A 56,286-nucleotide genomic window follows, 5' to 3' on the forward strand; every position below is an offset into this window, starting at 1 on the left:
GGCGGGAGTGACGGTGGTGCCGAGCAGTAGTGCGCAGAGCGTGGCGAGCACGGCGAGAAGCGCCGGCGCGCGTGTTCGTGCGTGGTTCATCGTCCCTCGGTTCCTGTGCGTCGGACGCCGAGGCGAGCCGCGCCCTGACCCGGGCTCCCTCGCGGTGGCTGTGGTTTTCCGCGAACTTGTCGCTGATTTCCAGAGCTTCGCCAGGAAGTTACAGACGTGAGCGCATGCAGTCAATGGATGTGGCAGCACGCCAAGGGGCGCGGGGCGCTACCTGCGCGGCTCCGCCGCGCAGGTAGCGCCCCGCGCCCCTGGATGGTGCGACTAACCCCTGGCGGGCCCCGTCGAGCCGCGGACCACGAGCTCCGGCTCGAACAGCAGTTCCTCGGCCGCCACGGTCGCGCCCTCGATCTGGTTGACCAGGAGGGCGACCGCCGCCCGGCCGAGGGCCTCGATGGGTTGACGGACCGTCGTGAGCGGCGGCTCCGTGCAGTTCATGAAGGCCGAGTCGTCGAAGCCGACGACCGAGACGTCGCCCGGGACGGACAGGCCGGCCCGGCGCGCCGCGCGGATCGCGCCGAGGGCGAGGGGGTCGCTGCCGCAGATGATGCCGGTGACGCCGGCGCGCAGCATGCGGCTGGCCGCGGCGTGGCCGCCCTCGAGGGCGAAGAGCGCGTGGGCGATCTGGTCCGGCCGGACCTCGCGGCCCGCGCGCTCGCACTGCGCGGCGAAGGACGCGAGCTTGCGCTGGGACGGGATGTGGTCCTCGGGGCCGACGATCATGCCGATCCGCTCGTGGCCGAGCGCCGCGAGGTGTGCGAAGGCCTGCTCGACGGCGACGGTGTCGTCCGTGGAGACCTGCGGGAAGCCGAGGTGGTCCACGGCGGCGTTGAAGAGCACCACCGGGATGCCTCGGTCACGCAGCCGCGCGTAGTGCTCGTGCGGGGCGTCGGCCTCGGCGAAGTGGCCACCGGCGAAGACGACACCCGAAACCTGCTGGTCCAGCAGCATGTTGACGTAGTCGGCCTCGGACAGGCCGCCCGCGGTGCGGGTGCACAGGACGGGAGTGAAGCCGCGCTGCGCGAGCGCGCCGCCGACGACCTCGGCGACCGCCGGGAAGATCGGGTTCTGCAGTTCCGGCAGCACCAGGCCGATCAACCGGGCGCGCTCGCCGCGCAGTTGGCTGGGGCGCTCGTAGCCGAGCACGTCGAGCGCGGCCAGGACCGCGTTGCGGGTGCCCTCCGAGACGCCGGGCCGGCCGTTGAGCACGCGGCTCACCGTGGCTTCGCTGACTCCGACCTTCTGCGCCACCTCGGCGAGTCTGCTCTTCATGGCGAAAGAGTAGAGCAGGATCCGGCAAGTCATTGCAAGAAGTCGCGACCAGTTTGCAAATCCGCAGGCCAGACCGCCTGCGAGGGCCAAGTGACTCCTGTGCCCGTCGTGAATGACCGAAACAAAGTCGTGACTTTGCAATGTTGCGTCTCAGTCTTGCGTAACGTGGCGGGGCAGCCTACGTTCCTCACACACCGACTTTCCCCCATCCACCACGTCTCTTCGACCATGGGGCACGCATGATGCTGAACAGATCGCGCAAGTTCGCCGCCATCGCACTCGCGGCAGGGTTGTGTCTGGGCACCGCCGCCTGCGGGAGCAGCGGCTCGTCCGGGAACGGGGGCGGCAACAACGCCGCCGACGGCGCGGCCGACGGGAAGCCGCTCGACCCGAACGCGACCGTCACCATCTCCATCGACTGCGCTCCGGGCGCCGACCAGGCCGCGGGCAAGGCGAACTACGCCGACGACCTGGCCCTGTTCAAGGTCAAGTACCCCAACGTCACCGTCAACGCCAAGCCCTACGTGGGCCAGTGCGAGGTGCCGGCGCAGCAGACCGCCGAGTACAAGGCGCACGACGAGACCGGCGCGTTCCACGCGTACTTCACCGACCAGGGGCAGACCCTCAACTCCGGTGACGCCGCGGACATCAGCGCCTACCTCAACGACCAGACCGTGCCCGGCTACTCGACCATGCTGCCGAGCGTGAAGCAGAACCTGGGCGTCGACGGCAAGGCCTACGCGCTGCCGATCAACTACTACTCCACCGGGCTGGTCTACAACCGCGACCTGTTCAAGAAGGCCGGGCTCAACCCGGACCAACCGCCCACCACCTGGGACCAGCTGCAGGCCGACGCCAAGAAGATCGCCGCGCTCGGCAACGGGATCTCCGGCTACGAGGACTACAGCGGCGGCAACACCGGCGGCTGGCACTTCACCTCCGAGCTCTACAGCCTCGGCGGCAAGATGGTGAGCCCCGACGGCACCAAGGCCGCGTTCAACTCACCGCAGGGCAAGCAGGTCCTGCAGCGGCTGCACGACATGCGGTTCACCGACCACAGCATCGGCGCCACCCCGGTCACCCAGTGGGCCGACGCCTTCCCGCCGCTGGCCACCGGCAAGGTCGGCATGTTCATCGGCGCGCCGGACGTGGTCAAGCACCTGATCGAGGTGCTCGGCGCGGACAAGAACGCCTTCGGCATCGGCCCGATGCCCGGCGCGACCGGGCCCGGCAACAGCCTCGGCGGCGGCGACCTCTACTACTTCAAGAAGGGCCAGACCCCGAACCAGATCAAGGCCGAGATCGCCTGGATCGACTTCGAGTACCTGACCCCGGACGCGGGGCAGTTCAACTTCTCCCGCGCCGCGACGCTCGCCGCCTCCAGCAAGGACCCCGTCGCGATCTCCATCCCGGAGCCGTACTTCTGGGCCACCAGCTCGCCGCAGATCAACCAGATCACGACGTCGCTGAAGACCAACGGCAACCTGCCGCTCTCCAACTACGACCCCTACGTCAACAACCCGACCAGCAGCGTCGACGAGCCCCCGGCGGCCCAGCAGCTCTACAAGGTCCTCGACTCGGCGATGTCGGCCGCGATGACCGACCCGAACGCCAACCTCGACCAGGTGCTGTCCACCGCGGAGACCCAGGCCAACCAGATTCTCGCGAATCAGTGACGCCTGGCCAACCAGTGACGTGTCGCCCGGCCGGACCGCCCCAACCCCGCTGCGGTCCGGCCGGGTGGCCGACACCTTGACGAGCCGATCCCTCGACTTGGAGCACCCATGGCTGTCACGCTGACCCGCGGCCCCGGCCGCGTCGACGCGACTCGCGCTGGTTCGCGCGGCCAACTCGCGGCCCTGCGCCGCACGTTGCTGCGCAACCTGCGCGCCCACGCCTTTCTGGTCGGCGCGCTGCTCTGCTTCGTCCTGTTCACCTGGTACCCGATGATCCGCGAGATCGTCATGTCGTTCCAGCGGCTCCACTACGGCGAGACGCAGTGGGTCGGTCTAGCCAACTACCGGCAGATCACCGCCGATCCGGAGTTCTGGTCGGCCTGGCGCAACACGCTGGAGTTCACCGGCGTCGCCCTGTTCTTCGGGTTCGCGGCGCCGTTCGCGGCGGCGATCGTCATCAACGAGTGCCGGCACGCGCAGGGCTATTTGCGGGTCCTGGTCTACCTGCCGGTGATGCTGCCGCCGGTGGCCGGGATCCTGCTCTTCAAGTACTTCATGGACCCGGGCTACGGCCTGTTCAACCAGATCCTGCACGCGCTGCACCTGCCCACCTCGTCCTGGCTGGCGTCGAAGAACACCGCGATGCCCTCGCTGGTGCTCGTCTCCACCTGGGGGAACATGGGCAGCGCCACCCTGGTCTACCTGGCCGCCCTGCAGGGCATCCCCGGCGAGCTCTACGAGGCCGCCGAGCTGGACGGCGCCAACCTGTGGCAGCGGATCTGGCACGTCACCGTGCCGCAGACCCGGCTGATCCTCTCGCTGATGCTGATGCTGCAGGTGGTCGCCACCATGCAGATGTTCACCGAGTCCTTCGTGCTCACCGGCGGCGGACCGGAGGGATCGACCACCACCGTGGTCTACCTGCTCTACAACTACGCGTTCAACTACGACAAGTTCAACACCGCGGCCGCGCTCGGCGTGATCATGCTGCTGGTGCTGGGCTGCTTCTCGGCGGTCTACCTGTGGGTGGAACGCCGCGGACGGGAGGCCTGACATGACGACGGCACAGTCCGGCCCCACCCGTACCCTCGTCGCCCCGAGGCGACCGAAGCCCGCCCGCGACGCGGTCGCCGCCCGCTCCGGCGCGACCCGCACGCTCATCTCCCCGGTCCGGCTGAGCCAGCCGCGCGGGCGGCTCGTCTACCGGATCGTGCTGGCGCTGGTCCTGCTGGTCACGACCGTCGCCTTCGTCGGGCCCCTGTACTGGATGGCCACCGGCGGCTTCAAGTCCTCCCAGGAGCTGGTGCGCACCCCGCCCACGCTCTTCCCGACCCACCCCGCCACCCACGCCTTCACCGAGGCCTGGTCCCGGCTCGGCATGGGCGGGCTGCTGCTCAACACCGTCGTGTACGCCGGCGGCGCGCTGCTCCTCCAGCTCCTGTTCGACGTGGCCGCGGCCTACTCGCTGTCCAAGCTGCGCCCGGCGCTCGGCAACGTGATCCTCGGCATGATGCTGGCGTCGATGATGATCCCGGCCGCCGCGCTCGTCATCCCGCAGTACCTGACCGTGCTCGACCTCCCGCTGGTGCACTGGAACCTGCAGGACACCCCGTGGGTGATCTGGCTGCCGACGGTGGCCAATGCCTTCAACATCTTCCTGCTGAAGCGGTTCTTCGACTCGATCCCCAACGAACTGCTCGACGCGGCGGCCATCGACGGAGCCGGCCCGCTGCGCGTGCTCTGGTCCGTGGTGCTGCCGCTGTCACGGCCGATCCTCGGCGTCGTCTCCATCTTCGGCGTCGTCGCGGTCTGGAAGGACTTCCTGTGGCCGCTGATCACCGTGCCCTCGCACGAGACGCTCAACGTCGGTGTCAATACGGCGGCGACCTCCATGCCGGAGAACTCCCTGATCGCCGGGCTCTTCCTGGCGTCCATCCCGACCATCGCGCTGTTCCTGGTCTTCCAGCGCAACATCATGGCCGGACTCACCGCGGGTGGCCTCAAGGGCTGACGCCCGCCCGACAGCTGACCTCCCCAGTCGGACAAGAAAGCAGGTTCGTCGTGCCCGAAACCGGAGAGCGCGAGCTCCCGTGGTGGCGGAACGCCGCCATCTACCAGATCTACCCCCGCAGCTTCGCCGACGGCGACGGCGACGGGGTGGGCGACCTGGCCGGTCTGCTCACGCGCCTGCCCTACCTCGCCGAGCTCGGCGTCGACGCGATCTGGATCAACCCCTGGTACGCCTCCCCGCAGGCCGACGCCGGCTACGACGTCGCCGACTACCGCGCCATCGACCCGCTCTTCGGCTCGCTCGCCGACGCCGAGGAGCTGATCCGCCGGGCCCACGCGCTCGGCATCCGCGTCGTCATCGACATCGTGCCCAACCACACCAGCGACCAGAACCCCTGGTTCCAGGCCGCGTTGGCGGCGGGACCGGGCTCGCCCGAGCGAGCCCGCTTCTGGTTCCGGCCGGGCCGGGGCGAGGACGGCGAGCTGGCGCCGACCGAGTGGCACGGCTTCTTCGGCGGCCCGACCTGGACCCGAATCACCGAGCCGGACGGCACGCCGGGGGAGTGGTACCTGCACCTGTTCGCGCCCGAGCAACCCGACTTCAACTGGGACCACGAGGACGTGCGGGCCGAGTTCGAGAGCGTGCTGCGCTTCTGGTTCGACCGCGGCGCGGACGGCTTCCGCATCGACTCCGCCGCGCTGCTGGTCAAGGACGCGGCTCTGCCGGTCCAGGACCCCGACGAGCGCGCCTTCACCGACCTGGAGGCGGTGCACGACGTCTACCGGTCCTGGCGGCGCGTCGCCGAGTCCTACGACGGCGCGCGGGTGCTGATCGGCGAGGTGTGGCTGCCGGACGCCGAAAGGCTGGCCCGCTACCTGCGTCCCGACGAGATGCACACGGTCTTCAACTTCCTCTATCTGGAGTGTGCGTGGGACGCGGAGCGACTGCGCGCCGTCATCGACGACACGTTGCGCTTCCATCAGGAGGCCGGCGCGCCGCCCACCTGGGTGCTGTCCAACCACGACGTGGACCGCGTCGTCACCCGCTACGGCCGCGAGGACACCTCGTTCGCGATCTACGCCCGGCAGCACGGCCGTCCCGTCGACCTCGCCCGCGGCTCCCGCCGCGCCCGCGCGGCGGCCCTGCTGACGCAGGCGCTGCCCGGCTCCGTCTACGTCTACCAGGGCGAGGAGCTGGGCCTGTGGGAGGTCGAGGACATTCCCGACGCACTGCGGCAGGACCCGATGTGGGAACGGAAGGGCCGGAACCCGGCGGACCCCGGGCGGGACGGCTGCCGCGTGCCGCTGCCCTGGGCCGGCAGCGAGCAGCCGTTCGGGTTCTCGGCACCCGACGCGCACCGTGAACCGTGGCTGCCGCAGCCGGAGGCCTGGAAGGAGTACACGGTCGAGGCGCAGGCGGCTGACGCCGGCTCCATGCTCTCCCTCTACCGGTCGGCGCTGCGGCTGCGGCGAGTGCTGGGCGATGGGGACATCGCCTGGCTTGCGGGGACACCGGAGGGGGTGCTGGCCTTCCGGAGGGGAGAGGGCTTCGCCTGCGTGGTGAACCTCTCCACCGAGTCGGTGCCGCTGCCGCTCGCCGGCACCGTGCTGCTGGCCAGCGACGAGCTGCGCGGTGAGACGGACCTGCCGCCGGACACGGCGGTGTGGCTGAGCGTTTGAGCAACCCCTGGAGGGGCGCGGAGAACTGACCGGCAAGCCACCGAGGAGGTGAGCCTCCGAGCGAGCAGATCCATCCGCACTGGGTGGTTTGTCGCGCAGTTCCTCGCGCCCCTAGGTAGTGCAACCGCATCTTTGCCGAAAGGACCCCGATGTCGCACAGAAAGAGACAACTCTCCCTCGCCGTCGCCGTAGGCCTGCTCGCGGCCGGCGGGGGAATCGGCACCGCTCACGCTGCCGCGCAGGGACCGCAGCCCGTCGTCACCAAGGCCGGGATCGATCCGTCCCTGCTGCGGGGTCGAGGTGCGAACCTTGGATTCGCCGAGCAGAACGCTTTCAACGCGCGGACCGACGGGACGGTGATCGGGCCGGACACGACGCCGTACACCCTCGCCTCCGAGGCCACCGGCCGCAAGGCCGTGTCGCTCGCGCCGGGACAGTACGTCGAGTTCACCCTGCCCGCCGACACCGATGCGATCACCGTCCGCTACAGCCTCCCGGACGCGCCGGACGGCGGTGGCATCACCGCGCCGCTGGACGTCACCGTCAACGGGCACCACCGGCAGACGATGACGCTGACCTCCCAGTACGCCTGGCTCTACAACGAGTACCCCTTCACCAACGACCCCAACGCCGGTCCGCTGCACCCGGACTGGTGGACCACCGAGTGCGGCTGCGTGCCCGACCAGACCACGCCCGCGCCGGTGTTCCCCACCCCGTTCCGGCCCAGCCACTTCTACGACGAGCAGCGGCTGCTGCTCGGGCACCGCTATCGGGCCGGTGACGTGATCCGGCTCGCCGTGCCGGCCGGGAGCCCGGCCGCGGCGACGGCCATCGACGTGCTCGACACGCAGGACGTCCCGGCGCCGCTGCCCGCGCCGGACCACGCGTTCGACGTCCGGGACTTCGGCGCGGACCCGACCGGGGTCAAGGACTCCGCGGACGCCTTCGACGCGGCCGTCGCCGCCGCGCAGCGCACCGGGCGGACGGTGTGGGTGCCGCCGGGGACGTACCAGGTGAACCGGCACATCATCGTGGACCACGTGACGATCCAGGGCGCCGGCAGCTGGTACACCGTCATCAAGGGCCACCAGGTGACCCTGCCCACCCCCGCTCCGGACGGATCCGTCCACACCGGGGTCGGCTTCTACGGCAAGGACGCCTCGGCGGGCGGCAGCCACGACGTGCACCTGCGGGACTTCGCCATCGAGGGCGACGTGCGCGAGCGGATCGACACCGACCAGGTCAACGGGGTCGGCGGCGCGCTGAGCGACTCCTCGATCGAGGGCCTCTACATCCACCACACCAAAGTGGGCATCTGGCTCGACGGGCCGATGGACAACCTGCGCATCAAGAACAACCAGATCGCGGACCAGATCGCCGACGGCATCAACTTCCACGGCGGCGTCACGAACTCCCTGATCGCGAACAACTTCGTCCGCAACACCGGCGACGACGGGATCGCGCTCTGGTCCCAGCCGGCCGCCGACGCGCACGACGTCATCGACCACAACACGGTCCAGACGCCGGTGCTGGCCAACGGCATCGCCCTCTACGGCGGTTCGGACCTCACCGTCTCCGGCAACCTGGTCGCCGACCCGATCCGGGAGGGCAGCGCGATCCAGCTCGGCACCCGCTTCGGCGCGGTGCCGTTCGCCGGGCAGATCTCCGTCGCGGACAACACCACCGTGCGGGCCGGGACCTTCGAGCTGAACTGGAAGATCGGGCTGGGCGCGATCTGGTTCTACGCTCTTGAGCACAGCCTCGACGCGAACGTGCAGGTGACCGGGGACGACTTCCTCGACAACACTTACGACGCGATCATGCTGGTCTCGGACTGGGGGGTGAAGGACCAGTACTCGATCAGCAACGTCCACTTCAGCCACATCCGGGTGGATGGCACCGGCACGGACGTGGTCAGTGCCCGCGCGGCCGGGAGCGCCACCTTCCAGGACGTGGTGGCCCGGAACGTCGGCGCGGTCGGGGTGAACAACTGCGGGTCGTTCCACTTCACCTCGGCCGGCTCGGAGTTCAGCCTCACCGATCTCGGTGGCAACACCGGCGGCGGCACCACCGGCGCCTGGCTGGCGCCCTGGGAGCTGCCGAACACCATCACCTGCGCCGACCGCCCCACCGTCGTCCCGCCGCCCGCGCCCAGTCCTTGGAAGTAGGGCGGCTCCGCTCCTGGGGCCTCACCGCGTCGGCACGGTGAGGTCCTGGAGCAACGGCGACACGACGCGGTGGTCCGGATGCATCCGCAGCAGCGCGGTGACGACCCCGGCCAGGCCGGGCATCAGGCCCGGGGCGAAGGCCTCCTTGGCGATGCCGCCGACCGGGCCGCGTTCCTCGATCCCGCTGAGCAACTCGGCGTCCGCCCATACGAGATCGGGTCCCGCGTAGTCGGGGAGCAACTCCGCCAGGGTGGCCAGCAGTTCGCGCAGGCCCAGGTCGCCGTGGCAGAGCGTGTGGCTCCAGCCGAAACCCTCACGCATCGTCGCGGGCAGGGAACGGCGGGCCGTCTCCAACTGGTGCGCGTCGCCGCCGCGCCGGTACAGATCGGCGGCGGCCAGGCCGATCCCCGTGCTTCCGTGGCACCAGGCGGTCGGGAAGTCGGTCTGACTGCCGACGCGCGCGTCCTGCCACGCGCCGGCGGTGTCGTCGAACAGCGAGCTCTCGAAGGCGAAGGCCTGCCCGGCGAGCGCGCACCAACGCGCCCGGTCGGCGGCGGAACCGGCAGGCGAGGCGGCGAGCCGGGACAGCGCCCAGCCGATCCCCGTGGAGCCGTGCGCGAAGCCGCCGATGCCCTCCGGGGTGAGCGGGGTGGACCAGCGCGCGCCCCGCTCGTCGTGACGGACGGTTCGTTCCAGCTGGGCTCCCGCCGCTGCGGCTGCGGCCAGCCATTGGTCCTCGCCGGTCAGCTCGGTGAGGCCGAGGAGCGGGACGATCACGCCGGCCGTGCCAGTGAGCACGTCGAGCTCCTGGTCGGCGGCGAGGGCCTCGGCGGTGATCAGCGCGGCTCGGGCGCGGGCCCGTTCCAGCGGGTCGGCCGCCCGCACCACCGGATCGTCGGCCAGACCGTGCAGGGCCGCCCAGGTCCACGCCTGTCCGGCCAGGCCGAGGAAGCCGCCGAGCTCGGCGGTGGGGACGCGCTCCTCCGTCGCGGCCAGGACCCGGAGCGCGCCGCGCAGCGCGGGTTCCAGGCCGGGCACCTCGTCGGCGCGTCCGGCCCGGGCCTCGGCCCGGTACTGGGCCAGCGCCAGCACCACGCCGCCCTGCCCGCTGTAGAGGTCCGCGGTCAGCGGGCGGATGGCCCAGCCCGCGCGCATCAGGACCGGGCTGATCCAGGTGGTGGTGCCGTCCACGCCGGTGACCGCGTGCCGGAGCAGACGCTCGACGGCATCCGCCGCGATCCGGCGGCGCCGGGCGTCCAGGCGGGCACCGTGCGGCTTGCGGGTCGGCACCTGGACCCGGGCCGGGAGCTGGCGTTCGTTCAGGTACGCGCCGACGAGGGCGCTGCGGATGACGTCCTCCTCCCGCCACAGGTCGGCTGAGTGCCAGTCGGCGAGCGTCGCGTCGAGCCGCGTGCGGTCCACCGTGAAGGTGAAGACGGGGATGTCGCCCAGCAGCAGGTCGGCGATCTCGGCGTCCACGGTGGCCGGGTCGTCCGGCGCGCCGGGCAGCGCCGCGGCGTTGCGGCGCATGATGTCGCGACCGCGTTCGAGGGCGGCCGCCGGGTCGTGCAGCGACGCGGGGTGCCAGAGCATGCGGGCGATCTCGACGTAGGCCTGGGTGGGGCGGCGCAGCAGACGCACCACCGTGCCGTGGAAGTGGTCCAGCGCCGGGGCGAGCGCGCCGGCGGCGTCGAGGGCGGCCAGGTGCGCGGTCTGGTCGCGGAAACCGGCGACGACCTGGTCCCAGTGGTGGATCAACACCGGGTCCGGGCTCGGATGGTTGCCGGTACGCGGCAGGTCGACGACGTCCACCGCGAGGCGCGCGGCGTCCGTGCCGGCGTCGGCGATGACCGGGACGCGGATGCGCGGGTTCTGACCCGGCAGGGAGCCGGCGGCGGAGATGTCGACCCCGGCCAGCGTGTAGCCGTCGGCGCGCAGCGGCAGGATGCCGGTGCGCAGCACCGTCCCGCGGATCAGGCGGTAGGCCAGGTCGACGGCCTCGCCGCGCCCGCTCGGCGGCGTCGGCGGGTCCGGGGTGAAGAGCGTCTCGGCGTCCACGACCACCGGCTCCGGACCGCACGCGATCAGGTTCTCGGCGTGCAGGTCCGTTCCGCCGAGCAGCCGCATGACGGCCAACCAACGGCCCAACGCGCGGTAGAAGAGCGCGAGTTCGGCACTGTCCCGGCAGTAGCGGTGGGTGACGAAGCCGGCCCAGCCGTAACCCGCCCGCACCAGGGTCCGCGGCACTCGGAGCGCCGGTCCCGCACCGTCCGCCGTGCCGACCTCCTCCAGGAAGGCGGCGAGCGCCGCGTCGACCTCGGTCGGACGGGGCTTGTAGACGACGCGCCCGTGGGCGAAATCCAGCAACGCGACGGCGTGGCCGCCCCGGTGGGGGTCGCCCGCCCCAAGGCTCAGCCCCTGCAGGGGTCCTGGCTCCCGGCCGTCCAGGAGGGCGGCCAACGCGGGCCGGTCGGACGCCAGGCGGGCGGCCAGCTCCAGGACGGCGTCCAGGTGGCGGGCGGCGACGGCGTCCGTGCGCTCGTGCAGCACCGGATAGCGGCCCGCCAGCTCGGCGAGGTAGTCGGGGGTACGTGCCAGCGTCAGGAACTGCTGCCAGCGCTCGGGTGGCTCACCGTCGCCGAGGCGTCCCTCCAGCGAGGCGGCCTGCAGTTCCAGGAGGAACACCCGGTTGAGCTTCACCTGCAACAGCGCGAGGACCGAGCGGGTGGCCGCCTCCCGGACGACCGCGCGCTCCGGCGCGGCGAGCCCGTCGACGGCGTGAAGCTCCTTCGCGAAGCGGTCGAGCAGCGGCGCGGCCAGGGTCGCCACCGGTGCGGCGAACCAGTCCTCCTCCATGGGGTCCTCTCCCGGGGCTGTCGGGTGGGTTCCGGTCGGTGCCTGACACAGTCGCCGGGGGCCGCGCGCCCGAGGGGCGCGCGGCCGGAGCGGCTCAGCAGCAGTAGCTGTGGTACGAGCCGGTGGGGCTGGAACAGAACGCCATCAGGGCGTCCGTGCTGTCGGTCAACGCGGCCTCGGCCGCGCCCCCGCCGACGAACAGCGGGCCGGCCGGGTTGTCCTTGCCGAACGCGGTCTCCGCGCCCGCGAGCCACGCGTCGACGATCCGGCCCGGGTGGGCGGCGGCGGCACTGGGCATGAGCAACCTCCTTGTGAAGGAAAGGTGATGGACGCGCTCAGCATCGCCGCAAGCAGCCCCGCGCCCGCAGGCGCGAACCGGCCATCTTCATGACGGTGTACGCGCCGCCGCCGCGCGCCAGGCGCGTGGCCCAGGCGCGCGGCCCAAGGGCCCGCCCGTGTTCGCGGCTAGTGGACGGACTGCTGCAGCGCCGCGCCGAGGACGGCGGAGCCGGTCATGTCCAGGGCCGGCTCGTCGGTCTGCCAGGAGCGGACGTCGTCCGAGAAGCGGCTGTCGTGTCCGGTGAAGGCGTTGAACGGGTCGGCGCCGCCGGGCGGGCAGGCGACCATGCCGGTCTGGTAACCGCCGAGCCCACCCGTGAAGTTGCTCGGGTTGTTGGGCCCGTTCACGACCCCGCCGACGTCGAGCGCGCCCTTGCCGTCGGTGCTGCCGGACAGGTTGGCCACCTGGTGCTGCATGCAGTCGGGGAAGGTGCTGCCCTCGCCGACCATGAAGCTCGTGCCCCAGGCGTTCGCGCCGAGCAGCCAGTCGCGCTGCTCGGTGGCGAAGGCCTCGTAGGAGCGGTCGCCCGTGGCCTGCCGGTAGAGCGCCTCGATGGTGAGGAAGCCGAAGGTGTGCGCGTCGACGTCGAAGTTCGTGTAGTCGCCGCCCGCGTGGAAGATGTCGCCGCCGGCCTTGGTCGCGCCGGCCCGGACCTGGCGCTTCAGGTCGGCGGTCAGCGCGGCCGGGGTGACGGCCAGTCCGGCCGGATCGCCCGCGGCGGCCAGCGCCTTGAGCAGGTCGGCGTGGGCGAGGGCGGAGGTGTCGTAGAGGTTGAAGGTGTCGCCGGTGTCGCCCGCGAGGTAGTCCTTGGCCCAGGTGGCGGCCTGCGCCAGGTACGGTGACGCGCTCCGGCCGAGGGCCTGTGCGGCGAGCGCGATCTCGGCGCCGCCCAGCTCCATGTCGTCGTGCCAGGTGGACTCCGGGTAGTAGGCGTTGGGCAGGGCGGTCGTCAGCGTCGCGGGCGGGTTGCTGGTGTCGGCCATCGCGTAGAGCGAGGTGGCCGCCTGGTACTCGGCGGCTGCCTGCGCCGGGTCGCGCTGCGCGTCCACCTGCGCGGCCAGCGCGAACGCGGCGCTGACCCGGCCGACCACGTTGGGGCTGATCGGCTTGCCGGGCGCGGCTGCTTCGAAAGCCGGCCGGTGCGTGGCGGCGTAGCGGTCCGCGGTCGTGGTGTCGCCGTCGTCCTGCTGCGGCAGCCGCCACAGGTCGTGGTCGCCGTGGAAGGTGCCGGCCGCGTTGCCGGAGCCGATGCCGACCTGCAGGTAGAGCGTCCTGGTCTGCTGGTTCCACATCTTGTTCAGCCACTGCTCGCCGTAGTGTGCCTCGGCGGCGAGCGCGTCGGGCGCCGCGGGGCCGAGCGCGCGCTGGGAGGCGAGGAGCAGCGTGTCGCTGAAGGCGGCGGTATGGGTGAACTTGAGGAAGTCGCCCGCGTCGAACCAGCCGCCCGAGACGTCGACCGGACCGCCGATCTTCTTCAGGTCGCTGTCGGTGATGGTGTCGGAGCCGCCGGCGGCGAAGTCCGGCCAGGCGTAGACGTTCGCGTGCGCGTCGTTCGGGTGCGAGGGCTGGCGCTTCAGCGGGCCGGGCAGCACCGAGGCGCCGTCGCGCTGGTTCTGGAAGAAGCTGACCCCGTCGGCGACCAGCTTGCCGTAGAGCGAGGAGGCGGCCTCGACCCGGAAGACCGGGGAGGTGGCGGTGGCGCCGCCGCTGACGACGAGGCGGTAGCTGCCGGGGGCGGTCAGGCCGGAGAAGGTGATCGGGTAGACGTCCGGGTAGGCCTTGTTCCACCCGCCGCGGCTCGCGCCGCCGACGGTGCCGCTCAGCACGGTCGCCCCGGCGGTGTCCACGATGTGGAAGGCGACGGAGGAGACGGCCGAACCCGTCATCAGGTAGGCCTGTTTGACCTCGCCGGGCAGGAAGCCGGCCTGGTCCACACGCAGGCGTGCCGTGCTCGCGGCCTGCGCGGCGGGCGCGCCGAGCCCGAGCGGCACGGTGGCGACGGCGGCGCTGACCACCAGCGCGGCCAGCCCGGTGGTGGTGCGACGCCTGTGGGGGAGGGGCATCGACCGCTCCTTCGAGTCCTGGTGGTTCAGATGGTTAGGAAACTTTCCTTACCGCGCCGAAGGTAGGGCGCTGCTGACGAGGGGTCAAGGCTTCGCGTAAACGCGAAGTTTCATCTTCCGCATCACTCTTGTCAGCTCCCTGACACCGCAGATACGGTTCTCGCCACTGACACCCCTTGAGAGGGTGTTCAGAAGTTCTGCCCGACTCCCCACTGGAGGCAGTACGTTGCGCACCTCGTCGATATCCACCGCAGCCGTTGCCGTCGCCCTCGGTGCCTCGGCCCTGGTGGCCGCCGCACCCGCCCAGGCCGCGTCCACCCACAGCGCGTCCTGGACCCGCTCGTGCGCCGTCGACCTGACGCCCGGTCACGTCTTCTGCAACGCCCTGCACGTCACCAACACCACCGAGCACGTCCACGCGATGGGCATCACCCCGAACGCCACCCCCTCCGGCTTCGGCCCCTCCGACCTGCACTCCGCCTACAACCTCCCGGCGAACGGGGGCGCCGGTCAGACCGTCGCCATCGTGGACGCCTACAACGACCCGAACGCCGCGGCCGACCTCGCGGTCTACCGCTCCCAGTACGGCCTCCCGGCCTGCACCACGGCCAGTGGCTGCCTGAAGATCGTCGGCCAGAACGGCGGCTCCACCCTGCCGAGCAGCAACTCCGGCTGGGCCGGGGAGATCTCGCTCGACCTCGACATGGTCTCCGCCATCGCGCCCAACGCGCACATCATCCTCGTCGAGGCGAAGACGGCGAGCATGACCAACCTCGGCACCGCGGTGAACACCGCCGTCAAGCTCGGCGCGACCGAGGTCTCGAACAGCTACGGCGGCTCCGAGTCCTCCGCCGACACCGGCTACGACTCCACCTACTTCAACCACCCCGGCGTCCCCATCACCGTCTCCTCCGGCGACTCGGGCTACGGCGTGGAGTACCCGGCCGCCTCCCCGAACGTGACGGCCGTCGGCGGCACCTCGCTCAGCAAGGCCTCCAACACCCGTGGTTGGAGCGAGAGCGTGTGGTCGACCAGCTCCACCGAGGGTGCCGGCTCCGGCTGCTCCGCCTACGAGCCCAAGCCCACCTGGCAGACCGACAGCGGCTGCGCCCAGCGCACCGTCGCCGACGTCTCCGCGGTGGCCGACCCGGCCACCGGTGTCGCGGTGTACCAGACCTACGGCGGCTCCGGCTGGGCCGTCTACGGCGGCACCTCGGTCGCCGCCCCGCTCGTCGCCGGCGTCTACGCCGATGCGGGCTCGCACAGCGCGGCCGTCCCGGCGGCCGACGCGTACGCGCACAGCAGCGCGCTGAACGACGTCACCACCGGCGCGACGGCGAGCTGCTCGCCCTCGTACCTGTGCACGGCCGGCACCGGCTACGACGGCCCGACGGGCCTCGGCACGCCGAACGGCCTGACCGCCTTCACCGGCTGACCGCGCAGCACTGATCGTCCGGCCGCCCGTCTTCGGGGTGGTCGGACGTTCGGCTTTCCGCTTCCGCTTCAGGCCGGCAGGTGCATGGCGAGCGCGTCGAAGTCCAGCCGCTGCACCTCCTCACCTTTTGGGACCAGGCGGAGGGTCCGCAGTACGAAGGCCCCGACCTCGTCGGACGGCAGCTCGATCAGCGCGTGGTCGTCCTCGCCGACCAGGAGCACGGAGAGCAGGTGCCGGCCGCCGTCCAGGGTCGGCCGGATCCGTACGTCCCCGGTCCCGGAGGGTCGGCTCAGCCCGTCCACGAGCAGGTCGCGGGCGAAGATCCAGGTGACCGGGGAGCGCCGGTCGGCATGGAACACCAGCCGCACCTCGTACGGCTCCGCGGTGCGGTACTCCAGCCGGGTCGCCAGCGCTCGGCTGCGCTCGGCCGAGACCACCTGGTGCGCGATCAGGTCCTGCGCGATGCGCGTCGTCATCCGTCCCACTCCTCCTCGCAGGGCCGCCGCCGGCAGCAGCCACGCGAGGAGAGAGTCGGCGGGATCCGGACTCTTACAGCAGTCCGGGAACTTTTTTCCGCCCCGCTCTCGCAGGGGACGATCCCCGGACCGACGGGCCCGGTAGCAACGCGCTCCGTTGACAGGTCGTCACTGTGCGCGTATGACCGTGACAGGGCGTCACTGAGCCGAGTGGCGCCCGCCACGGGCACCGTGACCGGTTCAGGGGGTGTGGGGCATGGCGACTGCCGAGGCGACCGTCCGGACCGATCCGGACACCGCGACCGTCAAGCGGCTGCGGCTGGGCGTCGGCGTGATCGGGCTGGCGTTGCCGATCGTGCTGCCGCTCGGGAACAGCATCCTCTCCGCGCACCTCGGCCTGCTGGCCTCGCTGAGCGGGTCCTACTACACGCACATGCGCAACGTCTTCGTCGGCGGGCTCTGTGCCATCGGGGTGATCCTGCTCTGCTACCGCCACAACCGCCGTGAGGATGTGTGGAGTTCCGTCGCCGGCTGCTTCTCCGTCGTGGTGGCGCTGTGCCCGATGGAGCCCCCGGCGTCCGTGGTCGCGCATCCGACGGCGCAGCAGCAGGCGCTCGGGGTGCTCCACACGGTCTCCGCCGCCGTGGTCTTCACCGCGCTCGCGTTCTTCTGCCTCCGCCTCTTCCGCGACGACTCCGAGCCGGACGGTCCGCTGCGGCGCCGGATCTACCTGGTCTGTGGGATCGTCATCGCCGCCTGCATCGTGGGCATCGTGGTGGCCGGCGTGCTCCACTTCTCCGGGGTGGGCCCGCTGACGCCCGTCTTCGCGGGCGAGTCCCTCTCCGTCTTCGCCTTCGGTGCGGCCTGGTTCGTCAAGAGCGACGCGATCGTCGACCTGGCCCGAGCCACCGGACGGTCGGGCGTCGCGGCGCTCTGGCGCTGAAGCGCTGAACGACCGCTCCGTGGACGGCCGTTGTCGGGAACGGGCGTCTCTGCCCAGCCTGACCGGACCGCGGATCAGGCCAGGTCGGACGGGTCGGTGTTGGCGCCGCAGAGGACGACAGCAACGTGTTCGCCGGCGGCGGGGGTGTAGGCGCCGCCGCGGAGCGCGGCGAGGGCGGCGGCCGCGCCCGACTCGACGGCGAGGCGGCGGCCGTGCCACAGGGCCCGGCGGGTCGCCACGATCTCCGCGTCCGGGACGAGGACGCTGGAGACCAGCGGGTCGCGGGCGAGTTCGAAGGCGGTCCGTGAGATCCTGCGCGCGCCCAGCGCGTCCGCCGCGACGGAGTCGACCTCGACGTCGACCGGCTCGCCGGCCTCCAGCGCGGCGTTGAGCGCGCGGCAGTGCTCCGGCTCGACGGCGACCACGCGCACCCCGCGCGCCAGCAGCGCCGCCGCCGTCCCGGCGAACAGGCCCCCGCCGCCGACGGAGACCACGACGGTGTCCACGTCCGGTGCCTGGCGCAGCAGTTCGAGCGCGAGCGTGCCCGCGCCCGCCGCGATGTACGGGTTGTCGTAGGCGTGTGAGAGCAGCGCGCCGCTCTTCTCCGCGAACTCCTGCGACGCCTCCAGCGCGTGGGCGTACTCGGTGCCGACGAGCCGGACGTCGGCCCGGTACTCGTGCAGCTTGGCGACCTTGACGGCCGGGGCCGTGGCCGGGACGAACACGGTCGCCCGCGTGCCGGTGGCCAGCGCGGCCCAGGCGCAGGCGAGCCCGGCGTTGCCGCCGGAGGCGATGGTGATCCCCGCCTCGGGCATGCTGTGCTCGGCCAGGTGGACCGCGGCGAGGTTCGCCGCGCCCCGTGCCTTGAACGTGCCGGTGTGCTGCAGGAACTCCAGCGCGAAGCTCAGCCGCGCCGCGCCGGCGCCGAACGGCGCCGCCGGCTCGGCCGGCGTGACCACCAAGGGCCGCACTCGCCCCTCGATCCGCCGCGCGGCGGCCTCGACGTCCTCGGGTCCGATCAGCTGCCTGGTCACCCCGTCATTCAACCAGCCGCGGGCGCGGCCCGAAGGGGATCACGCGCAGGAGACCGAGACGATCTTCATCGACTTAAGGTCCAGGGTGACCTTCGGGTGGCCCAGCGCGGTCTCGCCCGGCGTGAGTTCGTGGGCGGTCGGGTTCGCGGTGAGCGTGACCACGGCGGTGGTGCCGGTCACGGAGACGGCGTCAGCGGTCATGCTGCTCGCGGCCTTCGAGGCGCACTCCAGCGGCTGCGCGCCCGTCCCCGCGAGGGCGTCGCGGTAGGCCGCGGGGGAGGTGAAGTAGCCGGCGATCGCGGAGGTGTCGGCGCCGTAGGGCTTGAGGGCCTGCAGGTAGGCGTAGGAGTCGAGCACACCGCCGACGTAGGACTGGACCTGGTCGTCGGAGTAGGCGGCGGGAGCGAGCTGCGGCTGCAGCTGGCCGACGCAGTAGACCCAGCTCACCCGGGGCGCGGAACGGTCCACGGCCACGGACATGATGACCTGTCCGCTGCCGCCCGGCCAGAAGTACCACTGGGCGCCGGTGCCGGTGCGTCCGGGCGCGTAGACCGCGTGCCAGTAGGGGATCGAGCCGTCCTCGGCGCAGGTGCTCTGGTCGCCGTCCAGCCCGGGGCGGGTGAAGGAGGCGAAGCCCGGGTCGAGGTACTGCTGACGCAGCCGCCCGAGGGCGGCGTCGGCGTCGGCGGCGCCGAACGCGGCGGCCGCGCCGCCGTAGTAGCCGACGACGGTCGCGCCGCCCGGCAGGTCGGGGTCGGCCGCGGTGGCGCAGGAGAAGTCGGTGACGCGTCCGGCCGCGTCCGTGTCGAGGGTCAGCCGGGCGGCGGCGCGGGTGCCGACGTAGAGGCTGACCGGGACGGCCATCCCGCCCGCGCTTCCGTGCGCGACCGGGGTGCCGACGAGTGCGCCGTCCACCACGGTCCGGCCGGAGGCGGCGCCGCAGCCGACGGGCGCGCCGACTCCGCCGCCGCCCTGCATCCTGGCCGCGACCTGCGCGTTCGCGACGTAGGCGGTGAGCCCGGCCGGGTCGGCCTTCTTCGGCTGCCCGGTCTTGACCGCCGCGCCGGAGCGCTCGTAGTCGTCGACGACGGCCAGGGCGGACGCCTGCGCGGCGTCGAGGCGCAGCGCGGGCGCGGGCTTCGCGGACGGCTTGGGGTCGCTGGAGCACCCGGCCACGCCGCCCATCGCGAGCAGCCCGGCGGCCAGCACCGCCGCGCTCGCTTTCCGGCCTCGTCGTCCTGTGTGCACGGTGTCCCCAGTCATCGCTCCGGCCCAGCTCCCCGTCCAGGTCGCGCACACTCTATGAGCTGCACCTGCCACAGCACCATGCCCTCTTCTGTGGTCAACCCGACACGAGGGAGTACACGACTCCGACGAATGCGGCCGCCAGGCCGAGAAACCCGCCGGCGGCGCCGACGCGGAGCAGCGGTCTCGCGCGGGCGTTCCAGCGGCGGCTGGCCGGTGTGGCGGACTCGTCAGGGCCGGTGCACAGCAGCCCGAGGAAGCGGAAGACCCCGCCGAGCAGCAGCAGCGTGTAGCCGAGCAGGGCGAAGAGTCCGCCGAGGTCCAGTCCGACCTCGCCCGGCCCGGGCCGGACGTAGGAACCCCGGCTGGTGCGCCGCATGCCGACCGGACGGCCGACGGTGGCCGCGTCGCGGCCGGGTGCGTGCAGGGTCACGGACCTGTCGACCAGGCTGCCGTCGGTGGCCGTGAACGTGCCGGTGCAGACGTCCTCGGCCTTGCGGTTCCGCAGCAGCTCCGTCGCGCAGTGCCGCGACACGTACGTGCCGGGCGTGCCCGCGACGCCGAGGGCGTACGGCAGCGCGCGGAGGGGGAACTGCGCCGCCCACACCCCGCCGCCCAGCACCCCGAGCCCGACCGCCACGGCCATCACGGCCAGCGCGATCCTCGCCCGGCGCTGCGTCCTCTCCTGCGTCATCCCGCCGTCCTCTCCCAGGGGCGGCACATCCTGACACGTCGGCGCGGGGAAGCCTGCGGTGGGGCGTTCACGATGCGCTACACCGCCGTGGTCGTCACCGCGGCGCGCGTCACGGACGGGTGAACCGCGGTCAGGAGAGCGGCGGGGTCCAGTCGAAGGTGACGGTCACCGGCGCGTGGTCGGACCAACGCTCCGGGTGGGAGTTCGCGCGCTCCACGACGCCGGTGGTGGCGCGGGCGGCGAGGCCGGGCGTGGTGACGACGTAGTCGATGCGCCAGCCGCTGTCCTGGTCGAAGGCGCGGCCGCGGTAGGACCACCAGGAGTACGGGCCGACGGCGTCCGGATGCAGGCTGCGGACGGTGTCGACGTAGCCGAGCTCGTCGAGGACGCGGGAGAGCCAGGCGCGCTCCTCGGGCAGGAAGCCCGCCTTCTTCTGGTTGGCCTTCCAGTTCTTCAGGTCCGCCTCGCGGTGGGCGATGTTCCAGTCGCCGCAGACGACGACCTCGCGGCCCTGCTCGGCGGCGCGCTCGCGGAGCCGCTTCAGGTGGTCGAGGAATTCCGCCATGAAGCGTTCCTTCTCGTCCTGACGGGGCGTGCCGACCTCGCCCGAGGGGAGATAGAGGCTGGCGACGGTGACGCCCGGCAGGTCGATCTCCGCGTAACGGCCGGAGCCGTCGAACTCGTCCGAACCAAAGCCGACCTTCATCCGCTGCGGCTCCTGCCGCGACAGCACCGCCACGCCGGCCCGGCCCTTGGCCGTCGTCGAGGGCGCCCACAGCACGTGCCACCCGGCCGGCTCCACGACCTCGGCGGCCAGCTGGCCCGGCTCGGCGCGGACCTCCTGCAGGCAGACGACGTCGGCCTCGGTCTGCGCGAGCCACTCGACGTAGCCCTTGCCCGAGGCGGCGCGCAGGCCGTTGACGTTGACGGTGGTGATGATCACCTGAGAGCTCATTCCTCACGGAGTCGGTTCCGGACCGCCGCACCGGCGACGAGCCCGTCACACCTTACGACGGGACGCCGGCACCACCCGGTCGGTGTCCAAGGCCGACCGCAGTCGGTACGCTCCGGGCATGAGCACGAGCCCGGACGACTACGACAGTACGAACTGTGTCTGGTGCGGAGCCGCGGTCTACCTCGGTCCCGAGGGCGGCTACGTCTGCGGGCAGTGCAACCACACCGTCACGCCGCCCGACTACGAGAAGCGCGCCGGGCGCGCGGGAGCACGGGCGCGCCGGCGGCGGAGGACGGTTCGCTGAGCTGAGCTCTGTGCGCCCGTGTGAGTGTGAAGCCGTCGTCGAGCTTCAACGACGCCGTTGGTCGGCCCGCAACTCGAGATCGCCGTAGCTGTTGTCGGCGGGGTTGACCGTTACACCTGGAGCCACGATCTCGTCGATGCGGTCGAGTACCTCGGCCGCGAGGGTGACCTCTGCGGCGGGGAGGAACGCCTCGAGCTGTTCCATCGTGCGCGGCCCGATGATCGCCGAGGTGACGCCGGGGTGGTTGATCACGAAGGCGACGGCCAGCTCGATCAGGGGGACGCCGGCCTTCTCGGCGAGGACCGCGAGGCGCTCCACGGCGTCGAGCTTGCGCTGGTTGGCCGGGCTGCTCATGTCGAAGCGGGCCTGCGGGCGCGCCGCGGAGGCCGGCCCGGAGGAGGCGTCCTTGCGGTAGCGGCCCGAGAGCCAACCGCCGGCGAGCGGGCTGTAGGTCAGCGTGCCCATGCCGTGGCGGCGCACGGTGGGCAGGACGTCTTCTTCGACGCCGCGGACCAGGATCGAGTACGGCGGCTGCTCGGTCACGAACCGCTCCAGGCGGCGCTCGCGGGAGACCCACTGGGCCTCGACGATCTGGGAGCCGGAAAAGGACGAGGAACCGAGGTAACGGATCTTGCCCTGGTGGACCAGGTCGGAGAGGGCGCCGAGGGTTTCGGCCACATCGGTGTCCGGGCTGGGACGATGGACCTGGTAGAGGTCGATGTAGTCGGTGCCCAGGCGCCGCAGGGAGTTCTCGACCTCGCGGATGATCCAGCGCCGTGAACCTCCCCGGGAGTTGGGGTCGTCCTGACTCATCGGCATGAAGAACTTGGTCGCCAGGACCACGTCGTCGCGACGCCCCTTGAGGGCCTTGCCGACGATCTCCTCCGAGACCCCGCCGGAGTACACGTCCGCGGTGTCGACGAAGTTGATGCCGGCGTCGAGCGCACGGTGGATGATCCGCACCGAGTCGGCTTCGTCCTCGTTGCCCCAGGGGCCGAACATCATCGCGCCGAGGCAGAGCGGGCTGACCTGGACGCCGGTGCGGCCGAGCGGTCGGTACTGCATGAAGGAGTTCTCCTTGTGCGTCAGTGGTGGTGCGAGGACACGGCCGTGCCGGCCGTGGCCCAGGCGGCGAGGAGGTCGAGTGCCTCCCGCTCCCGTGAGTCCGGTTCGGGGGTGTAGAAGTTGAGGCGTAGTCCGGGATCGGCCGGCAGGTCCAGCGCCTCGTAGGGCAGCACGAGATCACCGACCAGTGGGTGATGAAGGCGCTTGACGCCGGAGCGGTGGATCTTCACGTCGTGGCGGGCCCACCGGCGTGCGAAGTCCTCGCTCTTGGTGGTGAGCTCGCCGATCAGATCGGTCAGCGCCTTGTCGTGGGGCGCTCGGCCCGTCTCGGAGCGCAGAAAGGCGACGGAGTCGTCGGCTCCCTTGTCCCAGTCGGTCCAGAAGTCCTGGCCCGCGGGGTCAAGGAAGAGGAAGCGGGCCGTGTTGACCGGTCCTCGCCGGGCGAACAGCGGTGAGTCGAAGACCGGCGCGTACAACGCCCGGCCCAGCGTGTTGGCGGCGAGGACGTCGAACCGTGCGTTGCGTATGTACGCCGGCACGTCGGTCATCGAGTCGAGCAGCCGCAGGATCGTGGGCCGCACCCGGGAAGCGGTCACCGTCGGGCGGCGGCTGGAGGGGTTCGACGCTCGCGCGAGGTCGTACAGGTGGGTGCGCTCGGCCTCGTCGAGCTGCAGGGCGTGGGCGAGCGCGTCGAGTACGGAATCCGAGGCACCGCTGAGATTTCCGCGTTCGAGCCGGATGTAGTAGTCCACGCTCATTCCCGCGAGGAGGGCGACCTCCTCGCGGCGCAGACCGGTGACGCGTCGGTTTGCGCCGTAGAGCGGCAGTCCGGCCTGCCGCGGGGTGATCCGTGCCCGTCGGGTGCTCAGGAACTCGCGGACCTCGGCGACCAGGTCGGTCCGGTGGGTGTCAGCCATGATCAGCTCTCGAAGACTTTCTCGGTGGCGCCGGTGGCGGCGTGTCCCTTGGCTCTCGCGGGCCGCCTCCTTCACGGTAGATGCGTCGGCCGGGGCGTGCGAGGTACTGCCGTTACCTGGAAGAGCAGTGACTCCCACCTGCGTGCGGGCGTGCGGTCCCCTGGAGCAGACCCGGGCACCGCCGGCGTGCTCGTGCGGGTCACGTGCAACGAAAGGCCTCTGTGATGCAGACCCTCACCCTCAACAACGGCGTCACCATGCCCGCTCTCGGTTTCGGAGTCTTCCAGACCCCGCCCGACGAGACCCGGGCCGCCGTGACCGCCGCGCTCGCTTCCGGTTACCGGCACATCGACACCGCCGCGGCCTACGCCAACGAGCGCGAGGTCGGTCAGGCGATCCGCGACAGCGAGGTCCCCCGCGAGGACGTCTTCATCGAAACCAAGATCTGGATCAGCGACTACGGGTACGACGAGACCCTGCACGGCTTCGACAAGAGCGCCGCGAAACTCGGTGTCGACCGGATCGACCTGCTGATCCTCCACCAGGCGCTGCCCTCCGACTTCGACCGCACCGTCGCGGCCTACCGCGCCCTGGAGAAGCTCCTGGCCGAGGGCAAGGTGCGGGCCATCGGTGTCAGCAACTTCATGGTCGACCACCTGACCGCGCTTCTCGACGCGACCTCCGTCGTCCCCGCGGTCAACCAGCTGGAGATCCACCCCTACTTCCAACAGCGCGCCGTCCTCGACTTCGACGACAAGCACGACATCCTGAACCAGGCGTGGTCACCGATCGGCGGCATCACCGGCTACCGCGGGACGGGCACCAGCACCTTCGACGACCCGACCATCGCCGGCATGGCCGCCGCACACGGCAAGACCCCGGCCCAGGTGATGCTGCGCTGGCACCTGCAACAGGGGCGCTCGGCCATCCCCAAGTCGGTCCGGCCCACACGGATCGCGCAGAACTTCGACGTCTTCGACTTCGACCTCACGCCGGACGAGCTGGCGGCGCTGGACGCCCTGGACACCGGGCGACGCGGAGGCCCCGAGCCCGAGGACGTCACCCTGCAGACCTACGGCCGCGCCATCCCCGAAGCCTGACCTGCGCCGATGGGAAACCCCATGACCGCGCTGACCCAACTGAAGAACATCGCCGCCGAAGACGCGAACCCGTAAGGAACCCACCATGGAACGCCTGCCCCGACACTCCACCACGAAGCTCCCGGCCGAACGGTTCACCGGGGACGCCTGGCTGGACATGCTCGCCGTCGGCACCGAGCCGTCCCGGCTGACTGTCGGCCTGGTCCGCTTCGCACCGGGCGCCCGCACCGCCTGGCACCGGCACGCCGTCGGCCAGACCCTGCACTGCGTGTCCGGAACCGGCCTGGTCGCCACCCGCGACGGCAAGGTCGTCGTGCTGCGCCCCGGCAACACCGTGCACACCCCGCCCGGCGAATGGCACTGGCACGGCGCGGCCCCGGACGCGTTCATGGAACACCTCGCCATCTCCGAGGGCTCGGGCGACCCCGACATCCCCGATGTCGACTGGGTCGAGCACGTCACCGACGAGGAGTACGGCCAGGCCGCGGCCACGGCCTGACCCGCGCTGCCCACACGGACGAAGAGAGGCGCCGACGGTGACCGCGGCGCCTCAGCGTGCCGTGATGAACAGGCTCTGGGCGGAGCGGCCGATCACGGCCTTCTCGTCGAGCAGCACCGCGTCCGCGAGCCCGATGCCCGCCTGGTCCACGCTGGTGTGCGCGTCCAGGCCGACCCACTCGCCCACCGGGGGACGGCGCAGGTGGACCGTCAGGTCCGGGTTGACGTAGGTGTGCCGGCGGAAGTCCAACGTGCCGGAGATGCCGTTACCGGAGTCGGCGGCGATCAGTACCCGGCAGAGGCCCGCGGTCTCCTCGCCCGCGACCAGCGGCAGGCGCATCCGGAACCAGGCGGCGGCGGGGCCGGGCTCGGTCGCCGAGCCGTGGGCGAAGCGCATCTCCATCGCGGTGTGGTAACCCTCGTCCCAGGGGAGTGGGAAGGTCTGCACGGCGGACCGCTCGGGGCCGGCGACGGCCAGAGGGGACTCGATGGAGGGCAGCCCCCCGAGCGCCTCGGCGTCGCCGACGCGGATTCTCAGCGCGTGCGCGCGCATCGCGAGTTTGCCCTCGGCGGTGCGCAGTTCGGCTTCCACGCGCTCGACGTTGCGGCCGGTCTCGGCCTCGCGGACGGCGACGCTCACCTCGCCCAGCGGCACCGGCCGCAGGATCTCGAACGTCATCCGCACGACGCGGAAGCCCTCGCGCGCGCCCGCGCGGCGCTCGACGGCGCGGCCCAGCAGCGCGGCCGGCGGGCCGGCGTGCTGGCTGTCGGGGGACCAGGGCCCACGGGTCGCGGCGGTGGCGGCGAACTCGTTCTCGCCGAGCGGGAGGTAGAAGGCGTCAGCGGTCATTACTGAAGAGTAACCAGAATCAGCGGGGATGGGGAGGGAAGGGGACCGCCTCGGGCGACGGCTGCCACTCCCGCCTGAGCAGCCCGTAGACCCACGAGTCGGAGACGTCGCCGTTGACCACGCAGTCCTCCCGCAGCGTCCCCTCCCGCACGAAGCCGAGCTTCTCCAGCACCCGGGCGGAGCCGATGTTGCGTGTGTCGGCCTCGGCCTGCACGCGGTTGAGGTCCAAGGTGTCGAACGCCCACCCCAGCAGGGCGCGCGCGGCCTCGGTCGCGTAGCCGTGGCCCCATGCCGCGGCGTTGTAGCAGTAGCCGAGCGAGGCGCTGCGGTACTCCGGGTTCCACCGGGCCAGGGTGCACCAGCCGAGGAACGCCCCGTCGGAGTCGCGCTCCACGGCCAGCCGCGTGCCGGTGCCCTCCTGGGCCATCTGCCGGCACGTCGTGAGGAACGTCCCGGCGCGCGCCGGGTCGCTCCACGGCGGCGCGTCCCAGTAGCGCAGCACGTGGGCGTCGCTCTGCAGGGCGAAGAGGTCCTCCGCGTCGGCGTCCTCGAAGGGACGCAGGCGAAGGCGGGCGGTCTGCAAGGACGGTGCGGGCAGCGGTGTCCCCATGGTCCCTCCCCTGATCGGTGGCCGCTCCATCACACAGTCGACGTGGTTGACCCGCAACGGGTTTTCACAGCGGCGCCGCTTCGGCCATGCTGGTGCGCGGGAGCACGGGGACCCGTGCTGCGGCAGCGGTGGAAGCGGTAGTAGGGGAGGGCGACGCGATGCTCACGCGGACGCGACTGTTCGGGGGCAAGACCCGGGTGACGTTCCGGCTGCCGGCGCAGCTGCCGGCGGGCACCGTCAGCGTGGTGGGCGACTTCAACGGCTGGCAGCCCGGCCGTGCCGAGCTGGTCCAACGCCGGGACGGCACCCGCACGGTGAGCGTCTCCTTCCCGCCCGGCGAGCACCGGTTCCGCTACCTCGCCACCGGCGGCGTCTGGTTCGACGACGACGCCGCCGACCGGATCGACCCGCAGGGCAGCCTGATCCGCGTCGAGTAGCCCGCGGCGGCGTATCGTCGGGAGCACCCACCGAGCCAAGGATCGGGTGAGCGACTCATGGGCGCACCGCCGACCGGATCGTCCTTCCGGCATCCCGTCTTCGCCCGCTTCTACGCGAAGGTGGCCGGCCCCGCGTTGGAGAAGGCCGGTGCCACGGAGCACCGCCGCCGCCTGCTGGCGGGGCTCGGCGGCGAGGTGGTCGAGGTCGGCGCCGGCAACGGGCTGAACTTCCCGCACTATCCGCCCGAGGTCACCCGGGTGCTCGCGGTCGAGCCCGAGCCGGACCTGCGCGGCTTCGCCGAGCGGGCGGCCGGTGCCGTCCCGACCCGGATCGACGTCGTGAACGGGCGCGCCGAGCGGATCCCCGCCGAGGACGCCGCCTTCGACGCGGCGGTGGTCTGCCTGGTGCTCTGCTCGGTCGTGGACCAGCGCGCGGCCCTCGCCGAGCTGCGCCGGGTGCTCCGCCCCGGCGGTCAACTCCGGTTCTTCGAGCACGTCCAGGCCGAGTCCCCGGCGATGCGCCGGGTCCAGCGCGGCCTCGACGCGACCCTCTGGCCGCTGCTCGTCGGCGGCTGCCACACCGGACGTGACACGCGTTCGGCGATCGAGTCGGCCGGGTTCACCCTCACCCGGATCGACACCTTCGCCTTCCCGCAGACCAGGTTCCCCTCGCCCGCCGCCACCCACATCCTGGGCACGGCCGAGGCGCCACGGCCGTGAGGCGACGCGTCAGCGCCCGTGGGTGGTGAACCGGCGGACCGCCAGTGGGCCGACGACGGCGAGCAGCAGGGCGGACCAGGCAAGCGTGGCGACGACGGGATGCCGCAACGGCCAGGGCGCGTCGGCGCCGAGTGGGTGGGCGTTGCCGAAGAGCTCGCGGGTCGCCGCGGCGACGGCGCTGATCGGGTTCCACTCGGCGACCAGGCGCAGCCAGGCCGGCAGCCCGCCGGTGGGCACGAAGACGTTGGTCACCATGCCGATCGGGAAGACGAGCACGGACAGCTGGCCGGCGATGTCCTCCCGGCCGACCAGCAGCCCGAGCCAGATGCCCACCCAGTTCATCACGAAGCGGAAGAGCAGCAGCAGCGCGAGCGCGGCGAGCGCGCGCGGCACGCCGTCGTGGATTCGCCAGCCGGTGGTCAGGCCGACGCCGACCATCATCGCCAGCACCACAGCGCTGACCAGCAGATCCGCCAGGGTCTGGCCGAGCAGCGCGGCCGGGCGGGAGATCGGCATCGAGCGCAGCCGGTCGGTGACGCCGCGTCCGATGTCGCGGGCCGCGCCCACCATGCTGGGGACCACGCCGTTCACCGCGACCAGCACGAACAGGCCGGGCATCAGGTACGCGCGGTAGCTGCCGCCGCCGGGCACCTGCATGGCGCTGCCGAAGATGTAGCCGAAGACCAGCAGCATGGCCAGCGGCGCGGCCAGCGACGCGGCGATCAGGCCGGGGGAGTGCCGGTAGTACAGGAGGATGCGCAGGGTGAGCGTCATGCTGTCGGAGAGCGCGCGGCGCAGTCGTCCCGGCTCGGCGGCGACGGGACCTTGCCGGCCGGTGGCGGGGGCGGTGAGGGTGGTGGTCATCGGGTCGTCCTCTCGAGTGCCGGGCCGCTGCCCGCAGGATGCTCCGGTGCCGTCCGGCCGGTGAGGGCAAGGAAGACGTCGTCCAGCGAGGGCCGGCGCAGCGCCGCGTCCAGCGTGGCGACCCCGGCGGCATCGAGCTCGCGGATGAGCCCCGGCAGGGTGACGCTGCGGTCGGGGTCGGTCGTCGCGGCGATCCGGCGCTCGGCCTCGTCCAGGGACGACTCACCGCCGGTCAGCGCGCTCAGCACGCACGCGGCGGTGGCGAAGTGGCCGGAGTCCGCCAGGGTCACCTCGACCCGGGTGCCGATCGTCGCCTTGAGCCGCTCGGGCGGCCCGGAGGCGATGACCCGGCCGTGGTCCACGACGGCGATGTCGTCGGCGAGTTGGTCGGCCTCGTCGAGGTACTGGGTGGTGAGCAGCACCGTGGTGCCCTCCGCCGACAGCTCCCTGACGGTGGACCAGATGTCGTTGCGGCTGCGGGGGTCGAGCCCGGTGGTGGGCTCGTCGAGGAAGAGCACGGCGGGCCGGGTGACCAGGCTGGCGATCAGGTCCAGCCGTCGGCGCATGCCGCCGGAGTAGGTGCGCACCAGCCGGTCGGCGGCCTCGGTGAGCCCGAAGCGGTCCAGCAGTTCGTCCGCCCGGCGGCGTGCGCCGCGGGCGCCCAGGTGGTGCAGTCGCCCGACGAGGTGCAGATTGTCGCGGCCGGTGATGCCCTCGTCGAGCGCGGCGTGCTGTCCGGCCAGGCCGATGGTGCGGCGCACCCGATCCGCCTCGCGGACCACGTCGAACCCCGCGACGCGGACCCGGCCCGCGTCCGGCGCGGCGAGCGTCGCCAGCACGCGCACGGCGGTGGTCTTGCCGGCGCCGTTCGGACCGAGCAGTCCGCAGACCGTTCCCGCCGGCACGGTCAGGTCCAGGCCGCGCAGCGCGTGGGTGGAGCCGAAGCGCTTGTGCAGGCCTTCGACCACGATCGGCGGTCCGTCACGGGTGGTGTCGTTTCCGGGCAGGCTCACGCGAAGCCCCTTTCTAAGTACGGTGTACGTAGAAGACTGGCGCGGTCAGCGTACTACTACGTACGGTGTACGTGTCTAGACTGGCGGGCGAGGTGATCACTGAAATGACCAAGCCAGCCGCACCGGCGATGATCTGGCTGCGCCCGGAGCGCACCGGACGCGGGCCCGAACCGGCCCACAGTCGCGCGGCGATCGCCGCGGCCGCGATCACGCTCGCGGATGCCGAGGGGCTGGACGCGGTCTCGATGCGCAAGGTCGCCACCGCGCTCGGCGCGGGCACCATGTCGCTCTACAACTACGTCCCCAAGAAGGAGCACCTCTTCGACCTGATGCTGGACGCGGTCGTCGGCGAGTTCTCCCTCCCCGACGAGCCCTCCGGCGACCCCCGCGCCGATCTCGCGGCCCTCGCCCGTGAGGAGCTCGCGGCCATGCGCCGCCACGCCTGGCTCGCCCCGCTCTCGCTCACCCGGCCGTCGATGGGTCCGAACGCGCTGCGGGTCACGGAGTTCTTTCTCGCCGCGCTGGCCGACTCCGCGTGGGACGGTGGCACCAAGATGGAGCTCTTCGCCCAACTCAATGGTTTCGTCTGCCAGTTCGCGGAGTGGGAACGGAACGCCGCGGGCGGGTCCGGCGCCCAGTGGCAGGCCGACATGGTCGCCTACCTCACCGGCGTGATCACCGAGGGGCGCTATCCGCATCTCGCCCAGGCGCTGGGCGGCGGCGGGGCGCCGCCGCCCGACGTCGATGCGGTCTTCGCCCGCTCACTGGACCGGCTGCTGACCATGATCGTCGGAGAATAGCCCGGTGAACCGCGGCGGGAGCCCCGGTTCACCGACCCTGAGGGCTAAGGGCTAGCTGCCCGCGCCGCCGGTGGCAGGGGAGCGGCCGTGGCGCATCAGCAGGGCGACGAGCAGGCCCAGCGCGCCGCAGACCGCGGCGAGGAGGAGGCCGTCCTGGTAGCCGCCGAAGCCGTAGAGGGACGGGACGGGGTGGAAGCCGCCCGTCGTCGACTCCGGGATGCCGGTGATCTGGACCTTGACCTGCAGGGCGTGCCCCGCCAGGAACGCCGTCAGCGCACCCGTCCCCACCGAGGTGGCCAGGCTGTTGACGACGCCCAGCATGCCCGCGCTGATGCCCTGTTGGCGGGCCGGCACGGCCTCGATCATCAGGTTCGGACAGGCCGCGTAGAACGCGCCGAAACCGATCCCGAAGACCGCCGCGAACAGCCCGTACTGCCACTTGGAGTGCGGGAAGTACGCGTACAGCACCGTGGAGAGCGTGAACATCGCCATCGCGATGACCAGCGGGAGCCGCGGGCCGGTCTTGCGGGCGAGTTCGCCCGAGGCCGCGCCGGAGAGCATGCCGACGCCGCCGGACCAGACCGCCGAGTAGTAGCCGTAGGCCAGCAGCGAGGCGCCGAGGCCGAAGGCGAGCGTGGAGTTGAAGAGGGTGTGGAACAGCGGCGCCATCGCCGGCGGCAGCGTCTGCCCGGCACCGCCGGAGAGGGCCACTTGCAGGATGCTGCCGTGCAGTTGCTGCTCAGTCGGGGTCTGCAGCATGTACGGGATGCTGTAGCCCTGGATGCCGATGACCATGCTGCCGAGGGTGGCCGCGCCGAGAATGACCAGGACGCGCGGGGAGAAGAGCAGCCGCGGATCCATGATGGGCTCCGGAACCACCCGCTCCACCAGCAGGAACGCCCCCAGCATGGCGAGGCCGCCGAGGAGGTAGCCGAGCGAGTCGAGTCGCCCCCAGCCCCAGTTCGTGCCGTTGGAGAGGTAGACCAGGACCAGCCCGACGCCGCCGCCGAGCAGCAACGCGCCGCCGATGTCCAGGCGTTGGCGGGTGCGCAGGGTGGACTCCGGCACCACCAGCCACATCAGCGGCACCATGACGCCGACGAAGATGAGCAGGAACCAGAAGAGCCAGCGCCAGCCGTGCGCGTCCATCAGCCAGCCGCCGATCAGCGGCGCGGCCAGCGCCGACATGCCGAGGCCGGTGGCGATGACGCCGATCGAGGCCGGGATGTAACGGCGCGGCAGGATGTCGCGGAACAGGCCGTAGGCGACGGTGGGTGCCGAGATGGCCACCGCCTCCAGCGCGCGGCCGACCAGGAAGACCCACCAGGTGTGGGTGAGGGCGCAGACCAGCGTGCCGAGGGCGAAGGAGAACCCGGTCAGCAGCATGGTGCGGCGCTTGCCCCACAGGTCGGAGAGCTTGCCCATCAGCGGCGTGGTGGCGCCGCCGACCAGGCCGAAGATGATGACCATCCAGCTGATGTTCGCGCCCACGCCCGGGAAGCTCGGCGCGATCTGACGGGCCGCGGAGGCGACCATCGTGTACTGCAGCGCGGCGATCTCGGCGAAGAGCACCACGACGAGGATGACCGCGAAGACGCGCAGGCGCGACGCGCCGTCGAGGCGGTTGGTGGCTTCGGCGTCGGGTTCGGGTCCCGGCTCGGGTCTCGGGGCCGAGTCGACGTTGTCCGGTGCGGATGTCACAGGGCGGCTCCTGGGTCCGGATGGCGGCTCCTTCCTGGCTGTATCTAACAGTCCGTCAGAAAGAAGGGAAGAGCGGTCGCGCCCGCGATCTGGTTCAATGAGCTCCATGGACATCGTCCTCGAACCGTTCTGGCCCTCGCGCCAGCAGTTCCACTTCGACCAGACCTGTCGCCGCTCGACCGGCGCGCAGGCCTGAGTCGTCCCTTTCCCAGGCCCTTCCGCGCGCAGACGCCGCCCCGTCCCTTTCGCGCGAATCGAGTCCTGCCATGTCTGTTCCCGTGCTGAACCCTGCCCGTCCGGCCGCGCCGCACCTGCGTTCGGTCAAGCCCGACGAGACCGCGCAGCCCGGCGTCTACCGGCTGCCCGAACGCATCGTCGCCGAGCTGCAGCTCGATGCCGCGACCACCCCGTTGGTCGGTTACCTGGTGCTGGTCCCGGAGGGGGTCGCGCCGACCCTCGCGGCCGCGCCGGTCACCGCACCCGCCCCGAGGCCGCTCCCCGACGCCGACGGCCTGGTCGTCGACCCGGAGCTGCGCACCGCCCGCCTCGACGGCGCGCTGCTGGAGCTCACCTACCTGGAGTTCGAGCTGCTCGCCCACCTGGTGGCGTACCCGCACCGGGTGCACACCCGCGACCGCCTCGTCGAGGCGGTCTGGGGCTACGGGCACATCGGCGACGGCCGCACCGTCGACGTCCACGTGGCCCGGCTGCGCCGCAAGCTCGGCGAGGCCTACCGGAGCCGGATCGTGACGGTCCGCCGGGTCGGCTACAAGTACGTACCCGCGGTCAAGTAGCCCGGTGCGGCGGGTGGTTCAGCTCTCGCTGAGCCGCCCGTCCGCCACCCGGACGCGGCGGTTGGTCTCCACGGCGTCCAGCATCCGGCGGTCGTGGGTGACCAGCAGCAGCGTGCCGTCGTAGGAGGCCAGCGCGGACTCCAACTGCTCGATGGCGGCCAGGTCCAGATGGTTGGTCGGCTCGTCCAGCACCAGCAGGTTGACGCCGCGGCCCTGCAGCAGCGCGAGCGCGGCGCGCGTGCGCTCACCGGGGGAGAGCGTCGCCGCCGGGCGCAGCACGTGGACCGCCTTCAGGCCGAACTTGGCCAGCAGCGTGCGCACGTCGCCGGGGGAGAGCTCCGGCACCGCCGCGCCGAAGGCGTCCGCGAGCGGCAGGTCGCCGACGAAGAGGCGACGCGCCTGGTCGACCTCGCCCACCACCACGCCCGGCCCGAGCGCGGCGTGGCCCGCGTCCAGCGGGAGCCGGCCCAGCAGGGCGGCGAGCAGCGTGGACTTGCCCGCCCCGTTCGGGCCGGTGACGGCGATCCGGTCGCCCCAGTCGACCTGCAGGTCCACCGGACCGAAGGCGAAGTCGCCGCGCTTGACCTGCGCGCCGCGCAGCGTCGCCACGACGGCCCCCGCGCGCGGGGCGGCGGCGATCTCCATCCGCAGCTCCCACTCCTTGCGCGGCTCGTCGACCACGTCCAGCCGCTCGATCAGCCGCTGCGTCTGCCGGGCCTTGGCGGCCTGCTTCTCCGTGGACTCGCTGCGGAAGGCCTTGCCCTGCTTGTCGTTGTCGGACGACTTGCGGCGGGCGTTCTTGACGCCCTTCTCCATCCAGGAGCGCTGCATCCGCGCCCGCGCCTCCAGCCCGGAGACGGTGTCGGCGTACTCCTCGTACTCCTCGCGCGCGTGCCGCCGGGCGCGGTCGCGCTCCTCCAGGTAGGAGGCGTAGCCGCCGCCGTAGTGGTTCACCTGCTGCTGGTGCAGGTCCAGCTCCAGCACCGCGGTGACGGTGCGGGTGAGGAACTCGCGGTCGTGGCTGACCAGCACGGTGCCGGCGCGCAGACCCTGGACGAAGGCCTCCAGCCGCTCCAGCCCGTCCAGGTCCAGGTCGTTGGTGGGCTCGTCCAGCAGGAACACGTCGTAGCGGGAGAGCAGCAGCGAGGCGAGGCCGGCCCGGGCGGCCTGGCCGCCGGAGAGCGAGGTCATCTCCTGGTCCAGCCCGACCGCGAGCCCCAGCTCGTCGGCGACGGCCTCGGCGCGCTCCTCCAGATCCGCCCCGCCCAGGTCCAGCCAGCGGTCCAGCGCGACCGCGTACGCGTCGTCCGCGCCCGGCGTGCCGTCGACCAGCCCCTGCGTCGCCTCGTCCAACGCCGCCTGCGCGGCGGCCACGCCGGTGCGGCGCGCGAGGAACGCCCCGACGGTCTCGCCGGGCCGGCGATCCGGCTCCTGCGGCAGGTAGCCGACCGTGGCGGTCGGCGGGCTGAGCTTGATGCTGCCGCCCTCGGGGGTGTCCACCCCGGCGAGCAGCTTCAGCAGCGAGGACTTCCCGGCGCCGTTCACCCCCACCAGCCCGATCACGTCGCCGGGGGCGACGACCAGGTCCAGGCCGGAGAACAGCACGCGCTCGCCGTGTCCGGCGGCAAGGTCTTTGGCGATGAGAGTGGCAGTCATCAGGCCGGTAAGCCTACCGGCCTGATGACTGCCTTCCTGACCTGGTCCTACTCGGCCAGGCTGAGCGCGGCCAGGGCCGCGTTGACGATCGAGCCCGTGTCGAGGCTGTTGATCTCGTAGAGGTCGCTCACGGTGCCCGACTGGCCGAAGGCGTCGACGCCCAGCGGCACCGTCGGGACGCCGAGGGCGCCGCCCAGCCACGCCATGGAGTGCGAGGCCGCGTCGTGGACGGTGACCAGCGGGGAGCGGTCGGTGCCGAAGGCGGCGCGCAGGGCGCCCGGGGCGTCCGGCGTGCGGGCCGTGCGGTAACCGGACCGCAGCGTGCGCTGCCACTCGGCGTAGAGCAGGTCCTGCGAGGTCACGTCGATGACGTGGGCCGCGACGCCCTCCTCCGCCAGCTCGGCCGCCGCCGCGAGGACCTCCGGCAGCACCGCGCCGGAGGCGGCCAGGCGGACCACCGGGGCGTCCGGGCCGACGCCGGAGGCGTCCACCAGTCGGTACGCACCGGCCAGCACCTGCCGCCGCAGCACCGTCTCGCCCAGGCGCGCCTTCGCCGCGTCGAACGCGGACTGCTCCAGCGGACGCGTGGTCAGCCGGAAGTAGTGCGCCCCGCCCTCACCGCGCGCCACCTGGCCGACCGCGTCGCACAGCAGCCAGTCCAGGGCGCCCGCGAAGGCCGGCTCCAACGTGACCGTGTTCGGCAGCTCCAGACCCACCGACGGCGTGATCGTCGACTGGTGCGCGCCGCCCTCGGGGGCCAGCGTCACACCGGACGGCGTGCCCGCGACGATGAAGCGGGAGCCCGAGTAGACGGCGTAGATGAACGCGTCCAGGCCGCGCAGCACGAACGGGTCGTAGACCGTGCCGACGGGCACCAGCGGCTGGCCGGACAGGTCGAAGGACAGGCCCAGCTGGCCCAGCAGCAGGAACAGGTTCATCTCGCTGATGCCCAGCTCGATGTGCTGACCCGTCGGCCCCTCGGCCCAGCGCAGCACCGGGTCGCTGTTCCAGGCGCGGCGCTCGACCGGCGCGAAGACCCCGGTGCGGTTGATGAAGCCGGCCAGGTTCGTCGACGTGGCGACGTCCGGCGCGGTGGTGACCAGCAGCGGCGCCAGCTCCGGCTGCCGCGACAGCTCTGCCAGCACCCGGCCGAAGGCCTCCTGCGTCGACAGTGGCTTGCCGGTGCGCACCCCGCTCGAGGCCGGGACGGCCGGAGCCGTGATCGCCGGAGCGGCCGGGTGGGTGAACAGCCGGGCGCGGTCGGTGGCGAGGCGGCCGGCCGGGGTCGCCGGATCCAGGCGGTCCCACTCCGTCGCGGACGTCAGCCCGTGGGCCGCCCGCAGCTCGTCGACCTGAGCGGTCGTCAGCAGCGCCGAGTGGTTGCGCGGGTTGCCGGCCGTCGGCAGGCCCCAGCCCTTGACCGTGTAGGCGAAGACGACGCTGGGCCGGTCGGCGACGGCGTCGCACTCGGCGTAGGCCTCCAGCATCGACGCCAGGTCGTGCCCGCCCAGGTCGGTCACCAGCGTGGCCAGCTCGGCGTCCGGGATCACCGCGCAGAAGTCCGCGACGGCCTGCGGCGCGCCGTCCAGGAACTGCTTGCGGACGTCCTGCTCGGGCAGCCCGAAGAGCGACTGGTAGTGCTCGTTGGGCATGTTGTCGATCCAGGCGCGCAAGGCCTCCCCGCCCGGACGCGCGAACGCGGCGCGCAGCCGGCGCCCGTACTTGACCTCGACGACATGCCAGCCCGCGGCGGCGAACTGCGCGGTCCACTGGGCGATGCGCACGCCCGGGACGACGCGGTCCAGCGACTGGCGGTTGAAGTCGACGATCCACATGACCTTGCCCAGGCCCTGCGTGGCGTCGTCGGCGATGGCCTCCCAGACGTTGCCCTCGTCGAGCTCCGCGTCGCCCATCAGCGCCACGAAGCGCGAGGCCGGGCGGGCGCCGAAGTGCGCGTCGACGTAGCGGCGGGTGGCGGCGGCGAACAGCGGGGCGGCGGGGCCGAGACCGACGGAGCCGGTGGAGAAGTCGACCCGGTCCGGGTCCTTGGTGCGGCTCGGGTAGGACTGCAGGCCGCCGCGGGCGCGCAGGGTGGTCAGGTAGGAGCGGTCCAGGTTGCCGAGCAGGTACTGGATGGCGTGGAAGACAGGCGAGGCGTGCGGCTTCACGCTGACCTTGTCCGGTGCGTCCAGGTGGCGGAACCAGAGCGCGGTCATCGCGGAGACCAGGCTGGCGCTGGACGCCTGGTGTCCGCCGACCTTCACGCCGTCGCCGGTGGCGCGGTCGTGGTTGGCGGAGTCGACGATGCGCGTGGCGAGCCAGAGCACGCGCTGCTGGATCTCGTCGAGCAGCTCCAGGTCCGCCGCGTCCGGGGTCGCCGTCGCGGGGGCCGTGGAACCACCGTCGAGAGGATGAGGGTGGTGATCCATGGCAGCAGAGTGCCCGAACCGTCCCGACCTGTCACGCGTGGGGATGGTCACGCCCGCCCTCGCCGACGGGTCGCCGACGCACCGGGTAGCGGTGCAGGTCACAGCGGTGATCGTGAATCTCGGGAACAGCGGCTTCCGGTGGACCGTTGCCGCAGTGCGGGGCGGCGTCGCCGTAAGTCGCAACGGACAGAGCAAGGAGAGGGCCGGAGCATGGGACTCAACCGGGCGGGGAGGATCGCCGCGGGGCTGGGCGTGGCGGGCGCCACGGCAGCGGCCTGGGCGGCACGCGAGGTGCCGGTCGCCTTCGGTGGCGATCCGACCTCGGGTGGCCGGGGCGAGCGCCTCCAGGCGTCCCCGCAGTACCGCGACGGCGTCTTCCACAACCCGCCGGGCCCGGAGCGCACGGGCGAGTTCTCCCGCCCCGACAGCGGCGGCGTGGCCCGTGAGCTGCTCTTCGGCAAGCAGCAGCGCAAGCCCTCCCGGCCGATCCCGCTGGTGCGGGACGTGGCCGCCGAGGCGAGCGAGGAGCTGGCCGTGACCTGGTTCGGCCACTCCAGCGCGCTGGTGGAGATCGAGGGTCAGCGGGTGCTGCTCGACCCGGTCTGGTCCGAGCGCTGCTCGCCCTCCCAGTCGGTCGGCCCGCGCCGGCTGCACAACCCGCCGATCGAGCTGGAGCGGGTGCCGGACGTCGACGCGGTGCTGATCTCGCACGACCACTACGACCACCTCGACATGCACAGCATCCGGGCGCTGGCCCGGCTGCAGGACGCGCCCTTCGTGGTCCCGCTGGGCGTCGGCGCGCACCTGGAGCGCTGGGGCGTGCCGCGCTCCCGGATCATCGAGCTCGACTGGGACGAGTCCGTCGAGGTCGGCGGGCTGCGCCTGGTGTGCACCGCGGCCTACCACTTCTCCGGCCGCGGCTTCCGGAACAACGGCACGCTGTGGAGCTCCTGGGCGATCCTCGGCGCGGAGCGCCGGGTCTTCTACAGCGGCGACTCGGGCTACTTCGACGGCTTCCGCAGGACGGGCGAGAAACTCGGCCCGTTCGACCTGACGCTGATCCAGATCGGCGCGTACAGCGAGCACTGGCCCGACATCCACATGACCCCCGAGGAGGGTCTGCGCACCCACCTCGACGTGCGCGGCGGGCTGCTGGTGCCGGTCCACTGGTGCACGTTCGTGCTCGGCATGCACGACTGGTCCGAGCCCGTGGAGCGCCTCTGCGAGGCCGCGGACGCGGCCGGCGTCGCCCTGGCCGTCCCCCGCCCGGGCGAGCGCCTGCTCGCGGCGGCGCCGCCCAAGCTCGACCACTGGTGGCGCTCGGTCGTCTGACGCGCGGTGGTGTGAGTTCCCTGGTCAGCTGCCCATCCGGGGGTGGGGGATGGGCAGTTCGACCCAGACGACCTTGCCGCCGGTGGCGGTGCGTTCCACGTCGCAGGTGCCGCCGGACTCCGCGGTGACCGCCTTGACCAGGAGCAGGCCGCGGCCGCCGAGGCGGTTGAAGTCCTCGGAAAGGGCCTTGGGACGGTAGGGGTGGCTGTCCTCCACGGAGAGGCGGACCCAGCCGCGGGAGAGCACCACCTCGACCACCAGCTCGGGGGAGAGCAGTGCGGCGTGCCGTACCGAGTTGGTGACCAGCTCGGAGACGATCAGCAGGACGCCGTCCAGCAGCTCCTGGTGGCCGGGGCCGCCGATGCCCTGGGCGACCAGCAGGTCCCGCACGGCGTGGCGGGCGTGGGAGACGGTCACGTCCACCGCCGGGGCGGCGAAGCGCCAAACCCCCTCGATGGCGGGGCCCCCCTCGATGCCGGGGGGCGCTGTCACATCCGAGCCGCCCGGCACGGTTCCGGTCGCGAGCGGCGGTTCGCAGGGCTGGTCTCCGCGGACATGCATGTTTCGTTCCGCCATCCTCGGCTAGCAGTAGAGGTCGCTCCTGGGCAGAGAGGTCGTCCTATCACAGCCTTGTCCTGCCCATCGAGCGGCTCCAGCGCACAAAGTGACCGACAATGCACGCTTGGTTTCCGAAAGTGACCTGATCGGACGCCTTTCGATCGGAGGTCGGGGTGGTCGGGAGCACTCTGTTTTCTTGGTATTGTTGTGCACGTCAGCGCGGGGAACCGCGCAGGCCACCGGCGCGGGTGGCGGAATGGCAGACGCGCTAGCTTGAGGTGCTAGTGCCCTTCGGGGCGTGGGGGTTCAAGTCCCCCCTCGCGCACGTTTGATCGAATCAGCCCTCCCGGTCGACAGACCGGGAGGGCTGATTCCTTTCGCTGACGACTTCTCAGTCCGATCAGTGTGATCAGTCCGACCAGACGGTCAGCACCGCGCCGTCGATCTCGATCCGCCGGGTGCGGGTGATGTCCCCGCGTCGGAGCGCGTCGAGGCAGCGGCAGAAAAGGATCATCTCCTTGTCGTCCAGGACCGCTGCCGCGAGATCCAGGACCTGATGCAGCGCGGCGTCCGTCAGTTCCGCCGGCAGCTCCCCCGAGAGCAGCACGACGGACTCCCCGCTACGGCCCCGTACCACCGCGGTGGTGGGGCCTCCTTGCACGACCAGCACGTATCCCCCCTGGCCTTGTTGCCAACGTTCGGCAGAGTCCGCCGGAGGCTCGGAGGTCCCTGTTGGCGACGACGCTAGCCCGGCCAGGGGCCTTCGGCCCCTGGCAATCGCCGAATTCGCTCATTGCGGTCGACATCGGACATTCCTGCAACCGATTCGGCCGGCAGGTCGTCGTTATCCGACCTCAGTCCGAACCTTCACCCTCGGGAAGGCGGCTGCGTTCGAGCAGGGATTCGACCAGGGCGGCCACGTGGCGCCGGTTCTCCGGCGACAGCTGCTGCACGGAGGCGATCAGCACGTCCACCTCGGGATCGGGTGCGGCCTCGTAGAGGTGGATGCCGCAGGCCTCGGCCGCGGCGCGGCGGATCGTGTCGAGGGGCAGTTCGAGCCCGCGCGCCAAGCCCTCCAGCGTGGCGGGCTGGGGCATCCGCACCAGGCGGTCGGTGGTGGCGAGGTGGTGCACCGTCGACCGGGGGATCTCGCCCCGGCGTGCGACGTCGCCGTAGGACCAGCCCTGACGGTCCAGCCGCTCCCTCATGAGCGCCTGCAGTGTGTTGGACACCCTGCTCCCTCCCTCGTGCTGGCTCGATTCTAGGGCGATCACGCCTCCTGGGACTGGTGCATGGCCGCCCACCTGCACATTTCTCTCTGTTGCCAGTCTGTTACAGAGAGTCGTCGAGGAAACCCTTGCGCGGTCGGCCGCCGGGTGACTACTGTCCAATCTCGTTGGACAAGCCGTCCGACAACATTGGACGAAGATCCCGGAGGGGGAGCCATGAGCATGGACATCACCGAGCTGGAGGCCGAGTCGGCGGAGCTGCTGCCGGGCCGTGAGGCGCTGGGCCGGCTGAAGTTCAGCTTCCACAAGACGGTCAACGTGACCAAGCACGTCGCCCACGTCAACGCGCACAACAGCTCCACCGCGACGAACATCGCCTCGAACTGCTCCACGGCCGGGTCCGAGGCGCAGCAGTCGATCGTCATCCACCAGTAGTTCCACCGGCCATCCGACCACCACTGAGCAAGGAGAGCACCATGAGCATGGACATGCACGAGCTGGAGGCCGAGTCGGCGGAGCTGCTGCCGGGCCGTGAGGCGCTGGGCCGGCTGAAGTTCAGCTTCCACAAGACGGTCAACGTGACCAAGCACGTCGCCCACGTCAACGCGCACAACAGCTCCACGGCGACCAACATCGCCTCGAACGGCGCGGACGCCGAGTCGCAGGCCTCCCAGTCGATCGTCATCTCGCAGTAATCCACGGCAGTTCCGCACAAGACACGACCGCGGCACGGGCCGGTCTCGGGGAGGGGCCGGCCCGCGCCCACGGGGGAGGACACACCCAAGATGACAGTCACTGTGGAGACCGAGGTCGCGGTCGTCCCCGGTCCAGGTGGCTTCGCCACGTCCGTGCAGCCGCCGCACCTGCCAGGTCCGGTGTTCCCCGTGCCCCGGCTCTCGGCCGGGCTGCGGCTGCACGGCGAGTACCAGGGCTCGGGCTTCACCGAGCCGCGGTACATCGCCCGTCGCGGAGACGGGCAGGTCGTCCAGCTGTCCCGGCTGCTCCACCTGGTCGCGGGCGCGATCGACGGGGAGCGCGACACCGAAGGCATCTCACACCGCGTCAGCGGGCTCTTCGGTCGCGAGGTCAGCGAGGAGAACGTCGCCTACCTGATCGAGAACAAGCTCGTCCCGCTCGGCGTCGCCGTCCCCTACGGCCAGGAGGACGACGAGGTCGACGCCCCGCGCTCCGACCTGCTGCTGGCCCTCAAGGGCCACCGGGTGCTCTTCGACGAGCACCGCGTCGCCCGGATCGGGCGCGCGCTGGCCTGGCTGCACCGGCCACCCGTGGTCGTGGCGGTGCTACTGGCAGCGGTCGCGATGGACGTGTGGCTGTTCGGCTCCTACGGCGCGATGACGCCGGTGCTGCACGTGCTGGACCAGCCCGTGCTGCTGCTGGTGGTCTTCGCCCTCACCGTCGCCTCGCTGGTCTTCCACGAGTTCGGGCACGCCTCGGCCTGCCGCTACGGAGGGGCCAGGCCCGGCTGCATCGGCTGCGGCCTCTTCCTGATCTGGCCCTCGATGTACACCGACGTCACCGACGTCTACCGGATCGGCCGGGCCGGCCGGATCCGCACCGACCTCGGCGGGGTCTACTTCAACGTCGTCTTCATGCTGGGCCTGACCGGCTGCTACTTCCTCACCGGCCAGCCGTTCTTCCTCAGCGCCGTCTACCTCGGCCACTTCGAGGTGCTGGAACAGCTGATGCCGGCCGTCCGCCTCGACGGCTACTACATCCTCGGCGACCTGGCCGGCATCCCCGACCTCTACGGCAAGATCCGCCCGATCGTGCTCAGCATGGTCCCCGGCCGCCCGACACCGCCCGAGGTCGCCGGGCTGAAGCGCTCTGCGCGCGTCATCGTCACCGGCTGGGTCTGCACCATGGTGCCGCTGCTGCTGGGCGACCTGGGCTACGCGCTGTGGAACCTGCCCCGGATCGTGGCCACCGGCGTCCGCTCGCTGACCGAGCAACTCTCCGGCACCGCCGACGCGTTCGGCCACGGGCAGCTCGCCTTCGGGGCCGTCGGCCTGCTCGGCTGCGTGATGCTGATCTGTCCGCTCGCCGGCATGGCCTACCTGTCGGTCCGGCTGGCCGGCCGCCTGCTGCGCGTCGCCGGGCGCGCGACCGAGGGAAGGCCGCGCCTGCGCGCCTCGGTGAGCGCGCTCGGGCTGGTGGCCGTGGGCGGGCTGTGCTGCGCCTGGCTCGTCGGCCTCACCCCCAAGCCGCTGCCTGCGCAGCCGCCGATCGTCCCCGTGCTGCAGCCCGGCGTGCCGACGGCCACGCCCAGCGTCCATGTCACCCGCCATCCGCGCCACGGCGGTGCCGGCGCCGGGGGCGGCGCGACGCCGGGCTCCGGCTCGGGGCACGCCCGCGTCGGCGTGGTGTCGCCCAGCGCCTCGCCCTCGCCGTCGGTGCTCCCTTCCCCGAGCGCGACGGCCCGGCCCACCGTGCCACCGACCCACCCGGCGTCGCCCACCGCGACCCCCAGCGCCGGCAAGCCCTCGGACCACCCGAGCACCGGGCCGTCGGCCTCGACGAGCGCCAGGCCGAGCGCGTCGCCCTCCACGTCCGCCACGGCGCCTCCCCCGCCCACGACGGCCGCGACGAGCGCCACCAAGGCGCTCCCGTAGATCCCTGCAGCCCGTTCCCAGCGAGGAGCACACCCATGGAGCTCAACCCGCACCGCAAGCCCCGCATCCGACCCCACGCCGGCGCGGCGCGCCGCGCCCTGCGCTTCGGCCTGCTCGCCACCGCCGGGCTCGGCGTGATCGGCGCGACCGCCGGCACGGCCCAGGCCGTCCAGGGCGTCGCTGTGGCGCACGACAGCGCGCGCACCCTGGCCGACCGGGCCCACGAGACCAGGTTCCAGGACTCGTTCACCGTCCACCAGTACGGCACCCTCTACGCGGCGAGCGCCCGCAACCAGGCGCTGGCGGTCTCCGCCTACTGCTCCGCCGACGACCCGTGCCGCTCGGTCGCGCTGTCGTTCCAGATCGTCACCATGGCGGGGGAGAACATCCACCTCAACGCCGTCAACCTGAGCCGCGCCGAGAACGTGCACTGCGACGACTGCCAGACGCTGGCCGGGGCCTACCAGTTCGTCGTCTCCACACCGCGCCCGTTCACCCTGAGCGCCGCCGCGCAGCGCCAACTCGCGGACATCCACCGCAAGCTGGACGCGCTGGGCCGCTCGCACGCCTCGGTGGCGGAGCTGAAGAGCCAGGCCGACGCGCTGGCCGCCCAGGTCACCTCGATCCTGAAAGCCGCGGCGGCCACCGCCCCGAAGGGCCCGGGCGTGGACGCCCTGGCGCAGCTGGAGCCGGAGGTGACGGTGCACCGGGTCTTCGACCAGCGCTGACCCTCCGCCGCGCCACCGGGGAGGGCCGCCCCGGTGGCGCGGACCGATCTGTAAGAGAGGCCCTACTCGTCGTGGTCGTCCTTGCGGACCTCGATGTGGTCCGGGGCCAGATCGACCGCGACACGGTGTTCCATGCCCAGTGCCTGTAGGAACTTGGCGGGCAGCTGGACCCGGCCGGTGCGGTCGAGCATCACGTACTCGCGCTCGCTGACCGACTCCGCGCCGTGCTCGTCGACCACCGTGCGGCGCAGTACCTCGCTGCTGGTGCGGCCGTCGCGGACGGCGACGGTGCGGCGGACCTCGCCGGCCACCATCGGGTCGTGCGTGACGATCACGACGGTCGCGCCGAGCTCGCGGTTGACGGTGCGGAAGGCCTCGAAGATGCCCGCCCCGGTCTCGGAGTCCAGCTCGCCGGTGGGCTCGTCGGCCAGCAGCACCGCCGGCTGGTTGGCCATCGCCACGGCGATCGCGACGCGCTGCTGCTGGCCGCCGGAGAGCTCGGCGGGAACGCGGTCGGCGAGGTCGCCGATCCCGAGCGCGTCCAGCAGCTCGCGTACCCGCGGCAGATGCCGCCTGGCGCGGCGGCCGTGGGCCAGTTGCAGCGGCAGCGCGACGTTCTGGGCCGCCGTCAGGAACGGCAGCAGGTTCCGGGCGGTCTGCTGCCAGACGAAGCCCACCACCTCGCGCCGGTAGCGCAGCCGCTCCTTGGCGGTCATGGCGAGCAGGTCGCAGCCGGCGACGGTCGCGCCGCCGGCGGAGGGCAGGTCGAGCCCGGCGAGGATGTTCAGCAGCGTGGACTTGCCGCTGCCGGACGCGCCCACGAGCGCGACCAGGTCGCCCTGGTCGACCACCAGGTCGAGCCCCTGCAGGGCCTGGACCTCGATCCGGTCCGCGCGGAAGATCCGCACCAGTCGGTCGCAGGCGATCGCGGCGCCTGCTCCGTAGCGTCCGGGCACGGCCGCCGCCAGAGCGCGGTCACGAATCTCGTCGAAGGTCGGGGTACTGGTCAACGGCCGTCTCCTGCTCTCAACTCGACGGTGATCTGTCGTCTGCCCTGGACGGTCGCCTCGGCCAGCCCCGCCACCGCCACCAGGCCGGCGACGATCAGGGTCTGTTCGAGGATCGGTGGCGCCGTCAGCGTCAGACCGGTCGGGACCGGCGTGCCGACCAGGGGCGACAGGTCGACGGTGGGCCCGAGCAGCAGCACCGCGGCGGTGGCCGCCAGCCCGCCGCCCAGGGCCGCGGTCAGGGTCTGCGGCAGCGACTCGGCGAGGATCAGCCGCAGGCCCTGCCGTGGCCGCAGGCCCATGGTGCGCAGCCGGGCCAGCAGCGCGGCGCGCTCCGGGCCCGCCCGGACCAGCGCCAGCAGCACGGCCAGCAGCGCGAAGCACCACGTCGCCACGGTGCACGCCCAGAAGATCCGGGCCGCGGCGGCCTGCAGCGGGTCGTCGGCGAGGGCGGCCACGTGTGCGGCGCTGGTGTCCGTCCCGAAGGCGGCGGGGACGGCGGCGCGCAGCCGCGCGTCGCCGACGGCGCCGAGGCCCAGCCAGCGGTTGGGCCGGCTGACGTCCGGCAACCGCGCGGCGACAGCGCTCGCCGGGAGGACCACGACGGTGGCGGTGGCGTCGGGGACGGCCGGAGTGCCGGTGACCACGCCGACCCCGGTGACCTGGAGTTGGCGCCCCCCGTCCAGACGCAGCGCGTAGCCGTGGCCCGAGCCGGCGCCCGCGAGGTCGCCGCTGACCAGCCCCGGCACCGGGCTGCCGGAGCCCGACGACGGCGTGGTCAGCTGCGCCGGATCGAAGGCGCCCCGGCCGACGGCCCGCGCCAGCCGCGCGTAGGTCTGCGGGTCCACCGCGACCAGGGTGGCCGGGGGTTGGACGGCGCCGTCCTTGACGACGGTGACGTCGTCCTGCTCCCAGAAGGCGGTACCGAGGCTCACGCCGGGAAGCGCCGCCAGGCTCCTGGCGAGACCGGGAGGCAGTGTCGCGCCCGGGGGAGCGACGACCGACGCGTCGCCGCCGACCGCCAGCCGGGCGAGCGCGGAGCGGGAGTCGGAGACCGACCGGAGCGTGGCTGCGCCGAAGCCGGCGGTGGTGACGGCCAGGGTCAGCGCGAGCAGCGGCAGGACGGAAGGGCGCCGCGCTCCGCCGGTCCCGCGGGCCGCGCGGGCCAGGCCGAGGAAGCCGACGGCCCCGCTGCCCCGGCCCGCGGCCCGCGCCAACGCGCCGACCAGCAGCGGCTGACAGCGTGCCAGCAGTACCGCGCCCACGGCGGCGAGCAGCAGCGGCGCCGCCACCTGCAGCGGGTCAAGACCGCCGACGCCGCGTCGGCGTACCTCGGCGACGGCCGCCACCGCGGCGGCCAGCAGCGCGAGTTCGGCCACCAGCCGACGCCCGCGCCGCCGCCGGGCGGGCCGCAGCGCGAGCGTGTCGCGCAGCAGGGTGCGCACCGGCACGGCCAGCAGCGCGAAGAGCAGCGCGGCGACGGCGGCCACCAGGGCGGGGAGCAGGCGGGGCGTCGGCAGCAGGACCAGGGCCAGCCAGGTCGCGAGCAGCCCGGCCGGGAGCACGGTGCTCAGGCTCTCGCCGAGCAGCCGCAGCACCAGATCGCGGCGGGAGCCGCCGCGCGCCCGAAGCAGCCGCAGCTCGGCGGCGCGCCGTTCCGCCGTCAGACCGGCGGCCAGGCAGAGCACCACGGCCACCACCCCGGCCAGTCCTGCCGGACCGATCGCGGTCAGCGGCCGGATCGCGGCCTGGCGGGCGGCGGCCCGGTCCAGCAGCGCCAGCAGCGGGGAGTCGACGAGCAGGTTGTACCGGCCGCTGGCCTCCGCCGCGGCCTGCTGGGTCGGTCCGCCCATCCAGGACGACAGGTCGGCGCGGCTGAGCGCGAGGGTGTCGCCGTGCAGCCGGGTGTAGTCGACCGGCAGCCACCAGAAGTCCTCGCCCAGGCCCCCTGACCAGGTGTCGGTGACGGCCACCGAGCTCGCGCCGATCAGGGCGGTGGCGAGCCAGTACCGCGGCGGGTCGTCGCCGCCGGGCAGCGGCAGCAGACAGGCGTGGGTGGCGCAGGACAGCCCCGCCCAGAAGCGTCCGTCCGGTTCCAGGGGCGTGTAGAGACCGACCACCTGGACGTCGATCCTCGGCGCCATCAGGCCGTTGGTGTGGAGCAGTTGGCCCACCCGGACGCCCAGGGTGCGAGCGGTGGCCCGGGAGAGGGCGACCTGCAGCACCCCGTGCCGGGGCGCGGCGTTCGGCCAGTGGCCGTCCACCAGGTGCAGGTGGCCGTCGGTGCGGCCCAGGTAGAGCAGGTTGAGCCGCGGGTCGACCCCGTCGGGCCGGGCCAGGCCCGGATCCGGCAGTTCGCGCGGCTGCCGGCTGCGCTCCCCGTAGGCCACGTCGTGCGCGTCCAGCGGGAGATGGGGGCTGAGCTGCGGGGTCAGCGCGGCGAGGGCGACGTCCAGGTCCGCCGCGCGCGCCGGGCCGGTCTGCTGGCGGGGGGCGGCGTCCGCCTGGATCTGGGTGTCGGTCTGGTCGACGCGCTGCAGGGAGGCGGTGAGCGCCTGGTCGGCCGAGCGGTCCAGCTCGCGCGGCAGGGCGGCGGCGAGGAAGACGGCACAGAACGCCAGCACGGCGGTGAGCAGGGCGGCCAGTGGCGCGGTGCGCAGGCGGGTGCGCACCCAGGGGGAGCGGACGGGCACGGTCACAGCTCCTCCAGGGGGCGCGGGCGGGCGGTGGTGCTGCGACGCCCGCTCAGGAAGGCGGTCAGCACGGGCACCACGACGATCGCGCCGACCAACGCGAAGGTCCGGCCCAGCGGCAGCGTCACCTGCACCGGCGGCACGGGCTGTTGCGCGGTCGGGGTGAGCACCACCAGCGGCACCACCAGATGGACGATCAGGGTGCCGACGGCGAGGCCCACCGCCGCTCCCAGCACGATCAGCACGGCCGGTTCTGCGGCGGCCGTCCGGGCCAGCCGACGTGGCGGACAGCCGAGCGCGCGCAGCACCGCGTTCTCCCGGGCGCGCTCGGACGCCGCGGCCGCGGTCGCCGCCCCGAACCCGATCGCGGCCAGGACCGCCGCGACCACCGCCAGCACCAGCAGCGTCACCTGCGGTCCCGCGCCCAGCGGATCGTCGGTGAGCTGGGCGGCCACCTCGCCGCGCAGCTGCACGTCCTGCGTCCCCGGCAGGGCGCGCAGCGCCGCGGCGGCCCGCGCGGGCACCGGGTCGTCCGGTGCGGCGGCGGGCAGCCACCACTCGGTCGGCTCCGGGCAGGTCGCGTCCAGGGCGGCCAACTGCCGCGTCAGCGACGAGAGATCCACGACCACCGCCTTGCTGCCGGCCGTCGGCATCGCGTTCAGGACGCCGGTGATCCGCAGCCGCACGGTGGCGTCGCCGACGGGGAACGGCACGACGTCGCCCACCTTGGCGGCGACGGCGCTCAGGTAGTCGCGCGTCGCCAGGGCGGGCAGGTTGTCCGTGGGTGCGGGCCCGGCGCCGGAGGACGCCGGGGTGATCGCGGCGTCGAGGATGTTCTGGTTCGTCCGGTAGTCGAACGCCAGCACCCCGGCACCGTCCACGACCGTCGTCGCCTGGGAGCTCGCGTCCGCCGACTGCGCCGGCGGCGTGTAGGCCGACCAGGACGTGCCGGCGGGTGCCGCGACGGTCGTGGCCGGCCCGTCGGCGGTCGCCGCGGTCGCGATCCCTTGCACTGTCAGCCGGCCGCTGAGCGCGACGCCCGGCAGCGGCTGCACCTGGACCTGGACCCCCGCCAGCGTGAGCGGCCAGGCCGGCGCGCCCAGCGGCGTACCGGCGGGCCCGGAGAGGTTCACCGCCAGCGTCGTGGCTCCGGACAGCGGGACGGTCGGCGTCTCCACCAGGTGTACCGCGCCGAAGCGGTCGCGCAGCTGCAACTGCAGGGTGGGTCCGGCCTGTTGGCTCGCGGTCGCGGCGCCGCCGTCCGGCGCGGCGACGGCGGTGAACCCGGTCAGCCGCGTGGTCACCCGCAGGTCGAGGCGCTGCGGCCGACCGGGCAGCGGCACCCCGCCCGCGGCTCCGTGCGGCGGCGCGGCGGCGACGAGGGGGCCGAAGAGCCGGGCGGTGCTCTGCCCGCCGAGCAGGTCGGCGCGGATCGGGACGCGTGCGGCGACGCCGGCGGCGTCGACGGCCAGCAGCTCGCTCTGGCTGCCGTCGGGCAGCGAGGCCTGGGTGCGGGCCACCGGGATGATCCGGTCCCCGCCGGGCAGCGTGCCGAACCGGCCGCCCTGGCCGAGCGCGGGCAGCGTCGAACCCCAGATCCGCAGGCCGTCGGCGGTGGCGAAGGAGGCCTGGTCGGACTGCGAGGCCGACCAGGAGGAGTGCTGACCGAGCGCCAGCACACCGGTGGCGACGGCGAGCACCAGCAGCAGCGTCGGCCCGGTGGTCCGTCCCGGACGCCGTGCCAGCTGCCAGCCCACCAGCGCCGCCGACAGACCCCGCCCCCGCGCCGCGAGCAGGCCGCCGAGACGCGCCGCGTAGGGGAGCAGCCGCAGCACCACGACCGTGCCCGCGCACAGCGCCAGGCTCGGGGCCGCGACGGCGACGGGGTCGACGCCGAGCCCGTTGCCGGCGTCCGCGCTGGAGTGCCCGAGCTCCCGGTAGGCCAGCACCGCCAGCGCGATCAACGCCAGGTCCGCGCCGGAGCGGGCGACGCCGCCGACGACGGCGTGCCGCTGTCCGGCCCGCGCCAGCAGGTCGGTGGCGCCGCGCAGCAGGGCCGGGGCGGCGGCCAGCACCGCGCAGCCCAGCGCGCACAGCCCGGCCACCAGCCAGGAGCGCCAGTTCAGCGAGGTGTCCAGCGGCACCTGCCGCAGCGGTCCGTAGCCGTGGGCCAACAACCGGAGCAGCACCGGCGTCAGCAGCGGCGCGAGCACGGCTGCGGGCAGGGTCAGCAGCAGCGCCTGCAGCGCGGTGAGCAGGGCGACCCGGCGCCGGGTCGCCCCCCGCGCCGCCAACAGCGCGTCCTCGGGCGCCTGCCGGGCGCCCTGCAGCTGCACGACCAGCAGCAGCGCGACGGCGGCCAGCAGCGCGAGCTGCAGCGAGCCGATCAGCTGGTCCGACGCGGACGCCTGCGCCCCCGCCCGCACGTCGTCCAGCTCCGCGTCGAGCTGCGTCTGCACCGTGAACGGGTCGGCGTGCTCCAGCGCGCTGCTCGCCGGGTCCACCCGGGCGCGCAGCGCGTCCGCCTCCGGCTGACGGATCGTCGACAGGTCGGGGCTGAGCAGCCAGCTCCGACCGTCCTCGGGCAGCGCACGGGTGGTGAAGACGGTGTCGTCCACCAGCATCGGCCCGTAGCCGGCGAAGCCGTTCAGCTGCACCTCCCGGCCGCCGAACGGGTCCAGCTGCCAGTAGGGCGCGGTGGCGTCCAGGGCGCGGTAGACGCCGGTGACGGTGACCGTGGTCGGCCCGCCCCCGTAGCGGTCGGCGAGCGTGACGCGCGCCGGCAGCGCGTGCGCGTCCAGCCGCAGCCGGGCCAGCTCGGCGCGCGGCACGGCCGCCTCCACACCCGTCCCCGGCCCGTGCGCCGCGGCGGGCCAACGGCCGGAGAGCAGTTGGACGTGGTCGCGTCCCAGCGCGGCGAGCCTGGTCAGGTCGGGATCGCTGCCGCCGGTGCTGGACGGCCCCGGCAGCCCGTAGGAGCGGCTGTGCGAGACGGCGTCGACGGCGACCGGGAAGCGTCCGAAGAGGGTGTGGCCGAACGCGGCCACCGCAGCGTCCTCGGCGGGCCGTTGGTCGGCGCCCTCGGTGCCCTCGACCAGCACGGTGGTGCGGTCGTGGCCGGGCCCCTGCAGCGCGCGCCGCACCCCGGCGTCCCCGACGGAGCGGCCGAAGGCCGTCAGGCAGGTCAGCACCGTCGTGCTGATCAGCACCGTCAGCAGCATCGCGATCGCGAGCGGCAGCCGTCCGCGCGCCCGGCGCAGCACCAAGCCGAACACAGTTCGTCCTTCCCCCCCCGGTACACCACGGGGGCCGGCGACGCTCCCCCTGCGGCACAGCGGCCGATCCTGGCACGCGTCTTCCGTGCACGGAAGAGGGGACTTGCGCGAAGCAGCCAACCGATGCGCAAATGTGAGCGCACCAACAGGGGTGGCACGAACGGGGGAGGCCGGGTGGCAGCGCGGGTGGCGGCGAGAGCGGCAGTGGTGGTCGAGGATCTGCACCGCAGCTTCGGCAGCGGATCGCGGGAGGTGCACGCGCTGCGCGGTGTCTCCTTCGAGGCGCGGGAGGGTGAACTTACGGCGCTCAAGGGCCGGTCCGGCTCGGGCAAGACGACCCTGCTGAACCTGGTCGGGGGCCTGGACACGCCGACTTCCGGCCGGGTCCGCCTCGACGGCACCGATCTGGCGAGCCTGGACGAGGACGCCCGCCTCACCCTGCGCCGGGACCGGATCGGCTTCGTCTTTCAGTCCTTCGGCCTGATCCCGGTGCTCTCCGCGGTGGAGAACGTCGGCGTCCCCATGCGGCTGCGCCGCGTCCCCGCCAAGCAGCGCGAGGAGCGCGCCCGCATGCTCCTCGCCCTGGTCGGCCTCGCCGACCACGTCGACCAGCGCCCCGGCGAGCTCTCCGGCGGCCAGCAGCAGCGCGTCGCCATCGCCCGCGCCCTGGCCAACGAGCCCGCCCTGATCATCGCGGACGAACCCACCGGCCAACTCGACTCCGAGACCGGCCGCTCGGTCATGGAACTCCTGCGCGCGGTCGTCCGCAGCGAGGGCGTCACCGCCTTGGTGGCCACCCACGACCCGAACCTGATGGAACTCGCGGACCGCGTGGTGGAGTTGCGCGACGGACGGCTCGTCGAGGACGAGGCCTGATCCGTGAGGGGCCGCCCTAGACGGGTGCGGTGGTGAACCTGCGCCAGATCGGGGCGGTGGGCGTGTAGCGGTGGTTGGCCCGGTGGGTCTCGACGCCGAGGTAGCGCCAGAAGTCGTAGATGGCCGCAGGCTCGAGGCGGCCCCAGCGGTCGCCGTCGCGGGCGGGCTGGTTGCGGGGGTCGTACTCGTCCCAGGCGAAGTCCTCGTAGCGGGGGTCGTCGGCGCTGATGCTGGTGAGGTAGGCGCGGGCGTGCCGGACGTTCAGCCCGAGCTCGGGGAACTGGGCGACCAGGACGTCCGGCGCCCCCTGGCAGGGCAGGTCGCCGAAGAACTTCGGGCCGGTGTCGGTCCACTGCAGGAAGCGGTCGACCACCTGGCCGTGGTGGAAGAGCTCGTAGCCCCACAGGTCGCCGTCGTAGACGAAGGTCAGCAGGCCGGAGCAGTCGAGGACGCGTGAGACGTGCAGCTGCGCGCGCCGGCGCAGGTCCCACTCCCAGCCCTTGGTCCAGTTCAGCACGGTCCAGCCGTTGTGCTGCTCGTGCAGGGCGTAGGAGTCGGCGCCGGGGCTCTGGTCGTCCTCGAGGTGGTGCCGCTCCTGGGACCAGAACTGCTCGAGCGCGGCGTACACCTGCTCCTGGTCGACGCCGCGGAACATGTTGGTGCGCAAGAACAGGCCCATGCGGACGACTCCCAAGGATCGCTCAGCGGACGACGAGCGGACAAGCTCTGCGGCAGTCTGACAGCCCCTTCGCGGGTCGGGCTCGAATCCGGACGGAGTGCGTCAGTTCAGGGAGTTGAGGTAACGCAGGGTGGCGTCCGGGGTGGCGAGCCAGCGGGGGAAGTCCGTCGGGTCGGCGTAGGTCTGGGCCAGGCGGGAGGCGATGCGCGGGTCCGTCGCGGCCTGGGCGAAGGCCAGGCCGATGTGGTCCGGGAGGGGGCCGAGCATGGCGGTGGTGAAGTCCACGGTGTGGCGGGCCTCGGCCCAGTACGCGTCGAAGAGGGTGCGCATCCACGGTTCGTCGAAGGGGAGTTCACCGCGCTCGGTGACGGCCGCGGCGTAACGGGCGGCGCAGCGGGCGGCGTTGTTGGCGCCCTGGGCGGTGATCGGGTCGTTGAGGACGAGGGTGTCGGCCATGCCCAGCACCGCCGGTCCGTTCGCGCCGCCCGGGTGCGCCAGCGGGTGGCGGACCGTCGGCGTGACCGCGCCCACCAGGGACGCGCCCGGGTCGGTCGGCTCGGCGTTCGCCAACGCCTGGTACTCCCAGGGGAGGTGGCGACGGATCAGATCGACGCTGCGGGCCAGCAGTTCCTTCGGGTCGGGGTCGTCGCCGAAGACGTCCAGCGGTCCGCCCGGTATCGCCTCCCACAGCAGGATCACGCACGGGCCGCTCAGCGTCAGCCCGGGCTGCAGCACGAGCTCCCCGGCGCCCGCGACGATGTGGATCCGGGCCGGGGCGCCGGCCTCCGACGGCAGATCGGCGGGCCGTCCCACGCCGTGCAGGTAGACCGCGGCCAGCGTCCGCTGCGGCGCGTCGAAGCGGCTGCGCTCGGCGTCGCGCGCGAAGGCGCGCGCCAGCGGCCCGCGTCCGGCGGCGACGACGGTGAGCGCGTTGCGCTCCGCCAGCCGGACCAGGTCGTCGGCGGCGGCCCGCCGGTACTCGACGCGTCCGCCGCGCTCCTCGAACAGCTCCAGCCAGGCGGCGGTCTTGACGCGCTGGTCCACGGAGTGGGCGGGCTGCTCGGGCGTGGCGTCGAAGGTCAGCACCGGCTGCCCGTCCACGCCGACCACGAGGTGCAGCGTGCCGGTGTCCGGCGCCGCGCCGTCCCACAACGCCAGCCCGGCCGCGCGCTCCAGCGCCCGCGCCGGGCCGAACATCGCCTGCGTGGAGAGCACCCGGCCGGCCCGGATCCGGTCCGGCGTGCGCTCCGAGACGACGGTCACCCGATACCCGTCCGCCTGCAGCGCGAGCGCCAGATGCAGACCGGACTGCCCCGCCCCGACGACGGCCACCTCACGCATCCCGCCACCCCTTCCCGCCTCAACGACGGCTCCCTGTGGGGTCGTCGGGACTCATGCTGGCCCGTGGCGCACCCTTGCGCACATATGCCGGTCACCGATATATGTAATCGACATGAGTGAAGGCGCACGCCCCATGCAGGAGCCCACGCTGCTCCTGCTCACCGCCTTGGCCGACGAGCCCAGGCACGGCTACGCACTGATGCAGGAGGTCGCCGAGATCTCGAACGGACGGGTGCGGCTGCGCACCGGCACGCTCTACGGCGCGCTGGAGCGGCTGCAACGGGAGGGAATGGTCCGGGTGGAGCGGGAGGAGGTCGTCGACGGCCGGGCCCGCAAGGTGTACGCGCTGGCCGACCAGGGCGCGTCCGCGCTCGCGGAGGAGACGGCGCGCATCCGGGCCGTCGCGCTGGAGGCCGAGCGGCGCCTGGCGCTGCGGCCGCGCCTGAAGGGGGTCACGGCATGACGAACGAGCAGACGACGGAGACGCCGGGGTTGTTGCGGGTCGCGCTGCGCACGTATCCCAGGGCGTCCCGCGGTGGGCACGCCCAGGAGCTGGCGGCCATCTACGCCGAGGCGACGGCCGGTCAGGGCCGGATCGCGGCGGCCGGCGAGGCGCTGGACGTGGCCGGACACGGCCTGCGGCTGCGCTGTGGCCTCGGCGGCGGGGGCCGCGCCGACGAGATCGTGGCGCGGGCCGTGCCGCTGGCGGTCACGCTCACCGCCACCCAGGGGGTCGCCTACGCCGTCGCCCTGGCCGTGATGCTGCTCGACGCGCCGGAGTTCGCGCACCTGGGCACGGCGAACCAGCTGGTGCTGGTCGCCGACGCCGGCGCGACCGTGGTCTGGCTGGCGGTCCTCGGCCTGCTGCTCGCCGGGCGCACCGGCGCCGCCCGCATCCTGGGGACGCTGGGCACCCTGGCGCAGCTCCCCGTCGTCCTCGCCGCGCTGCCCGGCCTCGACCTGGGGCGGGCCGACGCGGTGGGCGGCGCACTGCTGCCGTCGCTCTTCGTCTGGCTGTTGCTGCTCGCGGCACCGCGCGACATCCTCGCCACCGTGGAACCGCGCGACCGCCGGCTGATGGGCGGGGTCGCGCTGTTCGCCCTGGTGCCCTACGCGCTGATGCTGCTGGTGCACTACCCGCACCTGATGATGCTGTACGTCAGCTTCGTCTGGTTCCTCCCGGTGGGTGCGGCGCTGGCCCTGGCCCGCAGGCACAGCACGGTCCCGGCCGCCCTCGGCGTGGCGGCGGTCGTCGGGGTGCTCCGCTTCGGCCTCCCCGAGCTGGCCGATCTCACCTCCGCCCGGACGGTCGCCTTCGCCGTCCTCGCCCTGGCCGCCGTCACGCTCGCCCGGCGCCTGGACCTGCGCAACCGCCGGCGGAACCCGGATCGCACCCCGGTCGGCTCCTGACTTGCGTACGATCGACAGCTCGCCCGCGTCGCCCGCCTATGCTGGCGGCGCGGGCACGAGCAGGCACGAGGCGGGCGGAGGCAGGGCACGTGACGACGGAGGAGATCCGGATCCTCGCCGCGACGGCGATCCTGGGCTACGGGTTCCCTGACGCGTCGTTCGAGGCGGGCCTCGCCCGGCGGCCGCACGTGATCGCGGCCGACGCCGGATCGACCGACCCGGGGCCCTACTACCTCGGCGCAGGCGAGTCCTTCACCGACCGCACCGCCGTCCGGCGCGATCTGGAGCGGATGCTGACCGGGGCCCGGCGCCTCGGCGTCCCCGTCGTCGTCGGCTCCGCCGGCGGGGCGGGCGCGGCGCCGCACCTGGAGTGGCTGCGCGGCGTCGCCGACGAGATCGCCGCCGAGCAGGGGCTGCGGCTGCGCACTGCGGTCATCCCGGCGGACGTCCCGCGGCCGGAGGTGCTCGACGCCCTGCGGGCCGGCCGGATCTCCGCCGTGCCGCACGGGCCCGAGCTGACCGAGGCGGACGTCCGCGCCACGACGCACCTGGTGGCCCAACTGGGCGTCGAACCGCTGGTGGAGGCACTGCGCGGCGGCGCCGACCTGGTGCTGGCCGGGCGGACCTACGACCCGGCGGTCTTCGCGGCGCTGCCGCTGCTGCACGGCTTCGACGAGGGCCTCGCCCTGCATCTCGGCAAGATCCTGGAGTGCGCCGCCATCGCCGCCGTGCCAGGCAGCGGCAGCGACTGCATGCTCGGCACGCTGCGCCGCGACCACTTCGTGGTCGAGCCGCTCTCGCCACAGCGCCGCTGCACGCCCACCTCCGTGGCCGCGCACACGCTCTACGAGAAGAGCGACCCGTACCACCTGCCCGGCCCCGGCGGTCATCTCGACCTCACCGACTGCGCGTTCACGCCCGAGGGCGAGCGCGGCGTCCGCGTGACCGGCTCCCGGCACGTGCCCGCCCCCTACACGCTCAAGCTGGAGGGCGCGCGGCTGCGCGGCCACCGCACGGTCTCGCTGGCCGGCGCCCGCGACCCGGTCTTCATCCGCGAGCTGGACACGATCGTCGCGGGCGTCCGCGAGCGCGTCGCGGACAACTTCCCCGACCTCTCGCCGGACGACTACGAGCTGCTGGTCCGCGTCTACGGGCGCGACGGGTGCATGGGCTCGCTGGAGCCGCGGCCGGTGGTCGCCGGGCACGAGGTGGGCCTGGTCATCGAGGCCGTCGCGCGCACCCAGGCGCTCGCTGACACGCTGTGCGCCTTCGCCCGCTCCACGATGCTGCACTTCGGCTACCCCGGCCGCCTCTCGACCGCCGGGAACCTGGCCTTCCCCTACTCGCCCTCGGACTTCCACGCGGGCGCGGTCTACGAGTGGAGCGTCTACCACCTGATGCGCGTCGACGACCCGTCCGCCGCCTTCCCGATCCACTGGACCGAGCTGCCCGAGGGGGCGTCGTGACCACCGGTCGGGACACCGTCCCCCTGCCCGAGCTCGTCGACGTCGTGCGCAGCAAGAACGCCGGACCCTACGAGCTGACCCTGGACCTCATCTTCACCACCCGCGCCCAGTACGAGCTGGTCAAACGCGACCGGTTGATCGGCCGGCGGGTGATCGCCGAGCTCTACGGCGTCCCGGAGGCGGACGTCGGCGAGCCGATCTTCTACGACCCGGCCCGCGCCGTGAAGATCAACCTCCGCCGCCCGCTGACCTCCGGGGACGTCGGCGAGACCGACGTCTACGGCGCCCAGCAGCACGGCCCCCTGCTCGCCCTGCGCCTGCCGGTCGCCGAGGAGCCGCCGCTCCCCACGTAGGGTGGGGCGGGTGCTCGGCGCTTATACACATCTCCGAGCCCACGAGA

50 protein-coding genes and 1 tRNA gene are annotated in these 56,286 nt (G+C 72.8%); 25 read left to right on the forward strand and 26 right to left on the reverse strand.

Annotated elements, in window-relative coordinates; genetic code table 11:
• Positions 1–321: 321 nt before the first annotated feature.
• On the reverse strand, positions 322–1,329 hold the full coding sequence (locus DN069_RS12660; RefSeq protein ID WP_111501043.1) for a LacI family DNA-binding transcriptional regulator: 1,008 nt from the start codon (positions 1,327–1,329) through the stop codon (positions 322–324).
• A gap of 239 nt (positions 1,330–1,568) precedes the next feature.
• On the opposite strand from DN069_RS12660, the gene DN069_RS12665 reads away from it, so the two are divergent.
• The 5 genes from DN069_RS12665 (at position 1,569) to DN069_RS12685 (ending at position 8,863) form a co-directional block, all read left to right on the forward strand.
• Positions 1,569–3,005 carry an ABC transporter substrate-binding protein gene (locus DN069_RS12665; protein WP_111501044.1) on the forward strand — a complete coding sequence of 479 codons (1,437 nt, stop codon included), beginning with the start codon at positions 1,569–1,571 and terminating at the stop codon, positions 3,003–3,005.
• Positions 3,006–3,113: 108 nt separating this feature from the next.
• Positions 3,114–4,058 carry a carbohydrate ABC transporter permease gene (locus DN069_RS12670; RefSeq protein WP_111501045.1) on the forward strand — a complete coding sequence of 315 codons (945 nt, stop codon included), beginning with the start codon at positions 3,114–3,116 and terminating at the stop codon, positions 4,056–4,058.
• Between the two features lies 1 nt (position 4,059).
• Positions 4,060–5,016, forward strand: coding sequence for a carbohydrate ABC transporter permease (locus DN069_RS12675; RefSeq protein ID WP_111501046.1), 957 nt, complete (start codon positions 4,060–4,062; stop codon positions 5,014–5,016).
• Positions 5,017–5,066: 50 nt separating this feature from the next.
• Complete coding sequence (locus tag DN069_RS12680; RefSeq protein WP_207892136.1) at positions 5,067–6,695, forward strand: glycoside hydrolase family 13 protein; 1,629 nt, start codon at positions 5,067–5,069, stop codon at positions 6,693–6,695.
• Positions 6,696–6,844: 149 nt separating this feature from the next.
• Complete coding sequence (locus tag DN069_RS12685) at positions 6,845–8,863, forward strand: glycosyl hydrolase family 28-related protein (protein ID WP_111501047.1); 2,019 nt, start codon at positions 6,845–6,847, stop codon at positions 8,861–8,863.
• 21 nt (positions 8,864–8,884) lie between these two features.
• On the opposite strand, the gene DN069_RS12690 is transcribed toward DN069_RS12685, so the two are convergent.
• The 3 genes from DN069_RS12690 to DN069_RS12700 all read right to left on the reverse strand — a co-directional run bounded on the left by DN069_RS12690 (position 8,885) and on the right by DN069_RS12700 (position 14,122).
• Positions 8,885–11,719, reverse strand: coding sequence for a type 2 lanthipeptide synthetase LanM family protein (locus tag DN069_RS12690; protein WP_111501048.1), 2,835 nt, complete (start codon positions 11,717–11,719; stop codon positions 8,885–8,887).
• Between the two features lie 94 nt (positions 11,720–11,813).
• A complete protein-coding gene (locus DN069_RS12695) occupies positions 11,814–12,017 on the reverse strand; it encodes a DUF6229 family protein (RefSeq protein WP_111501049.1) in 204 nt (67 codons plus the stop codon).
• 167 nt (positions 12,018–12,184) lie between these two features.
• Positions 12,185–14,122: a glycoside hydrolase family 9 protein gene (locus tag DN069_RS12700; RefSeq protein WP_111501050.1), complete on the reverse strand. Its 1,938-nt coding sequence runs from the start codon at positions 14,120–14,122 to the stop codon at positions 12,185–12,187.
• Positions 14,123–14,348: 226 nt separating this feature from the next.
• Between DN069_RS12700 and DN069_RS12705 the strand changes: the two genes are divergently transcribed.
• Entirely contained in the window at positions 14,349–15,557 is a 1,209-nt protein-coding gene (locus DN069_RS12705; protein WP_111501051.1) for a S53 family peptidase, read from the forward strand.
• A 68-nt stretch (positions 15,558–15,625) separates the two neighbouring features.
• Here the strand turns inward: DN069_RS12705 and DN069_RS12710 are convergent, their stop codons facing one another.
• A complete protein-coding gene (locus DN069_RS12710; protein ID WP_111501052.1) occupies positions 15,626–16,033 on the reverse strand; it encodes an SsgA family sporulation/cell division regulator in 408 nt (135 codons plus the stop codon).
• A gap of 256 nt (positions 16,034–16,289) precedes the next feature.
• Here DN069_RS12710 and DN069_RS12715 point away from each other — a divergent pair, with 256 nt between their 5' ends.
• Positions 16,290–16,976, forward strand: a complete 687-nt coding sequence (locus tag DN069_RS12715; protein ID WP_111501053.1) for a DUF998 domain-containing protein — start codon at positions 16,290–16,292, stop codon at positions 16,974–16,976.
• Between the two features lie 74 nt (positions 16,977–17,050).
• On the opposite strand, the gene DN069_RS12720 is transcribed toward DN069_RS12715, so the two are convergent.
• The 4 genes from DN069_RS12720 to DN069_RS12735 form a co-directional block, all read right to left on the reverse strand.
• Entirely contained in the window at positions 17,051–18,010 is a 960-nt protein-coding gene (locus DN069_RS12720) for a serine/threonine dehydratase (RefSeq protein WP_243639145.1), read from the reverse strand.
• Positions 18,011–18,049: 39 nt separating this feature from the next.
• Entirely contained in the window at positions 18,050–19,273 is a 1,224-nt protein-coding gene (locus tag DN069_RS12725) for a hypothetical protein (RefSeq protein WP_133259900.1), read from the reverse strand.
• A 79-nt stretch (positions 19,274–19,352) separates the two neighbouring features.
• The gene (locus tag DN069_RS12730) at positions 19,353–19,949 is read right to left on the reverse strand and encodes a hypothetical protein (RefSeq protein ID WP_111501055.1); all 597 of its coding nucleotides are present in this window, start codon (positions 19,947–19,949) and stop codon (positions 19,353–19,355) included.
• A gap of 130 nt (positions 19,950–20,079) precedes the next feature.
• Positions 20,080–20,892: an exodeoxyribonuclease III gene (locus DN069_RS12735; protein ID WP_424556281.1), complete on the reverse strand. Its 813-nt coding sequence runs from the start codon at positions 20,890–20,892 to the stop codon at positions 20,080–20,082.
• Positions 20,893–21,022: 130 nt separating this feature from the next.
• Here DN069_RS12735 and DN069_RS39370 point away from each other — a divergent pair, with 130 nt between their 5' ends.
• Positions 21,023–21,208 carry a hypothetical protein gene (locus DN069_RS39370; RefSeq protein WP_133259901.1) on the forward strand — a complete coding sequence of 62 codons (186 nt, stop codon included), beginning with the start codon at positions 21,023–21,025 and terminating at the stop codon, positions 21,206–21,208.
• Positions 21,209–21,253: 45 nt separating this feature from the next.
• On the opposite strand, the gene DN069_RS12740 is transcribed toward DN069_RS39370, so the two are convergent.
• Together DN069_RS12740 and DN069_RS12745 are read right to left on the reverse strand one after the other, a co-directional pair.
• Positions 21,254–22,273, reverse strand: a complete 1,020-nt coding sequence (locus tag DN069_RS12740) for an aldo/keto reductase (protein ID WP_111501057.1) — start codon at positions 22,271–22,273, stop codon at positions 21,254–21,256.
• Between the two features lie 20 nt (positions 22,274–22,293).
• The gene (locus DN069_RS12745) at positions 22,294–23,190 is read right to left on the reverse strand and encodes a helix-turn-helix transcriptional regulator (RefSeq protein ID WP_111501058.1); all 897 of its coding nucleotides are present in this window, start codon (positions 23,188–23,190) and stop codon (positions 22,294–22,296) included.
• A gap of 224 nt (positions 23,191–23,414) precedes the next feature.
• Here DN069_RS12745 and DN069_RS12750 point away from each other — a divergent pair, with 224 nt between their 5' ends.
• Both DN069_RS12750 and DN069_RS12755 read left to right on the forward strand, forming a co-directional pair.
• Positions 23,415–24,290, forward strand: coding sequence for an aldo/keto reductase (locus tag DN069_RS12750; RefSeq protein ID WP_111501059.1), 876 nt, complete (start codon positions 23,415–23,417; stop codon positions 24,288–24,290).
• An 85-nt stretch (positions 24,291–24,375) separates the two neighbouring features.
• A complete protein-coding gene (locus DN069_RS12755; RefSeq protein ID WP_111501060.1) occupies positions 24,376–24,789 on the forward strand; it encodes a (R)-mandelonitrile lyase in 414 nt (137 codons plus the stop codon).
• Positions 24,790–24,840: 51 nt separating this feature from the next.
• On the opposite strand, the gene DN069_RS12760 is transcribed toward DN069_RS12755, so the two are convergent.
• Together DN069_RS12760 and DN069_RS12765 are read right to left on the reverse strand one after the other, a co-directional pair.
• Positions 24,841–25,638: a thioesterase family protein gene (locus tag DN069_RS12760; protein ID WP_111501061.1), complete on the reverse strand. Its 798-nt coding sequence runs from the start codon at positions 25,636–25,638 to the stop codon at positions 24,841–24,843.
• Between the two features lie 19 nt (positions 25,639–25,657).
• Positions 25,658–26,248 carry a GNAT family N-acetyltransferase gene (locus DN069_RS12765; protein ID WP_111501062.1) on the reverse strand — a complete coding sequence of 197 codons (591 nt, stop codon included), beginning with the start codon at positions 26,246–26,248 and terminating at the stop codon, positions 25,658–25,660.
• A 158-nt stretch (positions 26,249–26,406) separates the two neighbouring features.
• On the opposite strand from DN069_RS12765, the gene DN069_RS12770 reads away from it, so the two are divergent.
• Both DN069_RS12770 and DN069_RS12775 read left to right on the forward strand, forming a co-directional pair.
• A complete protein-coding gene (locus DN069_RS12770) occupies positions 26,407–26,685 on the forward strand; it encodes an isoamylase early set domain-containing protein (protein WP_111501063.1) in 279 nt (92 codons plus the stop codon).
• Between the two features lie 57 nt (positions 26,686–26,742).
• On the forward strand, positions 26,743–27,405 hold the full coding sequence (locus DN069_RS12775; protein ID WP_111501064.1) for a class I SAM-dependent methyltransferase: 663 nt from the start codon (positions 26,743–26,745) through the stop codon (positions 27,403–27,405).
• A gap of 9 nt (positions 27,406–27,414) precedes the next feature.
• On the opposite strand, the gene DN069_RS12780 is transcribed toward DN069_RS12775, so the two are convergent.
• Both DN069_RS12780 and DN069_RS12785 read right to left on the reverse strand, forming a co-directional pair.
• The gene (locus tag DN069_RS12780; RefSeq protein ID WP_111501065.1) at positions 27,415–28,269 is read right to left on the reverse strand and encodes an ABC transporter permease; all 855 of its coding nucleotides are present in this window, start codon (positions 28,267–28,269) and stop codon (positions 27,415–27,417) included.
• On the reverse strand, positions 28,266–29,282 hold the full coding sequence (locus DN069_RS12785) for an ATP-binding cassette domain-containing protein (RefSeq protein ID WP_243639146.1): 1,017 nt from the start codon (positions 29,280–29,282) through the stop codon (positions 28,266–28,268). The genes DN069_RS12780 and DN069_RS12785 overlap by 4 nt, the downstream gene beginning before the upstream one ends.
• A gap of 104 nt (positions 29,283–29,386) precedes the next feature.
• On the opposite strand from DN069_RS12785, the gene DN069_RS12790 reads away from it, so the two are divergent.
• Positions 29,387–30,082 carry a TetR/AcrR family transcriptional regulator gene (locus DN069_RS12790; RefSeq protein WP_243639148.1) on the forward strand — a complete coding sequence of 232 codons (696 nt, stop codon included), beginning with the start codon at positions 29,387–29,389 and terminating at the stop codon, positions 30,080–30,082.
• A 51-nt stretch (positions 30,083–30,133) separates the two neighbouring features.
• On the opposite strand, the gene DN069_RS12795 is transcribed toward DN069_RS12790, so the two are convergent.
• On the reverse strand, positions 30,134–31,783 hold the full coding sequence (locus DN069_RS12795) for an MFS transporter (protein WP_165845478.1): 1,650 nt from the start codon (positions 31,781–31,783) through the stop codon (positions 30,134–30,136).
• Positions 31,784–32,049: 266 nt separating this feature from the next.
• Here DN069_RS12795 and DN069_RS12800 point away from each other — a divergent pair, with 266 nt between their 5' ends.
• Positions 32,050–32,577: a winged helix-turn-helix domain-containing protein gene (locus tag DN069_RS12800; RefSeq protein WP_111501067.1), complete on the forward strand. Its 528-nt coding sequence runs from the start codon at positions 32,050–32,052 to the stop codon at positions 32,575–32,577.
• 18 nt (positions 32,578–32,595) lie between these two features.
• Here DN069_RS12800 and DN069_RS12805 read toward each other — a convergent pair whose 3' ends face one another.
• Together DN069_RS12805 and DN069_RS12810 are read right to left on the reverse strand one after the other, a co-directional pair.
• Positions 32,596–34,233, reverse strand: a complete 1,638-nt coding sequence (locus tag DN069_RS12805; RefSeq protein ID WP_111501068.1) for an ABC-F family ATP-binding cassette domain-containing protein — start codon at positions 34,231–34,233, stop codon at positions 32,596–32,598.
• Between the two features lie 47 nt (positions 34,234–34,280).
• A complete protein-coding gene (locus DN069_RS12810; RefSeq protein WP_111501069.1) occupies positions 34,281–36,662 on the reverse strand; it encodes a transketolase-like TK C-terminal-containing protein in 2,382 nt (793 codons plus the stop codon).
• Between the two features lie 210 nt (positions 36,663–36,872).
• Here DN069_RS12810 and DN069_RS12815 point away from each other — a divergent pair, with 210 nt between their 5' ends.
• The gene (locus tag DN069_RS12815) at positions 36,873–37,994 is read left to right on the forward strand and encodes an MBL fold metallo-hydrolase (protein WP_111501070.1); all 1,122 of its coding nucleotides are present in this window, start codon (positions 36,873–36,875) and stop codon (positions 37,992–37,994) included.
• Positions 37,995–38,018: 24 nt separating this feature from the next.
• Here the strand turns inward: DN069_RS12815 and DN069_RS12820 are convergent, their stop codons facing one another.
• Positions 38,019–38,555, reverse strand: a complete 537-nt coding sequence (locus tag DN069_RS12820) for an ATP-binding protein (RefSeq protein WP_111501071.1) — start codon at positions 38,553–38,555, stop codon at positions 38,019–38,021.
• Between the two features lie 239 nt (positions 38,556–38,794).
• Here DN069_RS12820 and DN069_RS12825 point away from each other — a divergent pair.
• Positions 38,795–38,877 (forward strand) — tRNA-Leu (locus DN069_RS12825).
• Positions 38,878–38,961: 84 nt separating this feature from the next.
• On the opposite strand, the gene DN069_RS12830 is transcribed toward DN069_RS12825, so the two are convergent.
• Together DN069_RS12830 and DN069_RS12835 are read right to left on the reverse strand one after the other, a co-directional pair.
• Positions 38,962–39,222, reverse strand: a complete 261-nt coding sequence (locus DN069_RS12830; RefSeq protein ID WP_243639149.1) for a hypothetical protein — start codon at positions 39,220–39,222, stop codon at positions 38,962–38,964.
• A 184-nt stretch (positions 39,223–39,406) separates the two neighbouring features.
• Complete coding sequence (locus DN069_RS12835) at positions 39,407–39,784, reverse strand: helix-turn-helix domain-containing protein (protein ID WP_111501072.1); 378 nt, start codon at positions 39,782–39,784, stop codon at positions 39,407–39,409.
• 213 nt (positions 39,785–39,997) lie between these two features.
• On the opposite strand from DN069_RS12835, the gene DN069_RS12840 reads away from it, so the two are divergent.
• From DN069_RS12840 to DN069_RS12855, 4 genes are all read left to right on the forward strand, one after another.
• On the forward strand, positions 39,998–40,216 hold the full coding sequence (locus DN069_RS12840) for a hypothetical protein (protein WP_111501073.1): 219 nt from the start codon (positions 39,998–40,000) through the stop codon (positions 40,214–40,216).
• A gap of 41 nt (positions 40,217–40,257) precedes the next feature.
• Positions 40,258–40,476 (forward strand): hypothetical protein, encoded by a 219-nt coding sequence (locus DN069_RS12845; RefSeq protein WP_111501074.1) that lies wholly within the window; start codon positions 40,258–40,260, stop codon positions 40,474–40,476.
• A 90-nt stretch (positions 40,477–40,566) separates the two neighbouring features.
• Complete coding sequence (locus DN069_RS12850; RefSeq protein WP_243639152.1) at positions 40,567–42,411, forward strand: hypothetical protein; 1,845 nt, start codon at positions 40,567–40,569, stop codon at positions 42,409–42,411.
• Between the two features lie 35 nt (positions 42,412–42,446).
• Entirely contained in the window at positions 42,447–43,139 is a 693-nt protein-coding gene (locus DN069_RS12855; RefSeq protein ID WP_111501075.1) for a hypothetical protein, read from the forward strand.
• 62 nt (positions 43,140–43,201) lie between these two features.
• Here the strand turns inward: DN069_RS12855 and DN069_RS12860 are convergent, their stop codons facing one another.
• Genes DN069_RS12860 through DN069_RS40020 form a run of 3 tightly spaced genes read right to left on the reverse strand, consistent with a single transcriptional unit; the run spans position 43,202 to position 50,114 of the window.
• Positions 43,202–44,149 (reverse strand): ABC transporter ATP-binding protein, encoded by a 948-nt coding sequence (locus DN069_RS12860; RefSeq protein ID WP_111501076.1) that lies wholly within the window; start codon positions 44,147–44,149, stop codon positions 43,202–43,204.
• Positions 44,146–46,839, reverse strand: a complete 2,694-nt coding sequence (locus tag DN069_RS12865; protein WP_133259902.1) for an ABC transporter permease — start codon at positions 46,837–46,839, stop codon at positions 44,146–44,148. Before DN069_RS12865 ends, DN069_RS12860 begins: the two co-directional genes overlap by 4 nt.
• 2 nt (positions 46,840–46,841) lie before the next feature.
• Entirely contained in the window at positions 46,842–50,114 is a 3,273-nt protein-coding gene (locus tag DN069_RS40020; RefSeq protein WP_111501078.1) for an ABC transporter permease, read from the reverse strand.
• 123 nt (positions 50,115–50,237) lie between these two features.
• On the opposite strand from DN069_RS40020, the gene DN069_RS12875 reads away from it, so the two are divergent.
• Positions 50,238–50,990 carry an ABC transporter ATP-binding protein gene (locus DN069_RS12875; RefSeq protein ID WP_111501079.1) on the forward strand — a complete coding sequence of 251 codons (753 nt, stop codon included), beginning with the start codon at positions 50,238–50,240 and terminating at the stop codon, positions 50,988–50,990.
• A 16-nt stretch (positions 50,991–51,006) separates the two neighbouring features.
• Here DN069_RS12875 and DN069_RS12880 read toward each other — a convergent pair whose 3' ends face one another.
• Together DN069_RS12880 and DN069_RS12885 are read right to left on the reverse strand one after the other, a co-directional pair.
• Positions 51,007–51,669, reverse strand: coding sequence for a hypothetical protein (locus DN069_RS12880; protein WP_111501080.1), 663 nt, complete (start codon positions 51,667–51,669; stop codon positions 51,007–51,009).
• Between the two features lie 102 nt (positions 51,670–51,771).
• Positions 51,772–53,010, reverse strand: a complete 1,239-nt coding sequence (locus DN069_RS12885) for a styrene monooxygenase/indole monooxygenase family protein (protein WP_111501081.1) — start codon at positions 53,008–53,010, stop codon at positions 51,772–51,774.
• Positions 53,011–53,143: 133 nt separating this feature from the next.
• Between DN069_RS12885 and DN069_RS12890 the strand changes: the two genes are divergently transcribed.
• The 4 genes from DN069_RS12890 to DN069_RS12905 all read left to right on the forward strand — a co-directional run bounded on the left by DN069_RS12890 (position 53,144) and on the right by DN069_RS12905 (position 56,239).
• Positions 53,144–53,473, forward strand: coding sequence for a PadR family transcriptional regulator (locus DN069_RS12890; RefSeq protein WP_243639155.1), 330 nt, complete (start codon positions 53,144–53,146; stop codon positions 53,471–53,473).
• On the forward strand, positions 53,470–54,420 hold the full coding sequence (locus DN069_RS12895; protein WP_111501083.1) for a hypothetical protein: 951 nt from the start codon (positions 53,470–53,472) through the stop codon (positions 54,418–54,420). The genes DN069_RS12890 and DN069_RS12895 overlap by 4 nt, the downstream gene beginning before the upstream one ends.
• 89 nt (positions 54,421–54,509) lie before the next feature.
• Positions 54,510–55,886 carry an acyclic terpene utilization AtuA family protein gene (locus tag DN069_RS12900; protein ID WP_207892137.1) on the forward strand — a complete coding sequence of 459 codons (1,377 nt, stop codon included), beginning with the start codon at positions 54,510–54,512 and terminating at the stop codon, positions 55,884–55,886.
• On the forward strand, positions 55,883–56,239 hold the full coding sequence (locus tag DN069_RS12905) for a DUF4387 domain-containing protein (protein ID WP_111501085.1): 357 nt from the start codon (positions 55,883–55,885) through the stop codon (positions 56,237–56,239). Before DN069_RS12900 ends, DN069_RS12905 begins: the two co-directional genes overlap by 4 nt.
• Positions 56,240–56,286 lie beyond the last annotated feature (47 nt).

This window comes from Streptacidiphilus pinicola, assembly GCF_003258295.1.
Taxonomy (GTDB): Bacteria; Actinomycetota; Actinomycetes; order Streptomycetales; family Streptomycetaceae; genus Streptacidiphilus; species Streptacidiphilus pinicola.

Bases quoted from the DNA above. Each gene is read 5' to 3' on its own strand.
- DN069_RS12660 (WP_111501043.1), bottom strand. From the start codon at position 1,329: ATGAAGAGCAGACTCGCCGAGGTGGCGCAGAAGGTCGGAGTCAGCGAA.
- DN069_RS12665 (WP_111501044.1), top strand. From the start codon at position 1,569: ATGATGCTGAACAGATCGCGCAAGTTCGCCGCCATCGCACTCGCGGCA.
- DN069_RS12670 (WP_111501045.1), top strand. From the start codon at position 3,114: ATGGCTGTCACGCTGACCCGCGGCCCCGGCCGCGTCGACGCGACTCGC.
- DN069_RS12675 (WP_111501046.1), top strand. From the start codon at position 4,060: ATGACGACGGCACAGTCCGGCCCCACCCGTACCCTCGTCGCCCCGAGG.
- DN069_RS12685 (WP_111501047.1), top strand. From the start codon at position 6,845: ATGTCGCACAGAAAGAGACAACTCTCCCTCGCCGTCGCCGTAGGCCTG.
- DN069_RS12690 (WP_111501048.1), bottom strand. From the start codon at position 11,719: ATGGAGGAGGACTGGTTCGCCGCACCGGTGGCGACCCTGGCCGCGCCG.
- DN069_RS12695 (WP_111501049.1), bottom strand. From the start codon at position 12,017: ATGCCCAGTGCCGCCGCCGCCCACCCGGGCCGGATCGTCGACGCGTGG.
- DN069_RS12700 (WP_111501050.1), bottom strand. From the start codon at position 14,122: ATGCCCCTCCCCCACAGGCGTCGCACCACCACCGGGCTGGCCGCGCTG.
- DN069_RS12710 (WP_111501052.1), bottom strand. From the start codon at position 16,033: ATGACGACGCGCATCGCGCAGGACCTGATCGCGCACCAGGTGGTCTCG.
- DN069_RS12715 (WP_111501053.1), top strand. From the start codon at position 16,290: ATGGCGACTGCCGAGGCGACCGTCCGGACCGATCCGGACACCGCGACC.
- DN069_RS12725 (WP_133259900.1), bottom strand. From the start codon at position 19,273: ATGACTGGGGACACCGTGCACACAGGACGACGAGGCCGGAAAGCGAGC.
- DN069_RS12730 (WP_111501055.1), bottom strand. From the start codon at position 19,949: ATGACGCAGGAGAGGACGCAGCGCCGGGCGAGGATCGCGCTGGCCGTG.
- DN069_RS39370 (WP_133259901.1), top strand. From the start codon at position 21,023: ATGAGCACGAGCCCGGACGACTACGACAGTACGAACTGTGTCTGGTGC.
- DN069_RS12740 (WP_111501057.1), bottom strand. From the start codon at position 22,273: ATGCAGTACCGACCGCTCGGCCGCACCGGCGTCCAGGTCAGCCCGCTC.
- DN069_RS12745 (WP_111501058.1), bottom strand. From the start codon at position 23,190: ATGGCTGACACCCACCGGACCGACCTGGTCGCCGAGGTCCGCGAGTTC.
- DN069_RS12750 (WP_111501059.1), top strand. From the start codon at position 23,415: ATGCAGACCCTCACCCTCAACAACGGCGTCACCATGCCCGCTCTCGGT.
- DN069_RS12755 (WP_111501060.1), top strand. From the start codon at position 24,376: ATGGAACGCCTGCCCCGACACTCCACCACGAAGCTCCCGGCCGAACGG.
- DN069_RS12760 (WP_111501061.1), bottom strand. From the start codon at position 25,638: ATGACCGCTGACGCCTTCTACCTCCCGCTCGGCGAGAACGAGTTCGCC.
- DN069_RS12765 (WP_111501062.1), bottom strand. From the start codon at position 26,248: ATGGGGACACCGCTGCCCGCACCGTCCTTGCAGACCGCCCGCCTTCGC.
- DN069_RS12770 (WP_111501063.1), top strand. From the start codon at position 26,407: ATGCTCACGCGGACGCGACTGTTCGGGGGCAAGACCCGGGTGACGTTC.
- DN069_RS12775 (WP_111501064.1), top strand. From the start codon at position 26,743: ATGGGCGCACCGCCGACCGGATCGTCCTTCCGGCATCCCGTCTTCGCC.
- DN069_RS12780 (WP_111501065.1), bottom strand. From the start codon at position 28,269: ATGACCACCACCCTCACCGCCCCCGCCACCGGCCGGCAAGGTCCCGTC.
- DN069_RS12790 (WP_243639148.1), top strand. From the start codon at position 29,387: ATGACCAAGCCAGCCGCACCGGCGATGATCTGGCTGCGCCCGGAGCGC.
- DN069_RS12800 (WP_111501067.1), top strand. From the start codon at position 32,050: ATGTCTGTTCCCGTGCTGAACCCTGCCCGTCCGGCCGCGCCGCACCTG.
- DN069_RS12805 (WP_111501068.1), bottom strand. From the start codon at position 34,233: ATGACTGCCACTCTCATCGCCAAAGACCTTGCCGCCGGACACGGCGAG.
- DN069_RS12810 (WP_111501069.1), bottom strand. From the start codon at position 36,662: ATGGATCACCACCCTCATCCTCTCGACGGTGGTTCCACGGCCCCCGCG.
- DN069_RS12815 (WP_111501070.1), top strand. From the start codon at position 36,873: ATGGGACTCAACCGGGCGGGGAGGATCGCCGCGGGGCTGGGCGTGGCG.
- DN069_RS12820 (WP_111501071.1), bottom strand. From the start codon at position 38,555: ATGCATGTCCGCGGAGACCAGCCCTGCGAACCGCCGCTCGCGACCGGA.
- DN069_RS12840 (WP_111501073.1), top strand. From the start codon at position 39,998: ATGAGCATGGACATCACCGAGCTGGAGGCCGAGTCGGCGGAGCTGCTG.
- DN069_RS12845 (WP_111501074.1), top strand. From the start codon at position 40,258: ATGAGCATGGACATGCACGAGCTGGAGGCCGAGTCGGCGGAGCTGCTG.
- DN069_RS12850 (WP_243639152.1), top strand. From the start codon at position 40,567: ATGACAGTCACTGTGGAGACCGAGGTCGCGGTCGTCCCCGGTCCAGGT.
- DN069_RS12855 (WP_111501075.1), top strand. From the start codon at position 42,447: ATGGAGCTCAACCCGCACCGCAAGCCCCGCATCCGACCCCACGCCGGC.
- DN069_RS12875 (WP_111501079.1), top strand. From the start codon at position 50,238: ATGCGCAAATGTGAGCGCACCAACAGGGGTGGCACGAACGGGGGAGGC.
- DN069_RS12880 (WP_111501080.1), bottom strand. From the start codon at position 51,669: ATGGGCCTGTTCTTGCGCACCAACATGTTCCGCGGCGTCGACCAGGAG.
- DN069_RS12885 (WP_111501081.1), bottom strand. From the start codon at position 53,010: ATGCGTGAGGTGGCCGTCGTCGGGGCGGGGCAGTCCGGTCTGCATCTG.
- DN069_RS12890 (WP_243639155.1), top strand. From the start codon at position 53,144: ATGCAGGAGCCCACGCTGCTCCTGCTCACCGCCTTGGCCGACGAGCCC.
- DN069_RS12895 (WP_111501083.1), top strand. From the start codon at position 53,470: ATGACGAACGAGCAGACGACGGAGACGCCGGGGTTGTTGCGGGTCGCG.